56 protein-coding genes, 1 tRNA gene and 1 pseudogene (2 of these 58 only partly in view) are annotated in these 57,671 nt (G+C 39.7%); 45 read left to right on the top strand and 13 right to left on the bottom strand.

Annotated features, from left to right (window positions below):
- The 3 genes from I2F31_RS06165 to I2F31_RS06155 all read right to left on the bottom strand — a co-directional run.
- A protein-coding gene (locus tag I2F31_RS06165; RefSeq protein ID WP_195769416.1) for an LPS-assembly lipoprotein LptE crosses the window boundary here: on the bottom strand, positions 1–251 show its start. Its footprint begins 262 nt before the window's first position; the window shows 251 of its 513 coding nt (coding positions 1–251); the start codon lies at positions 249–251; the stop codon falls past the left edge of the window.
- A gap of 12 nt (positions 252–263) precedes the next feature.
- Positions 264–2,882, bottom strand: a complete 2,619-nt coding sequence (leuS, locus tag I2F31_RS06160; RefSeq protein ID WP_195769415.1) for a leucine--tRNA ligase — start codon at positions 2,880–2,882, stop codon at positions 264–266.
- 112 nt (positions 2,883–2,994) lie between these two features.
- Complete coding sequence (locus tag I2F31_RS06155; RefSeq protein WP_195769414.1) at positions 2,995–3,300, bottom strand: DUF4124 domain-containing protein; 306 nt, start codon at positions 3,298–3,300, stop codon at positions 2,995–2,997.
- A gap of 473 nt (positions 3,301–3,773) precedes the next feature.
- Between I2F31_RS06155 and I2F31_RS06150 the strand changes: the two genes are divergently transcribed.
- The 34 genes and pseudogenes from I2F31_RS06150 (at position 3,774) to I2F31_RS05985 (ending at position 34,513) form a co-directional block, all read left to right on the top strand.
- Complete coding sequence (locus tag I2F31_RS06150) at positions 3,774–5,501, top strand: acetolactate synthase 3 large subunit (RefSeq protein ID WP_195769413.1); 1,728 nt, start codon at positions 3,774–3,776, stop codon at positions 5,499–5,501.
- A gap of 2 nt (positions 5,502–5,503) precedes the next feature.
- Positions 5,504–5,995: an acetolactate synthase small subunit gene (ilvN, locus tag I2F31_RS06145; protein WP_195769476.1), complete on the top strand. Its 492-nt coding sequence runs from the start codon at positions 5,504–5,506 to the stop codon at positions 5,993–5,995.
- A gap of 28 nt (positions 5,996–6,023) precedes the next feature.
- Positions 6,024–7,040, top strand: a complete 1,017-nt coding sequence (gene ilvC / locus I2F31_RS06140; protein WP_195769412.1) for a ketol-acid reductoisomerase — start codon at positions 6,024–6,026, stop codon at positions 7,038–7,040.
- Positions 7,041–7,229: 189 nt separating this feature from the next.
- The gene (locus tag I2F31_RS06135; protein WP_228285134.1) at positions 7,230–7,760 is read left to right on the top strand and encodes a phosphatase PAP2 family protein; all 531 of its coding nucleotides are present in this window, start codon (positions 7,230–7,232) and stop codon (positions 7,758–7,760) included.
- 42 nt (positions 7,761–7,802) lie between these two features.
- Positions 7,803–8,003, top strand: a complete 201-nt coding sequence (iscX, locus tag I2F31_RS06130) for a Fe-S cluster assembly protein IscX (protein WP_195769410.1) — start codon at positions 7,803–7,805, stop codon at positions 8,001–8,003.
- Between the two features lie 109 nt (positions 8,004–8,112).
- The gene (gene ndk / locus I2F31_RS06125; RefSeq protein ID WP_195769409.1) at positions 8,113–8,544 is read left to right on the top strand and encodes a nucleoside-diphosphate kinase; all 432 of its coding nucleotides are present in this window, start codon (positions 8,113–8,115) and stop codon (positions 8,542–8,544) included.
- Between the two features lie 120 nt (positions 8,545–8,664).
- Complete coding sequence (gene rlmN, locus I2F31_RS06120) at positions 8,665–9,900, top strand: 23S rRNA (adenine(2503)-C(2))-methyltransferase RlmN (protein WP_195769408.1); 1,236 nt, start codon at positions 8,665–8,667, stop codon at positions 9,898–9,900.
- Between the two features lie 29 nt (positions 9,901–9,929).
- Positions 9,930–10,730 (top strand): type IV pilus biogenesis/stability protein PilW, encoded by an 801-nt coding sequence (pilW, locus tag I2F31_RS06115; protein WP_195769407.1) that lies wholly within the window; start codon positions 9,930–9,932, stop codon positions 10,728–10,730.
- The gene (locus I2F31_RS06110) at positions 10,721–11,506 is read left to right on the top strand and encodes a helix-turn-helix domain-containing protein (RefSeq protein WP_195769406.1); all 786 of its coding nucleotides are present in this window, start codon (positions 10,721–10,723) and stop codon (positions 11,504–11,506) included. The genes pilW and I2F31_RS06110 overlap by 10 nt, the downstream gene beginning before the upstream one ends.
- Positions 11,507–11,530: 24 nt before the next feature.
- Positions 11,531–12,649 carry a flavodoxin-dependent (E)-4-hydroxy-3-methylbut-2-enyl-diphosphate synthase gene (ispG, locus tag I2F31_RS06105; protein ID WP_195769405.1) on the top strand — a complete coding sequence of 373 codons (1,119 nt, stop codon included), beginning with the start codon at positions 11,531–11,533 and terminating at the stop codon, positions 12,647–12,649.
- Positions 12,646–13,947 (top strand): histidine--tRNA ligase, encoded by a 1,302-nt coding sequence (hisS, locus tag I2F31_RS06100; RefSeq protein ID WP_195769404.1) that lies wholly within the window; start codon positions 12,646–12,648, stop codon positions 13,945–13,947. Before ispG ends, hisS begins: the two co-directional genes overlap by 4 nt.
- Positions 13,948–13,963: 16 nt before the next feature.
- The gene (locus tag I2F31_RS06095) at positions 13,964–14,668 is read left to right on the top strand and encodes a YfgM family protein (protein WP_195769403.1); all 705 of its coding nucleotides are present in this window, start codon (positions 13,964–13,966) and stop codon (positions 14,666–14,668) included.
- Positions 14,669–15,823 carry an outer membrane protein assembly factor BamB gene (gene bamB, locus I2F31_RS06090; RefSeq protein WP_195769402.1) on the top strand — a complete coding sequence of 385 codons (1,155 nt, stop codon included), beginning with the start codon at positions 14,669–14,671 and terminating at the stop codon, positions 15,821–15,823.
- 3 nt (positions 15,824–15,826) lie between these two features.
- Positions 15,827–17,236 carry a ribosome biogenesis GTPase Der gene (der, locus tag I2F31_RS06085; RefSeq protein ID WP_195769401.1) on the top strand — a complete coding sequence of 470 codons (1,410 nt, stop codon included), beginning with the start codon at positions 15,827–15,829 and terminating at the stop codon, positions 17,234–17,236.
- Between the two features lie 126 nt (positions 17,237–17,362).
- Positions 17,363–17,992 (top strand): beta-ketoacyl synthase chain length factor, encoded by a 630-nt coding sequence (locus tag I2F31_RS06080; RefSeq protein ID WP_323127564.1) that lies wholly within the window; start codon positions 17,363–17,365, stop codon positions 17,990–17,992.
- Positions 17,977–18,798, top strand: a pseudogene (locus tag I2F31_RS06075) (lysophospholipid acyltransferase family protein). Before I2F31_RS06080 ends, I2F31_RS06075 begins: the two are co-directional and overlap by 16 nt.
- Positions 18,758–19,018 (top strand): phosphopantetheine-binding protein, encoded by a 261-nt coding sequence (locus tag I2F31_RS06070; RefSeq protein ID WP_195769400.1) that lies wholly within the window; start codon positions 18,758–18,760, stop codon positions 19,016–19,018. The pseudogene I2F31_RS06075 and the gene I2F31_RS06070 overlap by 41 nt, the downstream one beginning before the upstream one ends.
- A 10-nt stretch (positions 19,019–19,028) precedes the next feature.
- Entirely contained in the window at positions 19,029–19,286 is a 258-nt protein-coding gene (locus I2F31_RS06065) for an acyl carrier protein (RefSeq protein WP_195769399.1), read from the top strand.
- Positions 19,274–19,831 carry a COG4648 family protein gene (locus I2F31_RS06060; RefSeq protein WP_195769398.1) on the top strand — a complete coding sequence of 186 codons (558 nt, stop codon included), beginning with the start codon at positions 19,274–19,276 and terminating at the stop codon, positions 19,829–19,831. The genes I2F31_RS06065 and I2F31_RS06060 overlap by 13 nt, the downstream gene beginning before the upstream one ends.
- Positions 19,818–21,425 carry an AMP-binding protein gene (locus I2F31_RS06055; protein WP_195769397.1) on the top strand — a complete coding sequence of 536 codons (1,608 nt, stop codon included), beginning with the start codon at positions 19,818–19,820 and terminating at the stop codon, positions 21,423–21,425. The genes I2F31_RS06060 and I2F31_RS06055 overlap by 14 nt, the downstream gene beginning before the upstream one ends.
- Positions 21,422–22,153 (top strand): glycosyltransferase family 2 protein, encoded by a 732-nt coding sequence (locus I2F31_RS06050; RefSeq protein WP_195769396.1) that lies wholly within the window; start codon positions 21,422–21,424, stop codon positions 22,151–22,153. Before I2F31_RS06055 ends, I2F31_RS06050 begins: the two co-directional genes overlap by 4 nt.
- Positions 22,154–22,159: 6 nt before the next feature.
- Positions 22,160–23,077 (top strand): LpxL/LpxP family acyltransferase, encoded by a 918-nt coding sequence (locus I2F31_RS06045; protein ID WP_195769395.1) that lies wholly within the window; start codon positions 22,160–22,162, stop codon positions 23,075–23,077.
- Positions 23,078–23,079: 2 nt separating this feature from the next.
- Complete coding sequence (locus I2F31_RS06040; protein ID WP_195769394.1) at positions 23,080–24,615, top strand: HAL/PAL/TAL family ammonia-lyase; 1,536 nt, start codon at positions 23,080–23,082, stop codon at positions 24,613–24,615.
- Complete coding sequence (locus tag I2F31_RS06035; protein ID WP_195769393.1) at positions 24,605–25,030, top strand: acyl-CoA thioesterase; 426 nt, start codon at positions 24,605–24,607, stop codon at positions 25,028–25,030. The genes I2F31_RS06040 and I2F31_RS06035 overlap by 11 nt, the downstream gene beginning before the upstream one ends.
- A gap of 29 nt (positions 25,031–25,059) precedes the next feature.
- A complete protein-coding gene (locus tag I2F31_RS06030) occupies positions 25,060–25,638 on the top strand; it encodes an outer membrane lipoprotein carrier protein LolA (protein ID WP_228285132.1) in 579 nt (192 codons plus the stop codon).
- Positions 25,613–27,919 (top strand): MMPL family transporter, encoded by a 2,307-nt coding sequence (locus I2F31_RS06025; protein ID WP_195769391.1) that lies wholly within the window; start codon positions 25,613–25,615, stop codon positions 27,917–27,919. The genes I2F31_RS06030 and I2F31_RS06025 overlap by 26 nt, the downstream gene beginning before the upstream one ends.
- A 4-nt stretch (positions 27,920–27,923) precedes the next feature.
- Positions 27,924–29,207 carry an NAD(P)/FAD-dependent oxidoreductase gene (locus tag I2F31_RS06020; protein WP_195769390.1) on the top strand — a complete coding sequence of 428 codons (1,284 nt, stop codon included), beginning with the start codon at positions 27,924–27,926 and terminating at the stop codon, positions 29,205–29,207.
- Positions 29,194–29,709: a DUF3261 domain-containing protein gene (locus tag I2F31_RS06015; RefSeq protein ID WP_195769389.1), complete on the top strand. Its 516-nt coding sequence runs from the start codon at positions 29,194–29,196 to the stop codon at positions 29,707–29,709. Before I2F31_RS06020 ends, I2F31_RS06015 begins: the two co-directional genes overlap by 14 nt.
- A gap of 1 nt (position 29,710) precedes the next feature.
- On the top strand, positions 29,711–30,877 hold the full coding sequence (locus I2F31_RS06010) for a beta-ketoacyl-ACP synthase (protein ID WP_195769388.1): 1,167 nt from the start codon (positions 29,711–29,713) through the stop codon (positions 30,875–30,877).
- A complete protein-coding gene (locus I2F31_RS06005; RefSeq protein WP_195773633.1) occupies positions 30,874–31,290 on the top strand; it encodes an ApeP family dehydratase in 417 nt (138 codons plus the stop codon). Before I2F31_RS06010 ends, I2F31_RS06005 begins: the two co-directional genes overlap by 4 nt.
- Positions 31,291–32,016 carry a 3-ketoacyl-ACP reductase FabG2 gene (locus I2F31_RS06000; protein ID WP_195769386.1) on the top strand — a complete coding sequence of 242 codons (726 nt, stop codon included), beginning with the start codon at positions 31,291–31,293 and terminating at the stop codon, positions 32,014–32,016.
- Positions 32,016–33,248, top strand: a complete 1,233-nt coding sequence (locus I2F31_RS05995; RefSeq protein ID WP_195769385.1) for a beta-ketoacyl-ACP synthase — start codon at positions 32,016–32,018, stop codon at positions 33,246–33,248. Before I2F31_RS06000 ends, I2F31_RS05995 begins: the two co-directional genes overlap by 1 nt.
- Positions 33,241–33,669, top strand: a complete 429-nt coding sequence (locus I2F31_RS05990; RefSeq protein ID WP_195769384.1) for an excinuclease — start codon at positions 33,241–33,243, stop codon at positions 33,667–33,669. Before I2F31_RS05995 ends, I2F31_RS05990 begins: the two co-directional genes overlap by 8 nt.
- Before the next feature lie 271 nt (positions 33,670–33,940).
- Positions 33,941–34,513, top strand: a complete 573-nt coding sequence (locus I2F31_RS05985; protein ID WP_228285128.1) for a 4'-phosphopantetheinyl transferase family protein — start codon at positions 33,941–33,943, stop codon at positions 34,511–34,513.
- Positions 34,514–34,585: 72 nt separating this feature from the next.
- Here the strand turns inward: I2F31_RS05985 and secF are convergent, their stop codons facing one another.
- The 5 genes from secF to queA form a co-directional block, all read right to left on the bottom strand.
- Complete coding sequence (secF, locus tag I2F31_RS05980) at positions 34,586–35,557, bottom strand: protein translocase subunit SecF (protein WP_195769382.1); 972 nt, start codon at positions 35,555–35,557, stop codon at positions 34,586–34,588.
- A 7-nt stretch (positions 35,558–35,564) separates the two neighbouring features.
- Positions 35,565–37,466: a protein translocase subunit SecD gene (gene secD, locus I2F31_RS05975; RefSeq protein WP_195769381.1), complete on the bottom strand. Its 1,902-nt coding sequence runs from the start codon at positions 37,464–37,466 to the stop codon at positions 35,565–35,567.
- Positions 37,467–37,522: 56 nt separating this feature from the next.
- Positions 37,523–37,852, bottom strand: a complete 330-nt coding sequence (yajC, locus tag I2F31_RS05970) for a preprotein translocase subunit YajC (protein WP_195769380.1) — start codon at positions 37,850–37,852, stop codon at positions 37,523–37,525.
- Positions 37,853–37,944: 92 nt separating this feature from the next.
- Positions 37,945–39,072, bottom strand: a complete 1,128-nt coding sequence (tgt, locus tag I2F31_RS05965; RefSeq protein WP_195769379.1) for a tRNA guanosine(34) transglycosylase Tgt — start codon at positions 39,070–39,072, stop codon at positions 37,945–37,947.
- 148 nt (positions 39,073–39,220) lie between these two features.
- Entirely contained in the window at positions 39,221–40,261 is a 1,041-nt protein-coding gene (gene queA, locus I2F31_RS05960) for a tRNA preQ1(34) S-adenosylmethionine ribosyltransferase-isomerase QueA (protein ID WP_195769378.1), read from the bottom strand.
- A gap of 159 nt (positions 40,262–40,420) precedes the next feature.
- Between queA and I2F31_RS05955 the strand changes: the two genes are divergently transcribed.
- The 9 genes from I2F31_RS05955 (at position 40,421) to I2F31_RS05915 (ending at position 49,490) form a co-directional block, all read left to right on the top strand.
- A tRNA-Leu gene (locus I2F31_RS05955) sits at positions 40,421–40,507 on the top strand.
- A gap of 292 nt (positions 40,508–40,799) precedes the next feature.
- On the top strand, positions 40,800–41,273 hold the full coding sequence (locus tag I2F31_RS05950) for a 2TM domain-containing protein (RefSeq protein WP_195769377.1): 474 nt from the start codon (positions 40,800–40,802) through the stop codon (positions 41,271–41,273).
- Positions 41,274–41,331: 58 nt separating this feature from the next.
- Positions 41,332–41,847, top strand: a complete 516-nt coding sequence (locus I2F31_RS05945) for a GNAT family N-acetyltransferase (protein ID WP_195769376.1) — start codon at positions 41,332–41,334, stop codon at positions 41,845–41,847.
- Positions 41,848–41,967: 120 nt separating this feature from the next.
- Positions 41,968–43,236: a sensor histidine kinase gene (locus I2F31_RS05940; protein WP_195769375.1), complete on the top strand. Its 1,269-nt coding sequence runs from the start codon at positions 41,968–41,970 to the stop codon at positions 43,234–43,236.
- Between the two features lie 63 nt (positions 43,237–43,299).
- Positions 43,300–46,050 carry a bifunctional [glutamate--ammonia ligase]-adenylyl-L-tyrosine phosphorylase/[glutamate--ammonia-ligase] adenylyltransferase gene (gene glnE, locus I2F31_RS05935; RefSeq protein ID WP_195769374.1) on the top strand — a complete coding sequence of 917 codons (2,751 nt, stop codon included), beginning with the start codon at positions 43,300–43,302 and terminating at the stop codon, positions 46,048–46,050.
- 29 nt (positions 46,051–46,079) lie between these two features.
- On the top strand, positions 46,080–47,006 hold the full coding sequence (locus I2F31_RS05930; RefSeq protein ID WP_195769373.1) for a branched-chain amino acid transaminase: 927 nt from the start codon (positions 46,080–46,082) through the stop codon (positions 47,004–47,006).
- A 109-nt stretch (positions 47,007–47,115) separates the two neighbouring features.
- On the top strand, positions 47,116–47,874 hold the full coding sequence (locus I2F31_RS05925) for a glycosyltransferase (RefSeq protein WP_195769372.1): 759 nt from the start codon (positions 47,116–47,118) through the stop codon (positions 47,872–47,874).
- Positions 47,875–47,914: 40 nt separating this feature from the next.
- Positions 47,915–48,670 (top strand): glycosyltransferase family 25 protein, encoded by a 756-nt coding sequence (locus tag I2F31_RS05920; protein ID WP_195769371.1) that lies wholly within the window; start codon positions 47,915–47,917, stop codon positions 48,668–48,670.
- A 13-nt stretch (positions 48,671–48,683) separates the two neighbouring features.
- Positions 48,684–49,490 (top strand): glycosyltransferase family 25 protein, encoded by an 807-nt coding sequence (locus I2F31_RS05915; protein WP_195773631.1) that lies wholly within the window; start codon positions 48,684–48,686, stop codon positions 49,488–49,490.
- Positions 49,491–49,499: 9 nt separating this feature from the next.
- On the opposite strand, the gene I2F31_RS05910 is transcribed toward I2F31_RS05915, so the two are convergent.
- The 5 genes from I2F31_RS05910 to aspS all read right to left on the bottom strand — a co-directional run bounded on the left by I2F31_RS05910 (position 49,500) and on the right by aspS (position 54,373).
- Positions 49,500–50,390: a glycosyltransferase family 2 protein gene (locus I2F31_RS05910; protein ID WP_195773630.1), complete on the bottom strand. Its 891-nt coding sequence runs from the start codon at positions 50,388–50,390 to the stop codon at positions 49,500–49,502.
- Between the two features lie 36 nt (positions 50,391–50,426).
- Entirely contained in the window at positions 50,427–51,119 is a 693-nt protein-coding gene (locus I2F31_RS05905; RefSeq protein ID WP_195773628.1) for a glycosyltransferase, read from the bottom strand.
- Positions 51,120–51,214: 95 nt separating this feature from the next.
- A complete protein-coding gene (locus tag I2F31_RS05900) occupies positions 51,215–52,081 on the bottom strand; it encodes a lysophospholipid acyltransferase family protein (RefSeq protein WP_195769367.1) in 867 nt (288 codons plus the stop codon).
- A 135-nt stretch (positions 52,082–52,216) separates the two neighbouring features.
- Positions 52,217–52,438 carry a hypothetical protein gene (locus I2F31_RS05895; protein ID WP_092746305.1) on the bottom strand — a complete coding sequence of 74 codons (222 nt, stop codon included), beginning with the start codon at positions 52,436–52,438 and terminating at the stop codon, positions 52,217–52,219.
- 153 nt (positions 52,439–52,591) lie between these two features.
- Complete coding sequence (gene aspS, locus I2F31_RS05890) at positions 52,592–54,373, bottom strand: aspartate--tRNA ligase (RefSeq protein WP_195769366.1); 1,782 nt, start codon at positions 54,371–54,373, stop codon at positions 52,592–52,594.
- 238 nt (positions 54,374–54,611) lie between these two features.
- Between aspS and znuD the strand changes: the two genes are divergently transcribed.
- Positions 54,612–56,657 (top strand): zinc piracy TonB-dependent receptor ZnuD, encoded by a 2,046-nt coding sequence (gene znuD, locus I2F31_RS05885; protein WP_195769365.1) that lies wholly within the window; start codon positions 54,612–54,614, stop codon positions 56,655–56,657.
- 78 nt (positions 56,658–56,735) lie between these two features.
- On the top strand, positions 56,736–57,671 hold the 5' portion of the coding sequence (locus tag I2F31_RS05880) for a phospholipase D-like domain-containing protein (RefSeq protein ID WP_195769364.1). It continues 525 nt past the right edge of the window; the window shows 936 of its 1,461 coding nt (coding positions 1–936); its start codon is at positions 56,736–56,738; its stop codon lies off the right edge, out of view.

Genomic DNA, 57,671 nt, shown 5'->3' with positions numbered 1-57,671 from the left:
TAGTTGTAGTCTAAAACGCGTAATGTGTACTGACTGGCGTTTGTAGTGACGTGTATGCCATTGCCCGTAAGATAGACAATGAGTTTTTCTTCAAGGGCATTGGCTTTGGTTGGTAAACTGAGTGCCATGTTGTTGTATGCAACAGGTGCTACATACGGGCCTTTACCTATAAGGTGAAAGCCACAACCGACCAAGCTTGCACTTAAACCTAAAGTTAAAACGACAGCTGCTAAACGATGAGTTAAGTGCATGCTTTTTCCTTTTTATACAACTAAGTTAACCAATTTATTTGGTACAACAATTTCTTTTTTCGTTGGACCTGTTAAGAACTGTTGAACCTCTGGTAGTGCTTTGGCTTGAGCAAGTATATCTTCTTTTGATAAACCAACTGCAACTTCTAGTTTACCACGCAACTTACCATTGACTTGTACCACAATCGTTTGCACGTTACGAGTTAAGGCCTGTTGGTCAACTTCTGGGAATTGATGCTTGGTTAAATCAATGCCAAATTGAGCCAATAGGGTTTGACTCAAATGCGGTGCAAATGGGGCAAGTAGCGTGAGTAAGCTCACGATCGCTTCACGTTCTACTGCAAAATCTTGCGCTGATGTTGCATTGAACTTCGCAATACTGTTTAAGAACTCCATTTGAGCAGCAATTGCGGTGTTAAATGCATGACGGCGTTCAAGGTCATCTGCAACTTTGGCAATGGTCTCATGGGTTTTTCTACGTAAGTCTTGCGCTTCTTTGCTTAAGTTTGCAGTATCAAGTGCAACATGTTCAACATTTTTCTCTAAGAATGTCGTGGTTAAACGCCATACACGTTTTAAGAAACGGTTTGAGCCTTCAACACCTGCATCTGACCATTCAAGTGATTGATCAGGTGGTGCAGCAAACATGGTAAATACGCGGGCTGTATCTGCACCATATTGATTAATAATTGATTGCGGGTCTACGCCGTTATTTTTCGACTTCGACATTTTTTCTTGGCCACCAATCACAACAGGCTGACCATCTTCTTTATAGATCGCAGAAATTGCACGGCCTTTCTCGTCACGTTCTAAAGTGACATCGGCAGGGTTGAACCATGTTTTTTTGCCATCTGCAGCCTCACGGTAGAACGTATCTGCCAATACCATGCCTTGCGTAAGCAAGTTGGTGAACGGTTCATTGCCTTGAACAACACCTTCATCACGCATGAGTTTATGGAAGAAACGTGCATACAATAAATGCAAGATGGCATGTTCAACGCCACCAATATATTGCGTCACAGGCAACCATGTTTGTGCCGCTTCTGGCTTAATCATGCCTTCAGCGAAATCTGGTGATGCATAGCGTGCATAGTACCAAGATGACTCTACAAAAGTGTCTAAGGTATCTGTTTCACGTTTGGCAGCACCGCCACAATTTGGGCATGTTGTTTCATAAAACTCAGGCATTTTGGCCAAAGGATTTCCTGAACCATCTGGAATCACATCTGTTGGTAATACCACAGGCAATTGTTCTTCAGGTACAGGCACTTGACCACATGATTCACAATTGATCATTGGAATTGGGCAACCCCAATAACGTTGACGAGAAACACCCCAGTCACGTAAGCGGAATTGTACTTTCTTATCTGCGAGTGCTTGTGGTTGTAGCTTGGCAATAAATGCATCAAAGGCTTGTTGAAAGTTTAAGCCATCAAATTCACCAGAGTGAATGAGAGTGCCTTCTTTACTACCGTACCATTCTTGCCACTGTGTTGGGTCGTAGCTTTCTTCTGCATGAACAGAAATCACTTGTTTAATATCTAAGCCAAAATTGTTGGCAAATTCAAAATCACGTTCGTCATGTGCAGGTACAGCCATGACCGCCCCAGAACCGTAAGACATGAGTACATAGTTTGCAATCCATACAGGTACTTCTTCACCTGTGAGAGGGTGCTTTACATATAAACCTGTTGCAACGCCTTTTTTCTCAGCTGTTGCCATGTCTGCTTCAGACACAGAGCCATGACGACACTCTTCAATAAAGTCGTTTAATTCAGGGCGAAGTTCAGCCGCTTTTTTCGCCATAGGGTGCTCAGCTGCAATCGCAACATAAGTCACACCCATGAGTGTATCTGGGCGAGTGGTATATACGGTTAAACCATCTTCATAAATACTGCTGTCGGCCGATGGAAAGGTAATATCCATGCCTTCAGAACGACCAATCCAGTTGCGTTGCATGGTAAGCACACGTTGTGGCCAGCCGTCTTGGAGTTGGTCTAAGTCGTCAAGAAGTTCTTGTGCATAGTCTGTAATACGGAAGTAATACATTGGAATATCACGTTTTTCAACCAATGCACCCGAACGCCAACCTCTACCATCAATCACTTGCTCATTGGCTAAAACGGTTTGGTCTATAGGGTCCCAGTTTACAGTCGATAATTTGCGATAAATTAAGCCTTTTTTGTAGAGTTGTACAAAAAGCCATTGTTCCCAGCGGTAGTATTCTGGCGTACATGTCGCAATTTCACGATCCCAATCAATGGCTAAACCTAAGCTCTTTAATTGGTCACGCATGTAGGCAATATTTTCAAATGTCCACTGTGCAGGCGCAACTTTGTGGGCAATGGCTGCATTTTCCGCAGGAAGACCAAATGCATCCCATCCCATAGGTTGTAGTACGGATTCACCTTTGAGTTGATAATAACGACTCATCACATCACCAATGGTGTAGTTGCGTACATGCCCCATGTGTAGTTTGCCACTTGGGTATGGAAACATAGACAGGATGTAGCGACGTTTGCCTTCTACTGTATCTGCAACTTTAAAAGATTTGCGATTTGCCCAGTCTTGTTGTACTTGGGGTTCAATCGCACCGGCTTGATATTCTGAATCAATATGTGATGTAGTCATAAAATTTAATCGACGACAAGGTGAAGTTATAAAATTACCGTACAGCATAGCGTAAAATACGGTAAAAAGTGAATCTTGTTTGTGATTAAAGTCTATCTTTTCATGTCTTTTATCATTGCGGTAGCTTTTCGGAAGAATTCGATCCAGCTATAGCGTTTGGTGTTGTAGCTGAGTTATTCGATATGGTTTCTGCTATAGGTCTAGGTGGATTTTGATCTGGCGGTAATGCTGAAGATGCAGATGAGGTCGTTTGGCCATACGTTTTAAAGATCGTGGTTTTTTTTGCATTTTGTGGTGGTGTTTGGCTGTAATGCGTGGTTCCATTGGCATCAATCCATTTGTAAATGTCTTGTGCATATGCTGTGGTGGTCAACAATAGTGTAAGCAAAGCACTATAAAGTTTTTTGGGGTTTGTCATAAGCCTGACCACGCTGGTATGAAAGGGTAGATAGAATTAAGGCAATCAATGAAATATAGCCTGAGGTAAAAATTACCAAAATTGGCCCTAAAAAACTATAAAAGGCAGGAAAATTTTCTTGTATGTGTTTTTATTGCAGAATAATTACGAAAAAGAGGCTTAAGCCTTGACATTGTATATTGAAACAACAAAAATGTTGCACTATCTTACATGATTTGATCACCCTTCAAAGAAATGTAGTTGCAATAGGCATGCACTCTAGCCGAGCTGTTATGTTTTAAAGTGTGTTTATCCCAGCATATTTTATATAGCCTGATGTGTGATTTCAGCGTAATCTGCTGTTGCGTCATAATTATTCCTGTTGCAAGATAAACCGTTTAGCTGTGCTGACACAAAAAAGCACAGTGGATATTTAGAATTAATCGTATTGTGTGTTGTAATTGCAGTACGGCAAAAAAATAGGGTGAATCACGTTGGAACTTCTTTCTGGTGGTGAAATGCTTGTTCGTGCACTTGCGGACGAGGGAGTTGAGCACGTTTTCGGTTATCCGGGTGGTGCTGTTCTACATATTTATGATGCATTGTATCAACAAGATAAAGTCAACCATTACCTAGTACGCCATGAACAAGCTGCAGGTCATATGGCAGATGCCTACTCACGTGTCACAGGAAAAACAGGTGTTGTGCTTGTGACTTCTGGGCCTGGTGCAACCAATACTGTAACACCAATCGCAACTGCCTACATGGACTCTATTCCAATGGTGGTGTTGTCTGGTCAGGTGGCATCACATCTCATTGGTGAAGACGCATTCCAAGAAACAGACATGATTGGTGTATCTAGACCGATTGTAAAACACAGCTTTCAAGTACGCCATGCCAGTGAAATTCCTGAAATTATAAAAAAAGCGTTTTACATTGCTGCAAGTGGCCGTCCCGGCCCTGTTGTGATTGATATTCCAAAAGATGTCACTAACCCAGTAGATAAGTTCGCATATACTTACCCTGAAAAAGTGAAAATGCGTTCGTATCAACCGCCGTATCGTGGTCACGCAGGTCAAATTCGTAAAGCCGTTGATGAGCTATTGACTGCAAAACGTCCTGTGATTTATACCGGTGGTGGTTTGGTACAAGGCAATGCATCAGATATTTTGACTGAAATTGCACACCTTTTAAATTACCCAGTGACCAGTACACTTATGGGGTTGGGTGGTTTTGCAGGTACAGACCCTCAGTTCTTAGGTATGTTGGGCATGCATGGCTATTATGAAGCCAACATGGCGATGCATAATGCAGATGTGATTTTTGCAGTGGGTGCTCGTTTTGATGACCGTGTGACCAATAACCCAAGCAAATTCTGCCCAAATGCTAAAGTTATTCATATAGATATTGATCCTGCAACTATTTCGAAAACTATTTCAGCACACATTCCAATTGTGGGTGCGGTGCAACCTGTATTGCAAGAAATGCTTGCACAGTTGAAGCAACTAAATGTGTCTAAGCCAAACCCTGAGGCACTGAGTGATTGGTGGGAGCAGATTAATGTATGGCGTGGGCATCATGGTTTACGCTATGAACCTGCTCAAAATGGCAACATGAAGCCACAGCAAGTGGTTGAAGCGTTATATAAAGTGACACATGGCGAAGCCATTATTACTTCTGATGTAGGTCAGCACCAAATGTTTAGTGCGCTATATTATAAATATGACCGACCACGCCAATGGATTAACTCAGGTGGTTTAGGCACAATGGGTGTCGGCTTACCTTATGCGATGGGTGCAAAGTTGGCATTTCCAGAGCAACAAGTGGTCTGTATGACAGGTGATGGCTCAATTCAAATGTGTATCCAAGAGCTTTCAACATGTAAGCAGTACGACATCAATGTCAAAATCTTGTGCTTAAATAATGGCTCACTGGGTATGGTTCGCCAATGGCAAGACATGAACTACGAAGGCAGACACTCGCAGTCTTATGTGAAGTCTTTACCAGACTTTAGTAAGTTAATGGAAGCCTATGGTCATGTTGCGATTAATATCACTCACGCAGATGAGCTAGAAGAAAAGCTACAAGAAGCCATGGCTATTCATGATAAATGTGTTTTCATTAATGTATTGGTTGAAGACGACGAGCATGTTTATCCAATGCAAGTGCCAGCACAGTCTATGAAAGATATGTGGCTAGCCAAAGGGGAACGTACAGCATGAGTATGAGACACATTATTTCGGTACTGATAGAAAATGAATCTGGTGCGTTATCACGTTTAGTTGGTTTATTCAGCCAACGTGGCTATAACATTGAAACATTGAATGTTGCACCAACCGAAGACGAAACATTGTCACGCTTGACCCTGACAACCTATGGTGATGACCACAAAATCGAGCAAATTACTAAACAGCTCAATAAACTGATTGAAGTGGTCAAAGTAATTGCCCTAAGTGATGGCGCACATATTGAACGAGAATTGTTGCTGATCAAAGTGAAAGCATTGGGTACAGCACGTGATGAAATTAAACGTACTGCGGATATTTTCCGTGCCACGATTGTAGATGTAACACCAACCACGTATACCGTACAAATTGTGGGTACAACTGAAAAGTTAGATGGTTTTATGGATGCACTCGCAGAAAATACCATTTTAGAAGTTGTTCGTTCTGGCGTGTCGGGTATCGCACGTGGCGAAAAAGTTTTAAGTATTTAATTAAAAAGATTTTTACTGGAGATAACACATGCAAATTTTCTATGATAAAGACTGTGATCTGTCAATTATCCAAAGCAAAAAAGTAGCGATCATTGGATATGGTTCACAAGGCCATGCACATGCATTGAACTTGAAAGATTCAGGTGTAGATGTCACTGTTGGTCTACGTGCAGGTTCTACCTCATGGAAAAAAGCACAAGATTCAGGTTTGAAAGTCGCTGAAGTTCCTGAAGCGGTAAAAGGTGCAGATCTTGTTATGATCTTAACGCCTGATGAGTTCCAATCACAACTTTACCGTGATGTGATTGAGCCAAACATCAAAGAAGGTGCAACGCTTGCATTTGCACATGGTTTTTCAGTGTTATACAACCAAGTTGTACCACGTAAAGATTTAGACGTGATTATGGTTGCACCAAAAGCACCAGGTCATACTGTTCGTTCAGAATTCCAACGTGGTTCAGGTGTGCCTGACTTAATCGCCATTCATCAAGATGCTTCAGGTAATGCACGTAATGTTGCATTGTCTTACGCGTCTGGTGTCGGCGGTGGTCGTACTGGTATTATCGAAACATCTTTCCGTGAAGAAACTGAAACTGACTTATTTGGTGAGCAAGCAGTTCTTTGTGGTGGTGCGGTTGAGTTGGTAAAAATGGGCTTCGAAACCTTGGTTGAAGCAGGTTATGCACCAGAAATGGCATACTTCGAATGTCTACATGAGCTAAAACTCATTGTTGATCTAATGTTTGAAGGTGGTATTGCAGACATGAACTACTCAGTATCAAACAACGCGGAATACGGTGAATACGTAACAGGTGTTGAAGTGATCAATGAGCAATCTCGTGAAGCAATGCGTAATGCACTTAAACGTATCCAATCTGGTGAATATGCAAAAATGTTCATTCAAGAAGGTGCTTTAAACTACCCATCTATGACTGCTCGTCGTCGTCAAAATGCAGAGCATGGCATTGAAGTGACTGGTAATAAATTGCGTGCAATGATGCCTTGGATCAAAGCAAATAAAATTATTGATAAAGACAAAAACTAATTTTTTGTATAGACATAAAAAAACCTGCAAATATGCAGGTTTTTTTATGTCTATACGTTTTGTCATGCCAGTATCATATGTTTTAGTTTATGATGATGCTATGGGTTTGATGCTGTGTTTTAAAAAGTAAATATGGGTATAAAAATAAACACAATCAACAGAGGTGAATCTGTGTTGAATATATTAAAAATGAAAGTATTGGCATTTGATTTACAATGTTGTATTTATTTAAATCAGTGGTCAAAACACCAGTCGGTTGCATCTTTTTTTAAGCTGATTAGCCGTTTAGGTGATGGTGTATTTTGGTTTGTGATGTTGGTCATGGTGTGGTTGTTAAAAGAACAATATGGCTATAAACAGATTATTTATTTGGCTTGTGCGAGTTTTTGTGCAACAGCACTGTACAAATTACTGAAAACGAAAACTTTACGTCCTAGACCGTACCAAGTACATCAGGTCATTGTGTTGGGTGATCGGCCACTAGATCATTATAGTTTTCCATCTGGGCATACTTTACATGCGGTATTGGCCACCATTGTATTTGGTTACCTTTCTCCAGTGCTTTTATATCTGATGTTGCCATTTATGGTATTGGTGGCGTTATCTAGAGTGATTTTGGGGCTACATTATCCAACGGACGTGTTGGTGGGGGCGTTGCTAGGTGTGGCTTTAGCTGTCATAGCACTGACGGTGGGCTATTATTGTCATATTTTGCTGTAAATCATTTATAATGTTTTTTGTACTAAAGATTGTGAGCAAGACATGGGATTACGTTGGACAGATACACTAGACATTGCCATTGAATTGTCTGAAGCACATGCAGATATCGACCCACAATGGGTACGGTTTACGGACTTACATGCATGGGTCTGTGCTTTACCAGATTTCTCAGATGACCCTACAAAGTCAACCGAAGGTTTGCTTGAAGCGATTCAAATGGCTTGGATTGATGAAGCAGACTAAAAAAACTGTTAAAAAATTGAAATTTTACACGTTGTAAGCTGATTATTTCGACTGACCTCGTTATAATGCGAAAAATTTTTGCTGTTTCTTTTGTTTAAGGAGCCTAATCATGGCAGTTGAACGTACGTTATCTATTGTTAAACCAGATGCTGTTGCTAAAAACCACGTGGGTGATATTTTTGCTCGCTTTGAAAAAGCAGGTCTAAAAATTGTTGCAACTAAAATGAAGCACTTGTCTCAAGCTGAAGCTGAAGGCTTCTATGCAGAGCACAAAGAACGTGGTTTCTTTGCTGACCTCGTTGCATTTATGACTTCTGGTCCAGTTGTTGTATCTGTACTTGAAGGTGAAAATGCAGTTCTTGCTCACCGTGAAATTTTAGGTGCGACAAACCCTAAAGAAGCTGCACCTGGTACAATCCGTGCAGACTTTGCTGTAAGCATCGATGAAAATGCTGCACACGGTTCAGACTCTGTAGCATCTGCTACACGTGAAGTATCTTACTTCTTTGCACAAACTGAAGTGTGCCCACGTACTCGTTAATTTGAGACAACGTGACCAGATAAGTGGTATACTACTTATCTGGTTTTTTGTTTTTCATACATTCACTTTTCGCAACACGCCCATCTCTCTCATCTTCAATATTGTTTAGGTAATATACACATGGCTCATGAAGCAGTTGGTTCATCTTTAGTGGTTGATGAACAAAATAATGCCACATTGCATCAGCCGACCAATGATGCAACGCCAAAAATCAACCTACTCGGCATGTCACGTGCAGAGCTCGAACAATTTTTTGAAAGTATTGGTGAGAAAAAATTTAGAGCAGGGCAGGTCATGAAATGGGTACATCAGTACTTTGTGACCGACTTTGCCGAAATGAGTAATATTTCAGGTAAATTACGAGAAAAATTAGAAAAAGTATGTGAAGTCAAAGCACCAGAAGTGGTTCATCGTAACTACTCGAAAGATGGTACACGTAAGTGGGTTTTTCGTGTGGGTGAGGGTTCTGGGTCTTTGGTTGAAACCGTATTAATTCCCGCAGATGATAAAACAGGTGCACGTAAAACATTATGTGTGTCATCGCAAGTGGGCTGTGCTTTAGATTGTTCATTTTGTTCGACAGGTAAGCAAGGTTTTCAGCGAGATTTAACTTCAGACGAAATTATTGGTCAGTTGTGGGTTGCTAACCAGTCTTATATGGAAGATGTGGCCGTTGCTGATCGTACACGCTCGGTCACCAATGTAGTGATGATGGGTATGGGTGAGCCATTACTCAACTTTAAACCTGTTGTGAAAGCCATGACACTGATGTTAGATGACTTTGCGTATGGTATGTCTAAACGCCGTGTGACGTTGTCGACATCTGGTATTGTACCGATGATTGATAAGCTGGCAGAACAGCTTGATGTGGCTTTGGCAATTTCTCTACATGCACCAAATGATGAGTTACGTAATGAGCTTGTGCCAATTAATAAAAAGTATCCATTGGCTCAACTGATTGCATCTGCACAGCGTTATATTAAAAAAGATGGTAACGAAAGTGCACGTAAACATGTCACGATTGAATATGTTATGCTTGATGGTGTAAATGACCAACTTGAGCATGCACATCAAATGGTCAATTTATTGAAAGAGTTACCAAGTAAAATCAACCTTATTCCTTTTAACCCGTTTCCACATGCGCCGTATGGTCGTTCAAGTCGTAATCGCATTATGGCATTTCAAAAAGTGCTTTCAGATGCAGGATTTGTATGCACCATTCGTCAAACGCGTGGTGATGATATTGATGCTGCCTGTGGCCAGTTGGTTGGGCAAGTGGCAGATCGAACACGCCGTGCTGAACAGTGGAAAAAGAAAGTTGCACAACAAAATGAGATTGTACGGTCTCAAGGTTGAGCAATGATAAAAAGCCATGGTGAAAAAACATGCGTGCAATCAAATCTTTAGTACATGGGTGTGTGGCTGTTAGTGTGTTTTTGCTTACAGCTTGTCAATCAACAGGAGATAAACTTAAAGTAGATCCAAAAAAATCTGCTCAAGTTCGCACGCAAATGGCAGCTGAGTATCTTCGTACAGGTGATATTGATGCGGCTAAGCGTGAGTTAGATGAAGCGCTTAAAAAAGACAGCACTGACTCGACAACTTATATGATGATGGCGGTGTTGTTACAACAAGAGGGTAGCCCTGTAAATGTTGCCAAAGCAGAAGGCTATTTTAAAAAAGCGATTGCTTTAGACCGAGCAGATCCACAAATTAGAAATAACTATGGTTTTTATTTGTATCAAACGGGTCATTTTCAAGATGCAATCAAAGAGTTACAAATTGCAGCCTCTACTTTAGGGTATACTCAGCGTGCTTTAGCTTTTGAGACATTAGGGAAAACCTATCAGAAGCTAGGTGATATTGTTAGTGCTGAGCAAAGTTACCAAAGTGCAGTGAAGGTGAACCCAAACGCAGACTTTGCTTATCAAGCACTTGCAGATATTGCTTATCAGAAAGCACAATACCCTAATGCATTAGCACTTTATCAAAATTATGTGCGTGTTGTTGGCATGAATAACCAAACGAATGTGGCACTTTGGTTAGGAATTCGCATCGCGCACGCAAATGGTGATAACATTACCCAGCAGGTCTTGGCCAATCAACTACGAGCAAAATATCCAGATAGCCAAGAGTATCAAAATTATTTGCAACAACAGTACAATACTGAGGCGGTATGGAAGTAAATCCAAATTCACAGCAATCGGCAGGTACACAATCAACCTCAAACAATTTAGGGAATATTCAACGTCCTGGTGAATATTTGCGCCATGTCCGTCTTCAAAAAAAATATGAGTTGGCTGATATCTCTTTGGCATTAAATATGCCATTGCGTACATTGGAAGCTTTAGAGAAAGATGAATATACTGCGTTACCAGAAGCGACCTTTATTAAAGGATATTATCGTACCTATGCACGGCATTTAAATGTTGATGCATCTATGATTATTCAGCGTTTTGATGAAATTTATCAAAACGATACAGGTTTTCATGCTGAACATGCATTAAATGATTCACCGATTAAAATTATGGGGAAATTGCCTGGATCGAATAGCGGTCGTAACCGTAAATGGCTAAAGCGAATAGTTGTTTTAATCGTGATTGCATTACTCATTTGGGTCGCAATGCTTGCGGTACAAAATTGGTCTAACAAAAAGAAACAAGAGCAAGCAACTGCAAATCCATCAAATGTGCAAGTACTTTCATTAAACCAAGACAGTGATATGTCGGGCGACAAGTTGGAAATTAAAATTTCAGAACCGACTTCGCTCAGTATTATTGACTCTACGGGTAAAGTCCTTGCGAAAGGTCGACAAACACAAGACCTTACGCTCAATGGTCAGACGCCTTTCCAAATTCAGTTGAATGATGCCAAAGCCGTGTCATTAAACTTAAACGGTGAAGCGATTTCATTGTCTCCTTATACCGTAAACGGCAAAGCAGATTTTCGTTTATCTCGTTAAAAGATACAGTCGAGCAACGTAACCATGATAGTAAACCCGATCAAACGCCGACCAACACGTAAAATTCGTGTCGGGTCGGTTTATGTTGGTGGCGATGCCCCGATTAGCGTACAAAGCATGACTAACACAGAAACCTGTGATGTTGATGCCACTGTTGCACAAATTCAGCGTTGTGCTGATGCAGGTGCAGACATCATGCGTGTGTCTGTTCCATCTATGGAAGCAGCCGAAGCGTTTGGTGCCATTAAAAAACGTGTGAATGTGCCATTGGTTGCAGATATTCATTTTGACTATAAAATTGCACTCGCTGTTGCAGATTATGGTGCAGACTGTTTGCGAATTAACCCTGGTAATATTGGTTCGGAACAAAAAATACGTGAAGTAGTTGCAGCTGCTAGGCATCATGGTATTTCAATGCGTATTGGGGTGAATGCAGGATCACTTGAAAAAGACTTACAAAAAAAGTATGGCGAGCCAACAGGTGAGGCCTTGCTTGAGTCAGCACTGCGTCATATCGATATTTTAGATCGTCTAGACTTTCATGAGTTCAAAGTCAGTGTAAAAGCCTCTAATGTATTTTTGACGTTAGATGCTTACCGCTTATTGTCAAAGCAAATTGATAACCCATTACACTTGGGTGTGACAGAAGCAGGTATTTACCGTACAGGTACAGTGAAATCTGCTATTGCACTCGGTGGCTTATTACTCGATGGTATTGGCGATACTATGCGTATTTCTTTGGCGGCACAGCCTGAAGAAGAAATTAAAATTGGTTTTGATATTTTAAAATCATTGAGTTTACGTTCAAACGGCATTAACTTTATTGCATGTCCGAGTTGTTCGCGACAAGAGTTTAATGTCATTCAAGTCATGCAAGCCCTTGAAGAGCGTTTAGAAGATATTCGTACACCAATGGATGTGTCTGTGATTGGCTGTAAGGTCAATGGGCCTGGTGAGGCGAAAGAGGCAGATATTGGTGTGGTTGGAGCGAGCCCGAGATCGCTTGTGTACCGAAATGGTGATAAAAGCCATCTTATAGATACACATCAGTTGGTTGATGAAATTGAGTCAATGGTTCGTCAACGTGTAGAAGAGCTTGAAGAAGCTAAATCCAAAGAAATTATTCGTAGTTCATCATCATGAGTTCAATTGTAGCAATTAAAGGTTTTAACGACATTCTTCCAACACAAACAGTAGCTTGGAGAAAGTTAGAAGTATATTTAGCATCGTTAATGGATGCGTACGGCTATCAGCAAATTCGTCTGCCACTGGTTGAAAATACAGGCTTGTTTAAGCGTGCGATTGGTGATGCAACAGATATTGTTGAAAAAGAAATGTATACCTTTTTTGACAAAGGGAATCCGCCAGAGTCTTTAACTTTAAGACCTGAAGGAACGGCTGGTTGTGTCCGTGCATTGCTTGAGCATAACCTACTGCGTGGTGCAACACCGCGTGTGTGGTATACAGGGCCAATGTTCCGCTATGAAAAACCTCAAAAAGGTCGTTATCGTCAGTTTCACCAGTTTGGTGTGGAAACCTTTGGTGTAGCAACACCAGATATTGAAGCAGAGCTGATTTTACTGACAGCACGTTTGTGGAAACATTTAGGTATTGCAGATAAAGTGCAACTTGAGCTCAATACACTGGGTGAGTCTGATGAGCGTACAGCCTATAAAAATGCGTTGGTTGATTATTTAACGGTACATAAATCTGAGTTAGATGAAGACTCACAACGCCGTTTAACCACCAACCCGTTACGTATTTTAGATTCAAAGGATGAGCAAACACAGCGTATTTTAGCGACAGCACCGCAATTGCATGACTTTATGCAAGAAGAAACTTTGACGCATTTTAATACGCTAAGAGGGTATTTAGACCAAGCGGGTATCGCATATGTTGTCAACCAAAAGCTGGTACGTGGTTTAGATTATTACAATAAAACGGTATTTGAATGGACGACAACCCATTTAGGCTCACAAGCGACAGTGTGTGGTGGTGGCCGTTATGACTCACTCGTAGGGCAGCTTAAAGGTAAAGCGAACCAGTCTGTACCTGCTGCAGGCTTTGGTATGGGCTTGGAACGTTTATTACTGTTATTAGAGCAGTTTGCCACACCTGAGCCTGTACGCGACTGTGAGGTGTTTTTAGTCACAGATCCACAGTGTCAAGCACAAGCATTATTGTTTGCAGAACAACTTCGAGATGAATTAGAGCAAGCCAATGCAAAAATTCGTGTTAAAGTAGGCTCGCAGGGCAGTATGAAAAGCCAAATGAAAAAAGCAGACCAGTCAGGTGCAGTTTATGCCATGATTTTTGGTGAGCGAGAGCAAGTTGCTCAACAAGTTGCGTTTAAGCAATTAGCAACAGCAGAGCAAACAGATGTTAAGCTGGCTGATGTGGTTTCATTTTTGCTTCAGCAATTTCCATCATCTCGCGTTTAGTAGTAAGGATCATGACATGAGCGCACTCACAGAAGAAGAACAGTTAGATAAGTTTAAATCGTTAGGCAAGAAGTATGGTTCTTCTGTCGTTACAGCGATTTTAGTAGCACTGATTGCTTTTTTTGCATGGAATTATTGGCAAAAAAACAACCAAGTTGACTCACAAAATGAAACAGCTCGTGTACAGCAACTCATGGATCAGGCGCAAGTGGCCCCTTTGAGCGATAAAACTGCATTAACGAATTTAATGCGTTTGTCTGATGAAATTGTAAAAAAAGATCCTAACTCTGTTCAAGCGATTCAAGCACAGCTTATTTTGGCAAAAATATTTGCTGACCGTAATGATTATGTTGCCGCTGAAAAAGAGTTACAAAAAGCACAAACTGTAAAGATAAAAGATGAAGGCCTGATGGCTTTGGTCAATTTACATTTGGCTTATGCACAAATCGCCAATAAAAAATACGATGATGCACTAAAAACACTTGATTTAGTGAAGCTTGATTCATTTAAAGGCACTGTAGATGAAGCACGTGGTGACATTTATGTGTATAAAAATGATACACCAAATGCGAAAATTGCGTATGAGAGTGCTTGGAAGGCTGCGGTTGCACGTAAGCAACAACCACAAATTTTACAAATAAAACTCGAAAGTGTTGGTGTTTTAGTAGATGATCCTCATATTGAAACTCCAATTTTGAAAACACAAGTGGACGAATCTTAAATGCATAAAAAATTTAAAATACCGTTTGCGTTAACTATTTTAGCAGTTGCGCTTGTTGGCTGTTCAAGTAATAAACCTAAGGTTGAAAAAATAAAACCAAACCCGTTGCCTAAACTGGTACAAGCAAAAAGCTTACAACAAGTTTTTTCTCATAGTGTTTCTGCGAGCAATAAAAAAGATCCTTTACGCTTACAAATGGCGGTAGATCAGGGTGTTATTTACTTTATTGACCCTAAAAAAGGCACAGTTGATGCATTCCAAGGCAATAAACAGCTTTGGTCGAGTCAAATTTACAAAACTGGTGTGTTGAGTGCTGGGCTTGAAGTTGGGCAAGGTACAGTCATTGCTGGAAACCAAAAAGGCGAGCTGTTTGGTTTAGAGCAAAGCACAGGCAAAATTTTGTGGAAAGCACAATTGTCTGGGCCAATTATTACGCCGTCGCATATACAGCTCGGTCGTGTGATTACAGTAACAAATGATGGCAATGTCTATGCACATGATGTTGCAACAGGTCAGCAGTTATGGACATATAAGCTACCAAATGTAGCACTGAGCTTACGTGGTCAAGCAACCCCTGTTCAACTCGACCCGAATAATGTACTTATTGCGACAGCAAACTCATATGTTTACGGTATAGATGTTGTGAGTGGTGTACCACGATTACAACGCCGAGTATCTGTTGCTGAAGGCCGTACAGATATACAGCGTGTTAACGATATTGATGGCGACCCTGTCATGATGGGTCAGTTCCTTGTGACCACAAGTTACCAAGGACAAGTCACTGTAACAGACTTACAGCAGCAACAAGTGGTTTGGACAGACAATGCAAGTAGCAATAAACGTCCAGAAGTAACGCGTGATGCAATATATATCACTACCACAGATGGTAAAGTCATTGCTTACGGATTGCTTACAGGGCAAAAACTGTGGGAAAATGATCAACTATTACATCGTAATTTAAGTAACCCTGTATTATTGGGTTCAGATCTTGTTGTGGGTGACTTTGATGGTGCACTTAGCCTCATTGACCCAACCACAGGAAAAATCACAGGTCGTTCAACAACCAAGGGTGAAGTGACTTCACTGCGTGTTGTAGACAACCAACTTTATGTTTCAACACAAAAGGGCGCATTAAGCGTTTGGCAGAACCGTTAACTTATGAAACCCGTAATTGCGCTGATTGGGCGTCCTAATGTCGGCAAGTCGACATTATTTAATCAGATTACCAAAAGTCGAGATGCTCTTGTTGCAGACTTTGCTGGTCTTACACGTGACCGTAAATACGGTGATGCAACCTATGATAATAAATCCTTTATTGTTGTAGATACGGGCGGTATAGGTGAAAGTGAGCTAGGTATTGATGCCTATATGGCTGAGCAGTCTAAAACTGCAATTAATGAAGCGGACATCATTGTTTTTGTTGTAGATGCACGTGCAGGACTATTAGCATCTGACGAGCAAATTGCACGTGAGCTGAGAACACTTGGTAAAAAAGTGTACTTGGTTGCCAATAAAGTTGATGGTGTACATGCTGAAGCCGCTGTTGTTGAGTTTTATCAACTCGGCTTTGGTGAGCCGATACATGTTGCTGCAAGTCATGGACGTGGTGTTGCGCAGATGCTCGAGGATATCTTAGAAGATATTCCAGAAGATGAAGACACAGATGTACTTGACCAACAAACTGGTTTACGTCTAGCTGCGATTGGTCGCCCGAATGTGGGTAAATCAACACTGGTTAACCGTTTGTTGGGTGAAGACCGCGTTGTTGTCTTTGATATGCCTGGTACAACACGCGACTCTGTATATATTCCTTATGAGCGAAATGAGCGTAAATATACGTTAATTGATACTGCGGGTGTACGTCGTAAAGGTAAAGTCGATGAAACAATTGAAAAATTTTCGATTGTAAAAACTTTACAAGCCATTAAAGATGCACATGTTGTGGTAATGGTCATTGATGCACGTGAGGGTATTGTTGAACAAGATCTTCACTTGATTGGTTATGCTTTAGAAGCAGGCCGTGCTATGGTGATCGCCATTAATAAATGGGACAATATGTCTGAGTATGACCGTAAGCAGGTTAAACTTGATGTAGAGCGTCGTTTTGGTTTTATTCCTTGGGCACGCGTACATTTGATTTCTGCGCTTCATGGTACTGGTGTAGGTGATTTATATCCATCGATTCATCGTGCGTATGAGTCTGCAAATTTAAAAGTATCTCCTTCTAAACTCACGCAAATTTTAAATGATGCAACAGATCAGCACCAACCACCAATGGTGAATGGTCGTCGTATTAAAATGCGTTACGCTCATATGGGTGGACAGAACCCTCCTACGATTGTTATTCATGGTAATAAAGTTGATAAAACGTCAGCGGACTATCGTCGTTACTTAGAGAATGTATTTCGTAAGGTATATAAGCTCGAAGGTACACCTGTTCGAATTGAGTTTAAGACGTCTGAAAATCCATTTGAAGGTCGTAAATCTCAAATAGATGAGCGTGTTGCTGCGCGTCGTCGTCGTTATGTACAAAACTTTAAAAAGGCTGAAAAGAAATTTAAACGTTAATTTTTTTTGCAGTCTCCAAAAACCAAGCACTATCGCTTGGTTTTTTTTACAAAAAAAATGTTCGTATTGTTTTTGTATCTGTAGTGATTTGGTTATAATTAAGTTTTTATTAAGTATGGATTAAATGTGAACTTAAAGTTGCAAGTTGAGCAACTATTTAGAAGTGTTGCGACATCAAAGTTTGATGCATTAGAAAAAATTCCAGCCATGCAACGCCGTAGACTCTCTCCACTTGCCAAATTGGCATTAAATAGTGCATTCAATGCTTTATCTAATAATAAAGTAGACTATATTGTTTGGGCTTCTCGATTTGGAGATGAGGCCAAAACACTTGCAATTTTACAAGATGTATTACAAGGCGAAACACCGTCACCGACTCAATTTTCAGTATCTGTGCATAATGCAATATCGGGCTTATACTCTATTTTAAGAAATGATCACACAATATCTACCAGTTTAAGTGCAACATGGCCTGAGGCTGTGGTTGAAGCATATGCATTTTTAAAAACCCAACCATGCGCAAGTAAAGCACTGATTGTTTATTATGATGCACCTATTCCAGATGTATATGTAGACTTAGATACTTTTGAATCATTTGCACTTGCAGGTATTGTGAGTTTAGAACAACCAAATATTATTTTAAATGTAGATAAGTTAAGTGTTCTAGACCCTTATAACAATACGGTTGAATTTGACGCTTTTTGGGAAGATAAATCCTTACTACAGTCCAATCAGGGAGTCTGGGAAAGGTGTTAAAGAAAAAATTAAATTATGTTTGGCGTGTTGGCGCAACAGGCTTCAGTTTTGGTGTGGGTGGTGTTGCGATTGGTACTTTGTTAGGGCCAATACTTAAGCTAAAAAAATTAGATAAACAAGAAAGGGTTGCTGTGACCCAAACGGTGATTAAACAAAGCTTTTATCATTTTGTGGAAATGATGGTGAAGCTTGGCATTATGACCTATGACGTTGAGGGAATAGATAAACTCAAAGAGAGTCAACAAGAATTAGTCATTGCAAATCACCCGACATTAATTGATGTAGTTTTAATTATTGGTTTAATGGAGCGGGCAAATTGTGTGGTGAAACAAGCCTTATGGAAAAATATTTTCACAGCAGGCCCTGTGACCAATGCAAACTATATATTGAATCAAGGTTCTGAGCAATTTATGAATGATTGTGTGGCACGGTTACATGAAGACAATGCTGCATCATTGGTCATTTTTCCTGAAGGAACACGAACAATAAAAGAAAAGAAAATCAATGACTTCCAAAGGGGGCGGCAAATATTGCATTGCGTGCAAATGTACCTATTCGCCCTGTCGTGATTACATGTAATCCATCGACACTCAGCAAAAATGAAAAGTGGTATCACATTCCTGATCGGCCTTTTCATATTTCTATTCGTGTATTGGATCCAATTTACGTTCAAGATGTTGTTCCTCAGCTTGAGGTGACACCAAAAAATGTACGTCTTTTAAACCAATATCTTTATCAATTTTTTAATCAAGAGTTATCTAAGTAATGAGTGGTCTTGCAACACAATTAAAGCAAATGATTATTGATGTTTTAGCGCTTGAAGATATAAGCGTAGATGATATTGATAATGCAGCACCCCTTTTTAATGAGGGTTTAGGCTTAGATTCTATAGATGCTTTGGAGTTGGGGCTTGCTCTGAAAAAGCGTTATAACATTCATTTAAATGCAGAATCAGAAGATACTAAAAAATATTTTCAATCTATTAATACATTAGTAGAGCTGGTTGAACAAAAAGGCACATGTTAGAGATATTATTATGTTAACAGAAGAGTATATTTTAAATCAGTTACGTGAGTGGATGGATGAGTTGTTTGAAATTCCACCAAGTAAAGTCAATATGGATTCTAATTTATATACTGACTTAGATGTAGATAGTATTGATGCTGTTGATCTGGTTGTAAAAATCAAGAATTTGACGGGGAAAATGGTTCAGCCCGAAGATTTTAAGAATGTCAGAACCGTACATGATGTTGTGTTGGTCATACAAAAAATGTCTGCTGAATGCGAGGCATAGTTCCTGTCTTAACTGGCATTCTCTTGGCACTTTACCCATTTTTAATGGGTTGGTGTTTGTCGCATGGCTATGTGTGGCAGGTGAGTGTGTTGTTATTGGTTCTAGGTGTACTACGTGTTGTTGTACAAAAAAAGAATAATCTGCTGTGGCCTTTAACATGGCTTGCAGTGATTTGTGGTGGTTTAAGCTTGGTGTTCCAATCGACTTTAGGGCTTAAGTTTTATCCAGTAGTGATGAGCCTTGGTGCACTGTGTGTGTTTTCTTATACGTTATGGAAACCACCATCAATGATAGAGCGTTTTGCTCGTGTTTTTGAGCCAACACTTCCTGTAGAAGGGGTAATATGGACGAGAAAAGTGACAGTTGTATGGTGCATTTTTTTTGCACTCAATGCGGTTTTGGCACTGTGTACAGTCTTTTTTTTCCCTATACAGGTTTGGGTCTTATATAACGGTTTTATTTCTTATTTAATGATGGGGGTGCTGTTGCTTGGTGAATGGATCTTCCGCAAAAGGCAACAGAAAATTCATAATGAATCATATTGATTACGCGAATCACATTTTATGTTGGGATAGTCTTTTAGCCCCCATTACATTTTCTGAATTTTGGCAAGATGTTGAGCAACAAGCAGGTATTTTATCTAAAAACCCATCGGCTGAAATGGCACTGTGGGAAACGGATAGCTATGACTTTTTAGTTTTGTTTTTTGCGGTGCTTACGGCAGGCAAAACTTTGATTTTACCGCCAAATCGTATTGCCACTTTAGAACAACAATTAAAAGATCAAGGCGTATGTTTTGTTGAGCGACAACCTTCTCAGCAGTTTATGTCTATAGATTTTGAATTATTAGAGCAGTCTAAAATTGTTTTCTTTACCTCGGGGTCTACAGGTCAGCCAAAGCAGATTGTGAGAAATTTAAAACAGCTCTTGAATGAAGTTGTATGTTTGGAGCAACATTTTTCTTTACCTAAACAAAGTGTAGCGATTGCAACAGTCAGTCATCAGCATATTTATGGGTTGTTGTTTAAATTATTATGGCCTTTAGTTACGGGTCGAAGTTTTTATCGTGAGCAATTACTTTATCCTGAGTATGTGACTCAGCTACAGCATAAATTAGTTGAAAAAGATCTTGATAACCATCTGGTTTCTAGTCCTGCATTGTTAAAACGTTGGTCAACGGATATTGATTTAATTGCATGTGCATCTATTTTCTCGTCAGGTGGAAAGTTAGACACAGGTATTCGAGCAGGTATTAATGTAGATATTAGTGAAATTTTAGGTAGCTCTGAAACAGGTGGAATTGCTTATAAAAAATGTGATGATGCATTATGGCGTGCTTTTCAAGGTGTAGACATTGGTGTTCTTGAAGATCAACAGCTTCATGTGCGTAGCATGCACGCGATGAGCACCGATTGGGTACTTACTGGTGATCGTGTAGATGTATTTCCAGATCAATGTTTTAAGTTATTAGGTCGTGCAGATCGGATTATTAAACTTGAAGAAAAGCGTTTAAGTTTAGATTCAATAGAACAAGCCATTTTACAACTTGATGAAATTGAGCAATGTCATGTATTGGTGGTCGAACATGAGCAACGGCAAATGTTGGCTTGTGTTGCAGTTTTATCTGAAGCATTTCAGTCAGTGCCGAAAGCAGGCTTGGTAGCTGGTTTGAAAAAAGAGTTGGATGGTTTGCTTGAAAAAATTGCAATCCCTCGCCGTTGGAGGTTTTTATCTAAAATGCCTATAAATAGCCAGTCAAAGTTAAATCGCCAAAACTTAAAAGCACTCTTTGATACAAACTTATATCCAGTGATTTTATCTGAATATACAGAGCAAGATCAGTATTGTTTTGAACTAGAATTTATGGCCGATTTGGTGTGTTTTAAAGGTCATTTCCCAAATTATCCTATTTATCCTGGTGTAGGTCAAATTGCATTTGTTGACTATTTTGCAAAGCGAATTTGGTCAGATTTAAATTGGTGTTGTGGCTATGAGCAACTCAAGTTTCAAGAGGTCATTCAGCCAAATCAGGTGATTGTATTGACGTTATCTAGAAAGGAAGAAAAAGTCAGCTTTAAAATACGTATCAATGATAAAACATTGGCTTCAGGCCGTTTGGTATATGAGTGTCAATCATGAAAATGGTCTTTATTATTCCTGTTTATAATCATCCACATTATTTAAATGAGTTGATTGATCATTTAAAAAGTTTTAATCATGACATTATTGTTGTTAATGATGGCAGTAACCCTGAAACATCACAAATATTACAAAGTATTGCTCAACATCAGTCTGTGATATTAGTTGAACATGCTCAAAATTTGGGTAAAGGGCAGGCGGTTATGAGTGGCTTAAAACAAGCCGCACGCTTGGGCTATAGCCATGCATTACAACTCGATGCGGATGGACAACATTGCTGGCAAGATATTCCTAAATTTTTAGAAGCAGCACAGCAAAACCCTACAGCAATGGTGATTGGACAACCGAAGTTTGATGCTTCTGTACCTAAAAAACGTTTGTATGGACGTTATGCCACGCATATTTGGGTATGGATTAATACGTTGTCTTTAGACATTAAAGACAGTATGTGCGGTTTTAGAGTGTATCCGATTGATGCCAGTTTAAGCATTATGAATAGGTATCGGCTACGCCCACGTATGGGATTTGATAGTGAAATATTGGTGTATTTAAAATGGGACGGAACACCAGTTATTAATATTCCAACAGAGGTCATTTATCCTGAAAATGGCATTTCACATTTTAAAGTGTGGGATGATAATGTTGAGTTAACCAAAATGCACACATCACTTTTTTTTGGCATGCTTGCTCGTTTACCTAAATTATTGCGTCATCACATAAAAGGTTAGACGGAAATGGCAAAACCACGTTGGAATGAAGTGAAAGAAAAAGGTGGTATGTTACCTTTACTGCTTATTTTATGGTTATACCGTTTAGGTGGTCGCTGGCTCATTCAGTGTATTTTATATTTTATTGTGCTGTGGTATTGGTTATTTTCGACAGCATCAAGAAAAGCCTCTCTAGATTATTTACAACGACTACATGTCTTTGCAGGTGAGCATTCGCCATTTTCTCATGCCCCAACCATGAGGCAAACCTATGCTCATCTCATGAGCTTCTCACAGTCTATTTTAGATAAAATCGAAGGCTGGCTAGGAAAGTTTTCTCAGCAAGATTTACAGATTACAGGCCATCAATCTTTGAGTCAGCACTACAAAAAAGGGCTAATTTTAATTGTTTCCCATTTTGGGAATATTGAGCTTTTACGTGCAATCAAAGCCGAGCATGTGCAAAAAATTAATGTGTTGGTTTATCAAAAACATGCCTCTAAATTTAATCAATTTTTACAAAAAATTAGTGACAAAGCCAATATTAACTTAATTTCTGTAGATGAATTGGGGGTTGAAACCGCAATTTTTTTAGAGCAGAAATTAGCACAGGGTGAGTGGGTGCTTATTGCGGCTGATCGCGTACCAATTCATTCTAACCGAGTTCTCAGTATTGATTTTCTAGGTGAAGATGCTTTATGGCCACAAGGGGCTTGGATTTTAGCAAGTTTGTTGAAAGTGCCCGTGGTTGCCGTGTTTTGTTACCGTGTTCAACAAACATTTGAAGTACATATTCATCCAATGTCTGAATGTTTACAGCTACCTCGAAAAACAAGAGAACAGGCATTGAACAACATCGCAACACAGTATGTTCGATTGGTCGAGCAACATTGCCTGCGTGTACCTTATCAGTGGTTTAATTTTTATTATTTTTGGAATAAATAACTATGCACATATTAACCGTGGGTGAAGTGCAACTCACTATTGAAGATATTGTTGCTGTTGCAAAGAATGGCTGTCAGGTTGCTTTACCTAAAAGTGTGGCTTGGAATGAAAAAATTCAGCAAGGTGCAGACTTTTTAGATGAACTTTTAAAAAAAGACGGTGTGATTTACGGTGTGACTACAGGGTATGGTGACTCTTGCTTAGTTGATGTGCCTATACATCAAGTCAATGAATTACCACTACAGCTCTCTCGCTTTCATGGCTGTGGTTTGGGTGAAAACCTTGATGTTGTGACTGGTAGAGCTGTCATCATTACTCGGCTATGCTCACTGGCTCGTGGGTTTTCAGGGGTATCTTTAGCACTACTTCAACGCCTTGTTTGGATGCTTAATGAGAATGTGATTCCCATGATTCCTTCTGAAGGGTCTGTCGGGGCAAGTGGTGATTTAACACCATTGTCTTATATTGCAGGTGCTTTGGCAGGTGAGCGAGATGTCTATGTTGATGGTCAGATTGTGCCCATTGCTCAAGTTTACAAAAGTCATGCACTTGACCCAATTGTGTTAAGACCCAAAGAAGGGCTTGCACTCATGAATGGCACAGCTGTAATGACTGCGATCGCGTGCTTAAATTATAAAAGAGCAGAACAAATCAGTTTGGCAAGTACCTGTATTACTGCATTAAATGTTTTGGCATTAGATGGTAACGCCAGTCATTTCGATGGAGTTCTATTTGCACAAAAGCCTCATGTTGGACAACAACATATTGCTACACAATTAAGGGCGTTTTTGTCATATCAGCCAGACCAAGCGCATCAAAGCTCACGCTTACAAGACCGATATTCGTTACGTTGTGCACCCCATGTGATTGGCGTATTTGAGGACTCTAAAGTCTGGTTGCGTCAATTTATTGAAAATGAATTGAACTCAAGTAACGACAATCCATTAATAGACCCAATAGAACAGCGTGTATTACACGGTGGACATTTCTATGGCGGTCATATTGCACAAGCCATGGACAGTTTGAAGTTAATGATTGCCAACATTGCAGATTTGATGGATCGTCAAATGGCACAGTTGGTCGACCAAAAAATGAATCATGGCTTACCACGCAACTTAACAGGTGCAACAGCAGAGCGACTGCCTTTAAACCATGGTTTTAAAGCAGTACAAATTGCCGTTTCTGCATGGACAGCAGAGGCACTGAAACAAACGTTACCTGCCTCAATCTTCTCAAGATCAACAGAATGTCATAATCAAGATAAAGTCAGTATGGGCACTATCGCTGCTCGTGATGCGACTCGAACAATGGTGTTGACTGAACAAGTGATCGCTGCTTTAAGCTGTGCGGCAACGCAAGCAGTGTATTTAAAAAATGTAGCCGTTTCACCACAATTACAACACTTTATTGATTGGACAAAAGAGACATTTCAATATGTGATTGAGGATCGCCCATTGCAAGATGAATTACAGCAATTGGTTGATCGTTTAGAAAATCTAGAATTGTTAGCACAGTGGGAGAGTGACAATGCATATTGATGTTGAAATGGAAATCCCTTTTCATGATGTAGATACCATGAATATTGTTTGGCATGGGCACTACATTAAATATTTTGAAATTGCACGTTGTAAACTCCTCGATTTATTTGGCTACAATTATAATGATATGCTCGAGTCTGGTTATGCTTGGCCTGTGATTGATAGTCATGTGAGGTATATTCATGGTATTGAATTTCAACAAAAAATTAGAGTGCGAGCCATACTAAAAGAATGGGAAAATCGTTTAAAAATAGACTATCTTATATTTGATGCTAAAACAGGTAAGCGTATGACCAAAGGTTATACCACACAGGTCGCAGTTAATATGCAGACCCGTGAACTGTGTTTGCAGTCACCGAAAATACTGTTTGATCGTTTAAATGCGTGGGATCTTTTTGTGGATACTGAAGCATGAAACAGATATTTATTCTTTTTTTCAGTTTAATGCCTGCATGGGTTATGGCTGATATAGGGCAAGCGCGAAGTGTTTTTCAACAGTTAGCACAGATGCCTGCAGTACGTGCACATTTTGAACAGCAAAAGAGCATGGCGAGTTTAAATCGAACATTTAGCTCACAAGGTGAGGTTTTATTTAGTCAACAGTACGGTGTGTTATGGCAAATCAAACAACCAGTACAGGCTGACTTGATTGTAACTGAGAAAAAGCTGATACAAAAAACCCAACGCACCATGAGTGAAATGAATATTCAGCAATCTGAATATGGCTCAATGGCCACGCTATTTTTACAGCTGATGGCAGGCGATGAAGCAACTTTGGTCAAAAACTTTAATCTAAATTCGATAGAAAAAAATAACGACCAATGGAAAATGCAATTAACACCGAAAAATGCTTTGTTTAAAAAATTGTTTGATCGAGTTGACATGCAAGGTACGAAATATCTTGATCAAATTGTTTTGCATGAAAAAGAGGGTAATTCGACCACAATTCGTTTTAGACAACAGTCAGCACAACCACAACAGTTAAATGTACAAGAATATGCACTTTTCCAATTGGCAAAATAAACTTACTTATCTTTGGGTATTGTTTTTACTCATTGTTGGCATTCTAACCGCTGTATTGTGGATGAATCAGCGGATTCATATTCAAGCCAATATTTTTGCTTTGCTTCCAGATGCCGAACAAAATGTGAGTTTGCAAAATACACAGCGCTATATGGGCGATCAGCTGAATCAAAAAGTGTTTGTTGTACTTGATGCAAAAGATGCACAGTCACTCGATCAAGCGACACAGTTGATCACGCAGGCGGTAAAACACACAGATGTATTAAAGCCGATACAACATCAGTTTGATGCAGATCAGTTTGGTCAGACATTGTTTAAACACCGTGTCGGGTTGTTAAGTCAGGCAGATATTGATCTTTTAAAAGATAAAGATTATGCATCTTTGACTGAACACAGTGTATTGCAGTTTTCTAGCCCCGGCATCCCCATAACAGCAACACTTTTAAAGCAAGATCCATTGTTATTGTTTCCTCGTTATTTAATGGGGTTAAGCGAATTACAAACACAAAATAATATACGCTTAGAACAAGGTTTTGCGACAATACATGATGATAAAGGCTTTTCTAGATTAATTGTTTTGGAGCTAAAAAATAGCCCTTACAATATTGATGATCAAGAAAAAACCATGCAGTGGATTGCTACACAAAAACAGGCACTCTCTGATCTTTCTGTTCAAAGCCATTGGACAGGAACGCTAATTTTTGCAAGCTTTGGCACACAGTCTGCACAAAATGAAATTTCTACCATTGGCTTGGGTTCAAGTCTTGGTTTGATCTTTTTGGTCTGGTTTGGTTTTCGTTCCTTACGCCCAATGCTCACAGAATTTATTGCCGTGAGTAGTGGCTCATTGGTGGCTTTTTTCATTACACATTTAATTTTTAATGAAATTCACCTGATGACATTAGTCTTTGGGGCAAGTTTAATTGGTGTGTGTGTCGATTTTTCTTTTTACTTTATGGCATTGCAGTCACAGCATCGTCAGCATGATGGCTTTAGCATTTTAAAACCGTTGCTCCCAAGTTTATTCATGGGGCTTATGACCACAATCGTGGCATATTTGGCATTGAGTTTTTCTCCATTTCCGGGTTTTAGGCAAATTGCTGTCTTTTCCATGGTGGGATTAGGCGCTGCATGGGTCACCAGTATTTTACTTTTACCAAGATTACCTGCATTAAATGCAGAACCTGCTTTGAAACGTTTGGCTTGGATTGGTGCTGTGAGAACCAAGTTCCAACAAAAGAAGACTGTGCGTTATGGCGCAATTCTTTTTATTGTCATGACTGGTTTTTGGGGTGTTATTCATTTAAGTGTAAATGATGATGTGCGTAATCTGCAAAGTATGAATGATCAACTCAAGCAAGAGGATCGTTATGTTCGTGAGCGTTTTGTACAGCCTCAAACAACAGATTATTTTATTATTGAAGGGAAAAATACAGACCAGCTTGAGCAAAATTTAATAACAACACTAAAGACATTAAAGACCAAAGGTGATGTTGAAAATTTTCAAGCTTTGGGGCAGTGGTTGCCAACAGCTCAGCAGCAAGAAGACAATAAAAAACAATTAATGAATTTGTCACCTACTGTACTTGAAGGATATGCACGTGCAACGAATATTCCTATTAATGATCTTTTAGCATGGCAAAAACAGCTATACAATCAGCCAATACTGAACGTTGCAGATATGCAAACGCATCCTTTATTTTTTTTACAGCAAAATAAAAATGTACGCCTTGTTTTAGTCCAAGGAAAACCTAGTGTTCTTAAGGCTTTACAGACATCACAAGTTCATTATCAACAGCCGATACAAACGTTATCAGATATGTTTAAAGACCATAGACAACAGGCAACCAAACTTTTGATTTATGCACTGCTTGGGCTTGCGATAGGGCTTGGTGTTATTTATGGTCTAAGTGCGATTGTTCCGCTCATGTTGCCTGTCAGTATGGCACTGCTCACGACTTTTGCAGTTCAATCGTTTTTAGGTGTAGAGATTAATTTATTTAGCCTCATGGGCACATTTCTTATTTTGGGTATTGGAGTCGATTACGCTATTTTTTATCGACATGGGCATGACCATAGCAAAGTTGTGGGAATGGCATTGTTTTTATGCATGTTGTCGACACTATTGGGCTTTGGTTTATTGTCTTTTAGCAATACATACGCCATTCATTGCTTCGGTTTAACGGTGTTATTGGGGGTTATTTTTTCATTTGTTTACGCAACGTTGTTTACGGTTTCTGATCATCACCATCAAATTCTAAAATCTTTAAAAAAAGGATAAATACATGATTGAACAAACAGACATTATTATTATTGGGGCGGGGCCTTCTGGAAGTTCTGCAGCGGCTTTATTACGTAAAAAAGGCTATGCTGTAACAATTTTAGAGCGTCAACATTTTCCACGCTTTAGTATTGGTGAATCATTATTACCACAGTCTATGGTATTTTTGGAAGAAGCGGGCTTGCTCGATATTGTACGTGAAAATGTTGATAAATTTGCTTTCCAATATAAAAATGGAGCGAGTTTTCTGAGAGGGAAACAAACCAGTTTTTATGATTTTAGAGAAAAGTTTACCGCAGGGCCGGGTACAACATGGCAAGTCAGAAGAGCGAATTTTGATCACCTTTTAGCCCAAGGTGCACAAGCCTTAGGTGCAGACATTCGCTTTGGTCATGAAGTGTTAAATGTAGATGTAGAATCTACACACCCTATATTAACGATTCAGACTGAACAACAAGAAACGTATCAAATACAGGCTAAATTTTTATTGGATGCCAGTGGTTTTGGGCGTGTTTTACCAAAACTTTTAGATTTAGAAAGCCCTTCTAATTTTCCTGTACGCCGTGCGCTGTTTACACATGTTGAAGATGGCATTGTAGATCAGGCTTTTGATCGAGAGAAAATCTTAATTACTGTACATGAAAAAGACCATAGAGCATGGTATTGGACCATTCCATTTGCTGATGGCCGTTCATCATTTGGTGTGGTTGCAGAGCAAGATTTTTTTGATAAGTATGGTTTTGAAGACAGTACCCCTGAAGCGTTATTGAAACGTATTTTAGCAGACGACCCTGCATTGTCTGGGGTATTAAAGCATGCAAAATTTGATATACCTGTACGTACGTTGGTTGGCTATGCGGCAGATGTGAAGCACCTTGCACAGCATAACTATGCACTGTTAGGCAATGCAGGTGAGTTTTTAGACCCAGTATTTTCATCAGGCGTGACGATTGCCTTAAAGTCTGCAAGTTTAGCTGTGCCATTGGTCGAAAGAGTGTTACAGGGCGAGACCGTAGACTGGTTTGAGGAATATGAAAAACCTTTGCGTCAAGGCATTGATGTCTTTCGTGCATATGTAGAAGCATGGTATACGGGGGAATTTCAAGATGTTGTTTTTTCTACATATCAGAAAAAGAATATTCAAATCCAGAACATGATTTCGTCTTTGTTGGCAGGCTATGCATGGGATACCAAAAACCCAATCCATAGCAATGCAAAACGCCGTTTAAGTGCGATTGCTGAATATTGTCGAGAAGGTGAAAGTGAAGAAGAGCATGCATTGTCTTAAAGTATTGTTGATTGTTGGGTTGGCTATACTCTGTATGGCTTGCCAAGCACCGAAAGTACAAGGTCTTAAGTCAATCGCTTGGCAGATTGAGCCACATTATCAGCGTCAAGACATGTTGGAAATGCAATGGAAAAAGACCACGTTTAGCCTATTGCTGTATCAAGAACAAAAGGCAGGTGTACTGTCAATGTTGGGTTTAAGCTTAACAGGGCAACCACTTTTTCAGCTCACGTTCGATGGTAAACAGGTTTATGTTCAACAACGTATAGATGCTATGCGTTTACTACCATTTGATTTTTTAGTGAGAGATATTTTGTTCGCCACTTATTCTAATTTTCAATCACAAAATAGTAATGTTACCTTTGAACAATCTAAAAAGTATATTGATATTAACAACGTACGTGTTTTAAATATTGATATCCAACCACAGCAAGTGGTACTTCACAATGTACAAGTACCTTATAGCATTGTATTTAGTCAAATACCTGAAGGATTAAAATAAAATGGTCGCAGTGGGTATAGCGTGTGGTATAGGCTTATCAAGTTTGGGTGATGATGTAAAAGCGGCATTAACTTCATCTGAAAATACACTGACTTTAAGGTCTGATCTGCTTGCAGATCAGACGGTGCAGGTGGGTGCATATCAGGGTGATTTGTATAGTGCTGAATTACCAACAGCCATGAAGGCGATTGATTCACGAAATTTTCGTTTAGCATTGACTGCGCTTGAAAAAATCAAAGATCGTGTAGATGCTCATATTAAAAATATAGATCAAAACCGTCTTGCGGTCATTGTTGGTACATCAACATCAGGTATTGCTGACAATGAACCTGTTCTTAAACAATATTTTGAGCAGAAAAATGTTGCTGTGTCATATAAGAAACAAGAGATGGGTTGCTTAGCGAGAGGGCTACAAGCACACTTGGGCTGGACAGGGATTGCGTATACCATTTCTACAGCATGTTCATCGAGTGGAAAAGCATTTGCCGCAGGACAGCGTTTAATTGAAGCTGGGCTTGCTGATGCGGTGTTGGTTGGTGGAGTAGATACACTATGCCAGTTAACACTCAATGGTTTTAATAGCTTAGAAAGTCTGTCTAGTCAACAGTGTCAGCCCTGTGGTCAACGCCGTGATGGAATTAATATTGGTGAAGCAGCCAGTTTATTTCTACTCACGAAAGACGTTGCTCCAGTTATGCTCATGGGGCATGGGGAGTCTATGGATGCATGGCATATTTCAGCACCACACCCTGAAGGCATAGGTGCACAATCAGCTATGTGTAGAGCTTTAGATGCTGCTGCAATTTCACCATCTTGTATTGATTATCTTAACCTACACGGTACTGCTACACCACAAAATGATGCCATGGAGATTCACGCTGTTCGCCAAGTGTTTGGAGAAAACAATGTGGCTCTAAGTAGTACTAAGCATAAAACAGGGCATTGCTTAGGTGCGGCGAGTGCACTCGAAGCATATATTTGTTATCGCATTTTATTAGATCAATCGTGGCTTCCTTTACATCAGTCAGGTGAAATAGACATGCAATTAAAAGATCAGAATTATGTGCGAGATTATAAGATGAATAAACCGATATGTTATGTGATGAGTAATTCATTTGCATTTGGTGGTAGCAATGTGAGTCTTGTTTTTGGGATATCTAAATCATGAATGCAATAGATTATATTCCACACCAAAAACCAATGGTCTTTATAGATACCGTGACTACAGTCACTGAGAACAGTATAGAAGCATCATTAGAGATTACCTCTGAGCTGATGTTTGTTCAAGAAGAAGGTTTACCTACATGGGTTAGCATAGAAATTATGGCACAAACCATTAGTGCGTATGCTGGTTTTCAGGGGAGTAAGTCTGAGCGTGCGCCAAGAATTGGGTATTTGTTAGGTACTCGGAGAATGGTCTTGCCGATGGCTTATTTTACTTTAGGAAAAACATTAAAGATTCATGCTCAGCGTGAATACTCACATGAGGGTTTGGGGCAATTTTTGTGTGAAATAGAGTATGAAGACCATAAGATTTCCGCACTGCTGAGTGTGTACGAACCCGAAGAAGGAATGAGTTAAATGAAAAAACGTATTTTAGTGACAGGTTCAAGCCGAGGCATAGGACGAGCTATTGCTTTACAACTTGCCAGCGCAGGTTTTGATGTGACGGTGCATGCTCGTTCAAGCCAAGCAGATGCAGATCAGGTTACACAGCATATTCAGCAGTTGGGCCAAGAAAGTCATGTACTGATGTTTGATGTGAATGATCGGGTGCTATGTAAGCAGGTGTTGGAGCAAGATGTAGAAAAGTATGGGGCATTTTACGGCATTGTGCTGAATGCTGGTTTGGCAAGAGATGCTGCTTTTCCAATGTTAGAAGATAACGATTGGGATGAAGTGGTTTCTACATCACTCAATGGATTTTATAACATTATTAAACCATTGATTATGCCTATGATTCACCTTAGAAAAGGTGGCCGTATTGTGACATTGTCATCTGTTTCTGGAATTGCTGGTAATCGAGGCCAAGTCAACTATAGTGCAGCCAAAGCAGGTTTAATTGGTGCAACCAAAGCCCTTTCATTGGAACTGGCCAAACGTAAAATTACCGTGAACTGTGTCGCACCAGGCCTCATAGAAACAGATATGATTACAGAGGAAGTCAAAGAACACGCTATGAAAATGATCCCAATGCAACGCATGGGGCAAGTTGATGAAGTGGCAAGTTTAGTTAAATTCCTTTGTTCAGATGAAGCCTCTTATATTACTCGGCAAGTGATCTCTGTAAATGGAGGTATGGTCTAGTGAAGCGAGTTGTTGTTACTGGCATGTCGGGTATTACTTCTTTGGGCGAAAATGCAGATGATATCTTTAAACAGATGGAAGCTTGCAAAAATGGCATTCGCTACATGAACGAGTGGGAGATCTATCCCGATTTACGTACACGTTTAGCAGGACCTGTCGATCATTTTACAGTGCCAAAGCATTTTACCCGTAAAGTGATGCGAGGCATGGGACGAGTTGCCTTAATGTCGGTGATTAGTGCTGAAAAAGCATTGGCAGATGCACAGTTACTAGACCATCCAATTCTTCAAAGTGGTGAAACAGGTATCGCTTTTGGCTCATCTGCAGGCAGTGTAGATGCTGTGTGTGAAATGGGAAGCATGATCCTTGATCAGACCATGGACAAGATGAATGCCACAACGTACATTCGTATGATGGCACATACTAGCTTAGTCAATATGAGCGTTTATTTTGGGATTAAAGGCTTATCTTTACCGACATCAAGTGCATGTACATCGGGCTCGATGTCGATCGGCCAAGCCTTTGAAGCCATTAGGTATGGTAAGCAAACAGTCATGCTTGCTGGTGGTGCAGAGGAGCTAAGTGCACCAAGTGCAGGCGTATTTGATGTGTTACTGGCAACCAGTATGATGAACGATACACCGTCATTGTCACCAAGCCCTTTTGATGCAGATCGTGACGGTCTTGTTGTTGGTGAAGGTGCAGGCTGTTTAATCTTGGAAGAGCGAGAGCATGCTATTGCACGTGGTGCACATATTTACGCAGAAGTTATGGGTTACGGTAGTAATAGCGATGGAACACATGTGACACGCCCAGATCAAGACAGTATGGCGAGATGCATGCAGTTGGCGTTAAAGTCAGCTGATCTGAGTGCAGAAGATATAGATTATGTTAATGCACATGGTACAGCAACAGATCATGGTGATATTGCAGAAACGCAAGCTACGCAATCAGTATTGGGTTATAAACCGATTAGCTCATTAAAAAGTTATTTTGGCCATACACTTGGTGCATGTGGTGCGATAGAAGCATGGCTGAGTATTGAAATGTTACAGCGTCAACAGTTTATGCCAACGCTGAATCTAAAAACAGTTGATACCAACTGTGGTAAACTTGACTATATCGTGGATCAACCACGTGATATTAAAGCAAAAACTGTAATCACGAATAATTTTGCATTTGGCGGAATTAATACGTCTATTATTTTTACAACAGGGGATCATCATGATTAAAAAAGTATTATTGAGCATATGTATGCTTGCTGGTGTGACAACGGTTCAAGCTGCAGATAAAATACATCAGTTAAATTTTAATGATGCAGTACAAAAAGCTGTTTCTGATGGTACGTTGGACGGTACAGTCAAGTTTTATTTGGCAGATACAAAGTCAGGTGGAAAAGTTCTTCAAAAAGACATCATCACCAATAAAAAAACCAATGGTTTTGCGAAGTCTGCTGAAGAGTCATGTGATTGGGTGTTACGTTCAGCACTGATTCAATTACAAGATGTGGCTAAACAACGTGGTGGTAATGCTGTGACAAACATTGTGAGCTATTATAAATCTCATGAAGTGAAAAGTACAACGACTTATGATTGCCATAAAGGCATGGCCGTTGCTGGTGTTGCTTTGAAAGGTGATATTGTAAAATATTAATTTCTTTCTAGATGAATTGAGATATTAATTTTAACGCTATAACGTGTAGGTGAAGTGAGTGTTATTCATCAAAGGGAGCTACTTAATTTCACTGAAGCGTGTTACATAAAAATAGTATCTGTACTTGTTGCAATATCATTATGCTCATAACAATGTATTTGTTATGAGCATACGTTTTTTTAAGTCGCTATTTTTCAAGATAGGTGAGGCATTCTCAAATGAATGATCGGTATGAGCTAAATGGGTTTATATATAAACAATGATTTATTTAATGTATAAGAAAATTACCGATATTCTTTGTATAGAGGATACAGGAAACCTTCGCCTAAATACTCAGCAACGTATGCAGTTACAAGACTATCGCAATAAGCAATTACAACAACAACTCACACAGCCATTAAAAATAGAAATCAATACGTTTGGTAAGCCTATCAGTTCACAAATGAGTTTTAACCATTCACATAGTCAGAGATACTATGCTTTGGCATATAGTCAAAGTGTATTGAATGTAGGTGTCGATATTGAAGATTTTTCTAGAAATGTGCGCATGAAGGCGTTGGCCGAACACTGTTTTCATGAAGAAGAACTTTTAATGTGGAAAAAACTTGGTGAAGATCGCACCTTTTGGTTTCAAGTATGGACAATTAAAGAGGCTGTACTTAAAGCCCATAGTTTAGGTATTCGGTTAAATTTAAAAACTTTAAATACTCAAGCACACCCTGAAAATTTAGAAGGGATTGTTGATCATGAAAAAATAGGTCGCTTTTATTATCAAAGTTTAAAGTTAGAAGAGTCTATGCTTACAGTTGCAAGTGATAAAAAGTTTGAGATTCAGTGGATATAAAGTATTGAAGTAACTAGTATAAAAAATGCGCCCTATGTATAGAGCGCATCTGCTTGATTCAAAGTAGTAAGCTTAAGGAATATTATGGTGCTCTTCTTCAAACTCTGGTTTAACTTGCACAAGGAAATCTTGACGGTTAATACCACGCCATAGTGCAAATGCTGTTCCAATATAAATTGAAGAATAAGTACCTACAAAAATACCCACAAACATGGCTACAGAGAACCAATGCAGGCCATCACCACCCAAGATCATCATAGCCACAACCACAAGAGTTAGTGTCATAGAGGTATGGAATGTACGTCTGAGGGTTTCTGTTAACGCACTATTAATCACTTCTGTTGGTGTTGCTCCACGAATTTTTCGGAAGTTTTCACGAATACGGTCAGAAACGACAATATTATCGTTTAAAGAAAAACCAATCACAGCCAGTACTGCAGCCAAAACGGTTAAGTCAAATGGCCACTGCATCAGCGCAAATATGCCTAAAATTGCAATGATGTCATGGAATAATGACAAAATCGCACCCATTGCAATTTTAAACTCAAATCGAATGGTGACATAAATCAGCATTAATAGGAGGGCAAGTGCGACAGCACCTGCTGAGCGAAGGTATAGCTCATTTCCTACCTGACCACCAACCGAGTCTACTTTGTGTAAAGTCCCCGTATTGTTTGGTAGCTGCACTGCTTTAGACAATGTGTTGTTTAAGTCTTCAACTTTAATCTCTTGTACAGGCATACGCACCAGCAGGTCTGTATTACTCCCTAAGGTTTGTACAACGGTATGTTTAAAACCAGCACTTTCCAATGTTTGTATCAGTTGCTCAGGCTCTACCGCTTTTTGATAGGTCACTTCTGCAGCAATACCACCAGTAAAGTCTAGACCAAGGTTAAGCCCTTTATAACCAATGAAAAATAAGCTGGCAAGCGTGATTAATATTGAAATAATCGCAGCAGGTTTCGCAATTTTCATAAACGGAATAATGCGTTCACTTTCTGACGTACTGTACTGTTTTTCAGGTTGAGTCGCTTTGGTCATCATAATCTCCTTAGATACTCAACTTTTGTAAGTTACGGCGCTTACCGTAAATCAGTTGTACGATGGCACGAGTCACAGTAATTGCAGTGAACATTGAGCAAATAATACCAATCATGAGTGTAACCGCAAAGCCTTTGATTGGACCTGTACCAATGGCAAATAGAATAAATGCCACAATGAACGTCGTAAGGTTCGAGTCGAAAATAGTATTATAGGCACGGTCATAACCTGCAACAATCGCTTGTTTAGGCGATGAACCCCATTGCATTTCTTCTCGTATACGTTCACAAATCAGTACGTTTGCATCGACAGCCATACCAATGGTAATGACAATACCTGCAATACCCGGTAGGGTTAATGATGCACCTAACCATGACATGACGGTTAAAATCATTGCAAGGTTAAATACCAATGCAAAGTTGGCAATTAAACCAAAGACACGGAAGAATACCACCATCCAAATGGCGACTAAAATAAAGCCCACTTGAGTAGATAAAATACCTTTATCAATATTTTCTTGGCCTAAGCTTGGGCCAACAACACGCTCTTCTACAAAGTACATTGGTGCAGCAAGTGCCCCAGAACGTAACATAAGTGCAAGTTCAGCAGCATCTTGTGGTGAGCTTAGACCAGTAATTCTAAACTGTGAACCTAGCGTTTGCTGAATTGTTGCCGCATTAATCACCACTGATTCTGTATACGGGGTGCGAACTTCTGTTTGAGCACCTGTTGTAGGGTCTGTCACATAGCTAATTTTTTGTTTATTTTCAATAAACAATACAGCCATACGTTTACCAACAGCACTACGAGTAGCATCAGACATCAGTTTACCACCCGCACTATCTAGTGTGATGTTCACTTCTGCACCGCCAGAATCTTGACTTAAGCCAGACGAAGCATTTTGTACACGTTCACCTGTTAAGATACGGTTACGTTGTAGTAAAAGTTGACGACCGCTATCTAAAGATTGATAAGCAAAAACTTCTGTGCCTGCTGGGAGTGGCTGATCATTATATTTGCCTGTGTATGGGCTAATAAATTGATCATTTTGGTTAGCAACAAGTCGAAACTCTAAGTTTGCAGTACGACCTAATACACGTTTTGCTTCTGCAGTATCTTGTACACCCGGAAGTTCAACTACAATACGGTTGCTCCCTTCAGTTTGTACAACTGCCTCAGCCACACCTAACTCATTAATACGGTTACGTAGAGTCGTGAGGTTTTGGTTGACTGCATAAGACTGAATTTCTTGTTTACGTGCATCGGTGTAGGTTAAACGAAGTGTCGGGCCTGTATCTGTTGCAAGTGCTTGCTGTGTGTATTCATTGCCATTGCGTCGTAAGAAGCCCATAGCATTGTCACGGTCAGCATTGTCTGCAAAAGCAATCGTAATGGCGTTATTATTGAGTGTTAAGCTATTAAACTTAATATTATTATCACGGAATTGACGGCGGATATCTGTTGTTGAGGTATCCATACGTTGTGCAATGGCTTTATCCATATCCACTTCAAGTAAGAAGTGTACACCACCACGTAAATCTAGGCCGAGTTTCATTGGTTTTGCACCAATTTTTTGTAGCCATGTTGGAGTGGTTGGTGCAAGGTTCAATGCCACAACGTAGTTATCGCCTAAACCACGGCGTAAAGCATCTTGTGCTTGTAATTGCACGCTCGTGTTATTGACACGAAGTAAAGCAGCATTATTGGTAAAGCTGTTGTCGTGACTTTGAATGTTTTGGCTTTTGAGAATTTGCTCTGCTTTTTGTAAAACAGATTGGTCGATGCTCGTGCCAGCCTTAGCTCCCGAGATCTGCACGGCAGGTTCATCTGGGTACAAACTTGGCAGTGCATACAATGTACTAATCACTAAAACAACAATGATGAGTAAATATTTCCATGCTGGGTAACGCATTTCTTATCTTCTTAATATGAGAAAGTCGTGCAATTGCACGACTTAGATAGAAACAATTAAAGGCTCTCTAAAGTACCTTCAGGTAATACAGAAACAACGCTTGAACGTTGAATTTTTACTTCTACACCACGGCTCATTTCAACAACAGCGTAGTCGCCTTCAATTTTTTTAATACGACCCATTAGGCCACCTGCAAATACCACTTCACTGTCTACACCTAGGCTTTCAATGAGGGTACGGTGTTCTTTAGCACGTTTAGATTGAGGACGCCAAATCAGGAAGTAGAAAATAGCAACAAAAACAACAATCATACCAACATTTGCAATCATGCTTGGTTGTTGGGCAGCACCTTCAGCAGCATAAGCTGTAGAAATAAACAGACTCATTTGAGTTTCCTAAATAATCGAACTAAAAACAAAATACCTTTTCAATATGCAATGTACCTTGTCTTGCCTCTAAGCGCAAATGCACAGGCATATTACTCAGCAGGGCAAGGAGGGACTTCTAATCCACGACGAGTGTAGAAATCTGTCACAAACGCATCAAAAGTACCTTCATCAAGTGCATTGCGTATTGCTTCAGTTAGGCGTAAGTAATAACGTAAATTATGAATTGTACCTAACATTGAACCGAGCATTTCACCACATTTTTCCAAATGATATAAATATGCACGGGTAAAGTTCTTACAAGTATAACAGTCACAGTGTGGATCTAAAGGGCTTTGATCATGACGATACTTACTGTTACGAATTCGGACTAAGCCATCTGTGACAAAGTAGTGGCCGTTGCGGGCATTACGGGTTGGCATCACGCAGTCAAACATGTCTACACCACGGCGTACAGCTTCCACAATATCTTCAGGTTTACCCACGCCCATTAAGTAACGTGGTTTATCTTCAGGCATTTTTGCAGGTAAATAATCCAGTACTTTGATCATTTCCTCTTTAGGTTCACCAACCGAAAGGCCACCAATGGCATAACCATCAAAGTCGATATCTAACAAGCCTTTGAGTGATTCATCACGTAGGTCTTCGTACATACCGCCTTGAATAATACCGAATAATGCATTTGGGTTTTTGTTTTCGGTATGTGCTGTTTTACAACGTTTTGCCCAACGTAAGCTGAGTTGTAAAGACTGCTGTGCTTGCTCATGTGTGGCAGGGTATGGTGTACACTCATCAAAGATCATCACAATATCTGAGTTCAGTGTTTGCTGAATTTCCATAGAAATTTCAGGTGACAAAAACACTTTTGAGCCGTCAATGGGTGAGCGGAAGGTTACACCTTCTTCTTTAATTTTACGCATTGCCCCTAAGCTGAACACTTGGAAGCCACCTGAATCGGTTAAAATAGGTTTGTTCCATTTCATGAACTCATGCAAGCCACCATGTTCTTTAATCACTTCTAGGCCTGGGCGTAAGTATAAATGAAAGGTATTGCCTAAAATAATTTGGGCTTCAATCTCTTCGATGTCACGTGGCAACATGCCTTTGACTGTACCGTAAGTACCAACAGGCATAAAAATGGGCGTTTCAACTACACCGTGTTCTAAGGTTAAACGACCACGGCGGGCACGGCCGGATTGACCTAGTTTTTCAAATTTCATATTTCATCCGAATCAAGGCGAAAAAACAGTTCGCTGATATTGGGCATTTGCCATTTTGGGTAAGGTGGCTATTTTCCTAGATTCTCTACAACGATGCTACCTTTTATTAAAGGTTTTTGTATGAAGCTAGGGTTTTAATAGATACATTTTATGGTGCTTGGTATTGATCAATCAGCATGGCATCACCGTAGCTAAAGAAACGGTATTTTTCTGCAACCGCATGTTGATAGGCATTTAAAATATTGTCTCTGTTTGAGAGCGCTGAAACGAGCATCAGTAATGTTGACTCAGGGAGGTGAAAGTTTGTGATGAGACGGTCAACCACACAAAACTGATAACCTGGATAAATAAAAATTTGTGTGTCGCCAGTCCATGCGGCCAATTGACCTTGATGAGCTTGGGCTGCACTTTCAATGGCACGTGTGGCTGTTGTACCGACTGAAATGACTTTATTACCTCGGGCTTTGACGGCCTGAATCTGCGCGACGGTGCTTTGAGGTACGTCACACCATTCGCTATGCATGATATGGTTTTCAATATTGTCTGTACGTACAGGTAAAAATGTCCCTGCACCCACGTGTAGGGTGACGAAAGCCGTTGTAATGCCTTTTTGTTTGAGCTTTTCTAGCAGTTGCTCATCAAAGTGTAGGCTGGCAGTCGGTGCAGCCACGCTAGCAAGTTTAGTTGGGTCATTAAATACTGTTTGATAACGCTCGGTGTCTATATCTTCTGCTTCACGGTTAAAGTAAGGCGGAATAGGTAGTTTGCCGTAACGATCTAGCACATCTAAAATAGGTTGAGAGAACTCGACGATATATAAATTTTCATGCCGACCTTGAACGGTGACCTCTACAAGATCATCTCCAATAAATAGGCTTGCACCTGCTTTAGGTGAGTTGCTTGACTTAATATGGCAGTGTGCAATGTAGCGGTCTTGCATACGCTCTACTAAGATTTCAATTGACCCACCTGTGGCACGTTTGCCTTTTAAGCGTGCTTTCATGACTTTGGTGTCATTAAGCACTAAAAGATCGCCTTCGTTTAGCAGGTCTATGATGTCTGTAAACTGATGGTCATGGTATTGACCTGTTTTATCAATATGTAGAAGACGTGAGGCACTGCGTTCAGGAAGAGGATAACGTGCAATCAGTTCATCGGGCAGGTCAAAGTTAAAGTCAGACAGTTGCATAGAAATAACGTAAAGAGAATTTGGGGCATTATAAACGTTTTTTTTATGCGATGCGAAATGTGCTACTGATGCTGAGTGTATTAAAAGTAAGCAAAAGAAACGGCTATCAATTGACATGAGAAAAAAAACGAGTAGTATACATCGAACAAACCATACTGCCCCGAGGTGGTGAAATTGGTAGACGCGGTGGACTCAAAATCCACTGTCAGAGATGACGTGTCGGTTCGAGTCCGACCCTCGGGACCATAAGCTGGTTAACAAATTTTACGGAAAACCCCGAAGCCTCATAATGCTTCGGGGTTTTTTATTGTTTGGATATTAACTTAAGCAAGGAAATGCAAATTATTCAGGCATCAATCATCTAAGTGTTCAAAAGATTTAAGATATCACCCTTTAAAACAAAAAAGTCTAAAACTTAAACAAAGGTGTGTTGTTATTTAGATGTCAGGTCTTTGACATGTTACTGTCAGCTTACTGTCGTGTTGTATTGCTATGTATAAAGCTACTGTGGTTTAAACAGTCCAATCAAGGGTTTATCATGAATACAGTAAATAAAATTAAGTACTACCGTTTAAAGCATGCATGGTCACAAGAGCAATTGGCAGAAATGACAGCCTTAAGTGTCCGTACTATTCAACGTGTAGAAAATGGAGAAAAACCCAGCTTGGAAACGTTAAGTGCCTTAGCTGCAGTATTTCAAGTCAGTGTATATGATTTATCTATTGCATCGGTTGATGACAATGTAGATGAGACAGTGACCCATAAAGTACGTGAAGCTGAGCAACGAGTTGAGCAAGAGAGTCGTTTTTATACATCACTGATCAGTTATGTTGTGGTGTGTAGTCTTTTGGCACTCATTAATTATATCTTTACTCCTAAAGTGGTTTGGGCCATATTTCCAATTATTTCTTGGGGTGCTGTCATATTATTTGCTTGGTTACGTATTTTTATTTTAAAAGATGCAGTTGCACGTTGGAAGCAAAAACGTATTCAGCAAATGCTACGAAAATAAGCTGTAAAATTATTTAAAACCTATATTATGCAAACGAGTTTTTAATCAGTGATCGCAGATGAATACAGTAAACGTGGTTGAGTGTCATTTTGAGCAACATGCTTCACAGATATTAACGATATTTAATGATGCTATTTTGCACTCAACTGCACTTTATGAGTACGAAGAGCGTAGCTTACAAGATTTGGAGCGTTGGTTTAAAAGCAAAACGATGCATCAATTTCCTGTGATTGGCGTAGAAGATGAACAGGGTGTGCTGATGGGGTTTGCAAGTTATGGTTCATTTCGTCAATTTCCAGCCAATTTGTATACAGTTGAGCACTCAGTCTATGTTCATCAAGCATATAGAGGGAAAGGTTTGGCCAAAGAGCTGATTAAAGCACTGACTCAAAAAGCCAAACAGCAAGGTATGCACACCATGATTGGTGCTATAGATGCCAGTAATGTGGCGAGTATTGCTTTACACAACAAACTTGGCTTTACCCATGCAGGTACATTGTCTGAAGTTGGTTTTAAGTTTGGGCGTTGGTTGGACCTTGCGTTTTATCAGATCATTTTAAATGAACAACATTAAAAGACCTCTGCCTATAAAGTGTAAAAAAGTGATTCATTGTTTGATTTTTTTGTAAAAAATGTTAACACTATGCATACATGTTCTCTCATTCCAATAAGAACTTTTTAAGAGAAATAAATTATGGCACTACAGTCGCTTTGCGTGGAAAATACTGACGATATTTCGGTAGGTACACCTGTGGTGCCAACACATTGCTCTACATCAGATGATCATATAACAAAGCTTTTGCTGAAAATAAAAAAAATACTGCGAGCACATCATGTGATTGCAATTTTGCCAAATCAATTAGATGCGAAAGTGTTAACCGCAGATCAGACATTCCTACAGCATGTGCCTTGTAGTACAGCGTTATTTCAGCATTTAAATCAGTTACATCCGCAACAAATACTTGATGAAAAACACCCACAATATTTACAGTATCGTGTATATATTGAACAATACTTTGGGGCGGTGAATCGCTTAGTTTCTTTTGCAGTGCATGATGCAGATTCAAATGGTGTGGCACATATTTGTGTCTTTGATCAAAACCATCAAACGTTTGACACAGACTTTACTGCATTAGCATTTGAATTATGTGAAGACTACGTAAAACAAGTGGGCCTTGAACAACAGCATAAAGAACTTTTGCAGACACATGAGCAAATCGTTGCGCTTAACTTTAGCCAAACCAAATTTTTACAAATTATTGCCCATGACTTAAGAGCCCCTTTTCATGGCATTTTAGGTTTTTCAGAAGTGTTGGCGGATGAGCTTGAAAGTTTAGATGCATCAAGTGTGAAAAATATTGCCAGTTATTTAAATGATACGGCGAAAGCGACCTATCATTTGCTTGAAAACTTACTAAACTGGGCCATGGCAGAGGGTGGGCGTTTTGTCTATCACCCTGTACGTTTTGATTTAAAAGAAGCCAGCCAAACTGTCAGCAATGTGTTGAGCAGTTTGGCCTATAGTAAACATATCGAACTGATTGATGCCATACCTGAAAAAACATATGTTTATGCAGACCTAAATATGGTCACTTCTATTTTACAAAACCTTGTCTCGAATGCTTTGAAATTTACACAGCAAGATGGATCAGGCAAAGTCCGTATTTCGGTTAAGAAAATAGAGCAATGTATAGAATTGTCTATTTCTGACACAGGGCTAGGCATGAATGAAATACAAAAAAATACTATTTTTGAGCCAAAGATAAAAACCACTTTGAAAGGTACCAATGGGGAAAAAGGCACAGGTTTGGGGCTTGTATTGTGTAAGCGTTTTGTGGATTTAAACCAAGGTCAGATTACTGTGCAGTCTGAAGAGGGTTGTGGCACAACATTTATAGTACAGTTGCCTACACAGCAGACCTCTACATTTGAAGCACAAAGCAATACGCTTACTGAAGTATAAAACAAAGACAGTGCTGAAAAGTCAGGTTATGCTAGGGGCATAATCAAAATCGGCTATTAAACAATGAACATAGCACAGTTAGAAAAAACACAGCATGCCAGTCGTTATGCTAAGCACGTTTGGCAAGTGTATGCAGATGAAATACAACAAGATCAACAGCAATACCCATTTCAGCAGGTTTTAACTCGGCAAGATATACAACATTTAGTCACCCAAGCCGTCAGCCATCTTTCAAATGAACATGAGTTTATGAAAGCGTTACGTGTATTACGCGCACGCCTCATGTTTCGTTGGATTTATCAAGATGTGAATCAACTGACCAATGTTATTGCACTCACTCAAGAATTGTCTGATTTTGCTGATGCTTCAATGATTGTGGCTAAGCAATTTGCACGTATTGCTTTGGTGGAAAAGTATGGCGAACCGATTGGATACGATGGGGCAGTACAAGACTTAATTGTGATTGCAATGGGTAAGCTTGGTGCACAAGAGTTGAATTTGTCGAGTGATATTGACCTTATTTTTGCATTTGATGAGCAAGGTGAAACCAACGGCAAAAAGTGTATAGATGTACAACAGTTTTGTGTGTTGTGGGGGCAAAAACTCATTTATTTACTAGACCATGTGAGTGCTGATGGTTTTGTATTTCGGGTAGATATGCGATTACGCCCTTGGGGGGATGGCTCTGCATTGGCTGTCAGTCACGCCGCTTTAGAAAAATACCTACTACAACATGGCCGTGAGTGGGAACGTTATGCGTGGATTAAAGCCAGAGTTGTCAGTGGTGGTTCAGCAGGGCAAGCACTACTACAGATGACACGCCCTTTTGTTTTTCGCCGTTATGTTGACTATTCAGCTTTTGAAGCCATGCGAGAAATGAAAACGCTGATTGAGCGTGAAGTGGAACGTCGTCAGTCGAAAGATGATATTAAATTGGGTGCAGGAGGAATTCGTGAAATTGAGTTTATTGTGCAAGTGTTTCAGCTGATTTATGGTGGCTCAAAACTTGAGTTACAAGACCGTTCTTGTCTGACCAATTTAAGCCATTTGGCAACCGCAGAATTACTCTCACAAACAGAAGTAGATACGCTCACAGATGCTTATCTATTTTTACGCCGTGTAGAACATGCCATTCAAGCGATTGATGACCAACAAACCCAAATTTTACCGACCACACCCGAGTTGCAACAGTGTTTACTGATGACGCTTGCTTTTTCATCGTGGGATCGCTTTTTACACGTATTAGACCAAAAACGTCAGGTGGTAAGTGAGCAGTTTAAAAAGCTGATACAGCATCATGTTCCCAAAGAAAATACGACATCAATTCAACACTTAGATGAGCAACTCAAAACAGCTTTAGATGATGCAAGTTATGCTTTGGTCACGCAATTTTGGGCGAGTCATAGCTTGCAAAAAATGCCTGCCAAAGCATTAGAGCGTTTAAAAACCTTTTGGCCTTTATGTATCACACAAGTACTGCAACTCTCTGAACCACAACTTGCTATACAGCACTTAATCCCTTTGATTGAGTCGATTATGCGTCGTAGTGTGTATTTTGTCATGTTGATTGAAAGCAAAGGTGCATTGCAACGGCTGGTGAAAATGGCAGAAGTGAGTCCATGGATTTGTGCTGAGTTGACGCAATATCCAGTGTTGTTAGATGATTTTCTGACCATGGACTTTGAGTTGCCGAAAAAACATGACTTGGTCGATGCACTGCGTCATCAGTTGTTGCGTGTAGAAATAGATCAAGTTGAAGACCAAATGCGGGTATTACGCTTATTTAAAAAAAGCTATGTACTGGGTGTGGCGGCAAGTGATGTATTGGCAGAAAGTCCACTCATGAAAGTGTCTGATGCCCTCACAGATATTGCAGAAACCTGTGTTCAAGCCACATTACATTTGGCCTATCAAGCGGTGGCACAACGTTTTGGTTTTCCATTAGATATGCAAGGGCAACGCTGTCATTTGGCACAGCATCGTTTTGCCGTGATTGGTTATGGCAAACTTGGAGGGATTGAGCTGGGTTACGGCTCAGATTTAGATTTAGTATTTATTCATGATTTAGACGAACAAGCAGATACTGATGGCCGTAAAGCCATTACAGGGTTTGAGTTTGCATTTAAAGTGGCACAAAAATTTATGTCACTCATGATCACACAAACTCTAGATGGTCGAGCCTATGAAATAGATACCCGTTTACGTCCATCGGGTGAAGCAGGGGTGTTGGTGACCAGTATACATGCCTATGCGCGTTATCAACGGCAAAGTGCTTGGCTATGGGAGCATCAGGCTTTGGTTCGTGCCAGATCTATTGCAGGTGATGCACAATTATGTGAACAGTTTGAACGAATTCGAGCCGAAATTTTAACTCAAGTGCGAGAGCCAAAATCACTGGCACAAGAGGTTAAAAACATGCGTCAGAAAATGAAAGATCATCTAGGTTCGAGTAAGATTGCACAAAAAGAAGGAATTTTTCACTTAAAACAGGACTCAGGTGGTATCGTTGACATCGAATTTATGGCACAGTATATCGTGTTGTTAGGAAGCCACGCGAACCCAGATCTCGCCCGCTATCCTGACAATGTTCGAATCTTAGAAGATGCTGCCAGATTTGGTTATTTATCCGCAACCGAATCACAGAATTTGATTCACGCTTATCTCAGCGAACGAGCGACAAGCCACCGAAGAGCCCTTGCAAACCATAATATGCAAGTTTGTGCTGCGGATTGGCAAACTACCCGTGACATCGTTTGCAAGCTATGGCATAAATTGATTGACTCAGTGGCACAAAGCGATGCGACCGAGCAGTAATAATAATGTAAAAATTTGGAGTGTGTGCCATGAACTTGGCTGATCGTGATGGTTTTATTTGGCAAGATGGAAAATTAATAGATTGGCGTGATGCAAAAGTACACGTCCTTACACATACATTACACTATAGTATGGGTGTGTTTGAAGGTGTTCGTGCCTATGAAACCCCAAAAGGCCCTGCAATTTTTCGTTTAAAAGAACACACTAAGCGTTTGTTAAATTCTGCAAAAATTTATCAAATGAAAGTCCCGTTTGATCAAGCAACACTTGAACAAGCACAAATTGATGTTGTTCGTGAAAATAAACTGAACTCATGTTACTTACGTCCATTTATTTGGATTGGTTCAGAAAAATTAGGAATCTCTTCAACAAGTAACTCAATTCATGCTGCAGTTGCTGCATGGGGTTGGGGTGCTTACTTGGGTGAAGAAGCAATGGCGAAAGGCATTCGTGTAAAAACGTCATCGTTCACGCATCATCATCCAAATGTAACCATGTGCAAAGCAAAAGCATGTGGTAACTATACTGTGTCTATTTTGGCACACCAAGAAGTTGCACAAGCAGGTTATGACGAAGCCATGATGATGGACCCACAAGGGTTTGTATGTCAGGGTGCAGGTGAAAACGTATTCTTAATTCAAGATGGTGTGTTACATACGCCTGACTTGGCTGGTGGTGCGCTTGATGGTATTACTCGTCAAACAGTGATTACCATTGCAAAAGACTTGGGTTATGAAGTGGTTGAACGCCGTATCACGCGTGATGAATTCTACATTGCAGATGAAGCATTTTTCACAGGTACTGCAGCTGAAGTGACGCCAATTCGTGAATATGATGACCGTCAAATTGGTGAAGGTGTACGTGGTCCAATTACCACGGAAATCCAAAAAACGTTTTTTGATGCCATACAAGGTAGAAATCCGAAGTATGAGCACTGGTTGACGTATATCAACTAAGCAAAAAGGCGAAACTTCGGTTTCGCTTTTTTTATGTCTGTCAGATAGGCTTTATGCTAAACTATTTTAGACCATACAGTGTAAGCCAAATGTGGCGGGTGAAAGTAGCATGACAGATTCGCAACCAATCAATGTACCAGATGCACAAGACAACATTATTTTGTGTATGAAATGGGGCACAAAGTATGGTGCAGAATATGTAAACCGCTTATATAGCATGGTGAGCCGACACTTAACTTTACCGTTTAAAATGGTGTGTTTAACAGATATCAGCGAAGGAATTGTACCCGAAGTCGAGTGCTATCCAATACCACCGCTTGATTTACCAAAAGGTAGCCCTGAACGTGGCTGGAATAAATTGTCGACTTTTGAACCTGATTTGTATGGTTTACAAGGCAATGCCTTATTTTTAGACCTAGATGTGGTGATTGTAGATAATATAGACTGTTTTTTTCAGCAAAAAGGCGACTTTTTAATTATTCACGACTGGAAGCGTCCATGGCGTATTACGGGAAATAGCTCGGTATATCGTTTTAAAATCGGTGCTTTCCCAGATGTATTGCCATACTTTAGAGAAAACTTTAACGAGATTCGTAAAAACTTTCGTCACGAACAATCATATTTATCATGGTTTATAGATAAACACAGTACGCTTACTTACTGGCCTGAAGAGTGGTGTAAAAGTTATAAATACCATTGTCTGCAAAAAATACCATTGGCTTACTTTAAGCCACCTGTAAAACCAAAAGATGTCAAAATTATTGTTTTCCATGGTGAGATTAATCCACCAGAAGCTATTAATGGTGGTGGTGGTAAATGGTATCGCTACGTATTGCCATCGGACTGGATTAAACAGGCGTGGCAGTAAGTTGGTGGTGGTGACATTGGTTAATAGATTGAGTTAGAGCATGAACGTTTCTTTTTATTTGATTAATTTAGACTCTAGCGTAGAGCGTTTGAGTAAAGCAGATGCGGAACTGTCTGCACAAGACATCCACTATACAAAAATATCAGCGGTAGATGGACGTCAGATGGACCTTTCATCTTACTCAAATTATGATGATAAAAAAGCACATGCTTTTACAGGTAGAGCATTGCTTGGTGCTGAAATTGGTTGCTACTTAAGCCATCAAAAGGCAGTAGAAGCTTTTTTGGCTTCTGGAGCAAATTATGGTGTGGTACTTGAAGATGATTTAAAGTTAAGCTGTGATTTGGGTGCAAATGTATTTGAATTGCTTAAGTGGCTCGAGGAAAACCAGCATTCAGATTGGCATTTGATTCATTTGGCTGCACAGAAGAAAAAGTTGTCTGCAAAAATAACTCAGTTAGGGCAACATGAACTATTGCATGCCTATTACTTCCCAACGTTGACTACAGGCTTGCTTTGGTCAAAAAAGGGTGCAGAAGCATTTTTAACACGTGTAACAAGCCAGCCGATTTATGCGCCCATAGATGTCGAGCTACAGGCATGGTTAAGTAAAACAGGTCAAGGGTTGTCTGTGTATCCAGCATTGGTTGGCTCTACAGGTCTAGATAGTGAAATTGATGCAAGTGCGGCAACAAACCATCAAAAACGTTTACGTAAAGATCGGTTTTTACCACGTCAAAAAAGAATGTGGTTAAACAAATGTTATGCCTTGAAGCATCTTTTAGTGAATAAGTAGAGATATCGAAACAATGCACATTCTTCTTATTAATTTAGAGCCATGTACTGAGCGTTTAGAGCAACAACAACAACAGTTTCAAAACATAGGATTAACATTTAGTCGATTGCCTGCGGTATCTGTAAATGATTTTTCTATAGACAGCTATGAGCAGTTGGCGTTTCAAGGGCAACGCCCGATGAAGCAGTCTGAATTGGCATGTTTTTTAAGTCATAAAAAAGCATGGCAACACGTTGTAGATTTAAACGAGCCATGTTTAATTTTAGAAGATGATGTTGTTTTGGTGTCTGAGCTTAAGCAGATTCTACAAGATGTTGAAGGATTAACAGCGGTTGATGTACTGAGTTTAGAAGTACATGGCCGTAAAAAAATTATTGCAAAAGAAAAGAGTTTTACTGTAGCTCAAGACTATGCATTGTTTAGAATGTACCAAGACCGTAGTGGTGCAGCGGCATATGTACTCTTCCCATCGGGTGCAAAAAAACTATTGACATGTTTGGAAAATAGTCACCCACGTTTAGCCGATGAGTTTATTTCTAGTTGTTATGCGTTGAATTCATACCAGATTGAACCTGCTGCGGCAATACAAAGTGATAAAGCAGCTATGTATGATGTAGGTGTGAGCATTACGCATGAGTCAGTGATTGCCATGATTAAAAATCATCATGTTAATCCAAATAGCCAACGTTGGACTGCAAAAGTGAAGCATAAAAAAAATCGTATAGTACAACAGGCCTTACTGGGTGTAAGGCATGTGTCTGTGTTACTAAAGTCAGTACGCCGTGATATTAAAGTTGAGCCTAGTAAATTTCAGAAATAAACTAAGCCATTATTTAGGTGAGTATTTAAGCCAAGCTGTAGACTCTTGCTGTGTTCTTTTTATGACTTCAGCCATGGCTTTCCATTGCGTTAGCTTAAATGTGTAACGAGCAATACCAAGTGGCTTGAGTATTTGGTAAATCATACATTTAGAGCGAGATTTACGTTGTAGCTTTGTGATTAACTGGTTAAATGCATCTACTGACATATGTTTATAGGCAAATAAAATTTGTGAACGATACCAGCGACAAAAATAGTTATGGCATAAGTTAGGTTCACTTGCACCACCAATATGTAAAATCTGCAAATGATTTAACTTAATTAATGGTAGCCCGAGCTGTTTAATACGTAAGCAAATGTCTTCATCTTCACAGTACATAAAAAAGTCGGGGTCGAAACCACCAATGTGTTGGTAGATTTCAGAACGAATTAAAAGTAATGCACCACTAAACCAACAGATTTGATTTTCAAAACCGAAAGTTTCATGAAACTCATAGTTATAAAACTCAGATAAATCTTGTTGTTTTTCATCGAGTAATTGTGTTGTGATTACCCCATATTCTGGGTGAGCATTGGCTTGTATAAGTAGTTCTTGTAAATAGTCAGGATCTGCTAAAACCAAGTCGGGATTGGCAATCAGTAGGTGAGGTTGCTTGGCCACACTTGCTGCGAGATTCATGGCGCGACCAAAGCCAATATTTTCTGACAACATCACTTGAATGTTTAAATTTAAGTTAAGGTTGTTTTGTTCAATCAGTGATTGCATGGTGTTGTTATTACTGTTATTTACAATAATCACTTCTAGGCATGATGCATCAATGGTTTGTTTGGTGAGATCATGTAGGAAGTTAACAATAAATTGCTCTGTATTGTAATTCACAATAAGAATAGATAAACCCATGTAAAAACCTCTAATTTAAAAAATATATTGTGCCATTTACGCAGAGAACCAATCTTTAAATCGGGTTAAAAGGCTTTTTTTAGGGGGGTTAGCTACGCTGTCATGTTCGCCAATATGATGGCAAGCCCCATGTTTTAAGTAGGCCGTATATTTACCTTGGCCACGTAACACACGTGAGATATGTCGCTCTTTTTTAAACTGAGCAAAGTGACAGTCAAAATTTTGCCAAATTTGTTTTTTAGCAATATGTGGGTTAAATGTGTAGCCATGCCACTGTGCATGTAATGGATCTAAACGTACAATATCTATACCAAGTACGTTGGAGAATTGGATTTTTTCTTTTTCTTCTGGGCTGAGTGGAAAATCTGTATATTGTCTTAAACAAATATTGCTTATATCTGAGCTATTTGAGAGTAGCTGATACATCTGTTGAAAGTCAGGTAAATCATCAAAATACCAATCATCTTCACAGTGAAAAATATAGTCTGTGTTGACTTGTTTATACATATGATCAACCGCAGGGTGATGCCCTAACTGTTGCCCCAAGCAAATGAGCTTTCCATGTGGGCATAACTCTTTAAATACTACATTGGTTTCTTCATCACCAAAGTCATTAATGGCAATAATATGTTCAAATTGAGCATGTTTAAACAGGCTTTCTAAGGTTTGGCGTAAGAGTTGTGGACGTCGCCCAATGGTTAGGCATAAAGTGATATTTGAAGTGTCCAAAATTGAAAGCCCTATAGTTAATCTAAAGTAGATGAGAATGTTTCTTAAACATTATTGTGTAAAGTGATGACAGAATCAAGAATACAGTTGATGTATCATTGATAAATATTTGGCCGATTGGGTACATGGCGAAAACGTTTATAGCCCCACATGTAATCACTTAGTGAGCGATTGATAAGCTTTTCAATTTCAGTATTTAATCGAGCGGTGGCAATCTCTATATTGGGGTTATAGAGGTCTGCATGGTCAAGTAAATCGCAATAGATGTCAAAACCTTTGCCATCATCACGGCGAAAACAACTTAAACCGACCAACTGACATTTAGTTTTTTGTGCCATTTTACTAGCAAGTGTACTGGTGAGTGTTTCTATGCCAAAAAAAGGCACAATCACACCACCAGAAGGGTGTGGCACATGGTCAGGTAAAATGACGCTTGAGCCACCTGATTTTAAATTCTTAAATAGTAATTTCACACCACTCATATCTGTAGGTACAAGTTTTGACTTTAAAGCTTCGCGAGATTGTAAAACAAATTGATTGATGGCTTTTTCTTTAATGGGTTTATACATAATGGTCAGGTCTGTATGTTGACAAAGCCAAGCATTCATTACCTCCCAAGTCCCTAGATGTGGAACAATGAGCAGTGTACCTCGAGTATCAGAAAAAGCATTTTTTAACAGATCACAGTGATGTACCGTATGAATCTGTTCAATGCTCCATTGAGGGGGCATTGCCCAGCATTTCATAAATTCGCTGTAAGATAAACATTGCTTCACGACGCTACTTTTTGCCAAGACTAGACGTTCAGCATCATCAAGTTGAGGGTAGGCTAATTTTAGATTGATCAGTACTTTTCGGAGCATTCCTTTGTTCGGTTGACGGTTTATAAACCATGCATAAGCTCTAGCCACAGACCGTATGGCAGACAGTGGAATATAACGAAAAGTATGAAGTAATTGCATAGGTTTTAATAGCAAAGTCAGTGGTTTTGATCAAAAGTCATTATAAATCAAAAATGTGTTTGTGGTGTGTACTTGCTGTGACATAAAAATAGCTCATATAATATGAGCTATTTAGCAATAAATGACCATACATATTTAGCGGTGTATGTCTGAATTACCTTTAAGTACCATATAAATTAAAGATAAAAAAATCAGTAACGCAGCCGATAAACTGCTTACACAAAAATATAATATACGTTGGTAGGTCGTGATATTGAATAGCCCATTATGCAAGATATAGTTCATGATAAACCATTGCACAAGAGAGAACACAATAATGACCAATGCACGACGGCGTACTTCAGGACGCATAGCCATAATGTAACCCCTATTGGAAATTTGCAAAATATTATGCCACTACATTGAGTGAATCACAAACATTGAATGATTGATCTAAATAAGCGATCAATTGGTGTAAAAAAGCCCTTAAATGAGTTAGTCATTTAAGGGCTTGGGTTTAGCTATTCAGCCTTAACCTTCTTGTTTTTTCTGCTCACGTAAGCGAATGCCTAAATCTCTAAGCTGTGTTGCTTCAACAGGAGCAGGTGCTTCTGTGAGTGGACATTCAGCTGTTTTGGTTTTAGGGAATGCAATGACATCACGAATAGATTGTGCACCTGTCATCAGCATGACAAGGCGGTCTAAACCAAATGCAAGACCACCATGTGGCGGTGCACCATATTTCAATGCATCAAGTAAGAAGCTAAATTTATCTTCAGCTTCTTCATCAGAAATACCTAATGCTTCAAAAATTGCTTTTTGCATTTCAAGTGTGTGAATACGTAAAGAACCGCCACCAATCTCGGTGCCGTTTAACACCATGTCATAAGCGACAGAGAGTGCTTCACCAGGGTTGTTTTTCACGTCTTCTACGCTACTTTTTGGTAGTGTGAATGGGTGATGTACAGAGGTCCACTTACCATCATCTGTTTCTTCAAACATTGGGAAGTCAACCACCCAAAGAGGGGCCCACTCACACGTTGCAAGGTTGAGGTCATGCCCGATTTTTACACGCAATGCACCGAGTGCATCGTTTACAATTTTGGCTTTATCAGCACCAAAGAATACGATGTCACCATTTTGTGCACCAACACGTTCAAGCAATTGCAATACAATTGGTTCAATAAATTTAACAATTGGTGATTGTAAACCTTCAATGCCTTTTTCAAGTTCATTGACTTTAATGTACGCCAAGCCTTTTGCACCGTAAATACCAACGAACTTGGTGTATTCATCGATTTGGCTACGAGAAAGGGTGCTTGCATTTGGCACACGAAGTGCTGCAACACGGCCTTTAGGGTCTTTTGCAGGGCCTGCAAAGACTTTAAATTCTACCGATTGCATGAGGTCTGCAACATCAACCAATTTTAATGGAATACGTAAGTCAGGTTTGTCTGATGCATAGTCACGCATTGCTTCGCTGTATGGCATTCTTTGGAATTTGCCACCAAACTCAATGTTTAATAAGTCTTTAAACATTTTCGTGGTCATGCCTTCCATTAAATCCATAATTTCATCATCATTTAGGAATGATGTTTCAACATCGATTTGGGTGAATTCAGGCTGACGGTCTGCACGTAAGTCTTCATCACGGAAACATTTTGCAATTTGGTAGTAGCGATCAATACCACCAACCATCAGTAATTGTTTAAATAACTGTGGTGATTGTGGTAGAGCATAGAAACTGCCATTAGAAACACGACTTGGTACGAGGTAGTCACGTGCACCTTCAGGTGTTGCACGTGTCAAAATAGGTGTTTCTACATCTAAGAAGCCATGGTCGTCTAAGTAGTTTCGAATCAAGTTGGTTACTTTTGAGCGGAAACGTAAACGGTCTAGCATTTCAGGACGACGAATATCTAAGAAACGATATTTTAAACGAATGTCTTCTGAAACAGTTGTGTTTTCGTCGTTCAGTGGGAACGGTGGTGTTTCAGAGCTTGCAAGGACTTCAATTTCTTTGCCTAAAACTTCAATTTGTCCACTCACCATGTTGGCATTTTCTGTGCCTTCATAGCGTTTACGCACACGTCCTGTAATTTTTAATACAAATTCTGAGCGTACTTTGTCTGCAGTTGCGAAAGCTTCAGGAGTATCTGGGTCAATAACCACTTGTACGAGGCCATCACGGTCACGCATATCAAGAAAAATGACACCGCCATGATCACGGCGACGGTGTACCCAACCGCAAAGTGTAACTGTTTGATCAATTTGGGCTTCTGTTAGTAAGCCACAGTAATGTGTTCGCATCATGGCGTGTTATGTCCAACGTCTATTATTTAAAAAATCGTTTAAAAGTACGCTAGGCTATACTTTTTTTAAGACATTCAATTATGCATGTTTCATGGTACTGCCTCAAGGATTTGTTCAAAAAACATGATAAAGAACGATTAAATGACAATAAGGTGAAACTTTCATCTAGATTGTGGATAGAGCTTGTAAAAAATAATAAATGTTATAACATAACTAAAAATAAAATGAGATCATCATAATGCAGTTTCAAAAAAAGTGGTTTGCTTTATCTTTATTGGCTTGTGCGGTGCAAAGTGTATTGGCACAAACGCCAGCAGTTGATAATTTACCTGCAATTGAGCTCAAGGGACAAAAAGATCTAGCCGTACAGCCAGATCATGTCGCAGGCGATTTTACGGTAAAACAAAAAGATTTAATTGAGGGTGCAACAACCATTGGTAATGCTTTAGAGGGTAAGGCTGGTATTTATGCCGCCCAATATACGGGTGGGGTGAGTCGTCCTGTGATTCGTGGGTTAGATGGAGCACGGGTTAAAATTACGCAAAATGGTGGCGATGCTTTAGATGTATCATCGGTATCCCCAGACCATGCTGTGACAGTTGACCCTAATTCAGCAGAAGAAATTCAAGTGTTAAAAGGCCCTGAAAGTCTGTTGTATGGTGCAGGTTCTGTGGGTGGTTTGGTTAATGTGGTAGATAATAAAGTACCAACGCATATGCCAGACAATGGTTATAGTGGCCGTGTGGGTGCACGTTATAATACAGGTAGTGACGACATGCTGTATTCAGGCCAAACCGTGATTGGCTTGGGTGATCATGTTGCATTAAGTGCAGGTGGTTTACACCGTGATGCCAATAATTATATTTTACCTAAAGATTTACAAACAAATGGGCGCAGACAGCCAGAAACCTTTGCACGTTCACAAGATGCAAATGTAGGCTTATCTTGGATTGGCGACAAAGGGTTTGTAGGTGTTGCATATAGCGAACGCCATGACCGTTATGGTATTCCAGGTGACAATGCCGCTTATGGTTCTTGTATCTTAAATAATACTGCAACAGGATTTGATAAGGGCTCTGCTAGTTGTGGTAGTGATACATCTGATGACGATGCAATTTCATGGATTAATCTAAAACAAAAACGCTATGACTTAAAGTCAGAGCTGAATGATCCATTTGCAGGCTTTTCTAAATTGGCGTTGCAAGCCAATTACACTAAGTATCAGCACCAAGAGATGGACGGGGATGAACCAGATACGACCTTTAATAGCCACGGTACAGATACACGTTTGGTGTTAACCAATACGCCGTGGGCAGGTTGGACAGGTCAGTTCGGTTTGCAATACACACAGCAAAAACTCAGTATTGGTGGCGATGAGTCACTAATGGATCCGACCAACACCCAACGTTATAGTGTATTTGGTTTGCAAGAAAAGCAAATGGGTCAGGTGCATGTGCAAGTGTCTTCACGTGTAGATCATCAAAAAATTGATATTCAACAAGGTGAAACCAACCCCGATGCGAAGAATTTCTCAGGTACAGCGTACTCGGTTGCAGGTTCAGCAGATTGGGAGTTTGTACCAAATTATAAGCTATCTTTAACGGCATCGCACCAAGAGCGTCTACCGATGGCACAAGAGCTTTACTCAAATGGTAAGCACATGGCGACCAACACCTATGAGTTGGGTAGCGATGATTTAGGGACTGAAAAATCAAATAACGTAGAGCTTGGTTTTCATTTTGATAATGACCGTTTGAAGTATAATGTGAGTGCATTCCATAATTGGTTTAATAACTTTATTTATGCAGATACGCTAGATCAATTCCAAGACTTTCGTTTAATTCAGTATCGCCAATCAAAAGCCCGTTTTTATGGGGTAGATGGTGATATTAGTTATCAAGTGTCACCTGTATATACTGTGGGTCTGTTTGGTGACTATGTACGTGGTAAGTTGGTCGATGCAGGCAATGTACCACGTGTACCAGGTGGCCGAATAGGTGCAAAAATATCGGCAAACTTCGATGATAATTACACGGCAAATGCAGAGTATTACCATGTATTTACTCAAGATGATATTGCCAGTTATGAAACCAATGGTCAGAGCTACAATATGCTAAATCTTGGTTTTGCATATAATAATCGTTTCACGAATAAGTTAGACTACCGTGTCTATACTAAAGTGAATAATGTTTTAGATAGCAAAATTTATCAGCATGAGTCATTTTTATCTCAAGTACCACAAGTGGGACGTAACTTTACTGTGGGCGTAGATTTTAAATTTTAGTGCTAAAAAGCCGTAAAATGTACTTGAAAGTTTGAGTAATTAAACTTAGCCTGACCATAATTGGTCAGGCTTTTTTGTATGCGTATTTTTCAAAAGTTTCAAAATGAACTTAAGTGGTCAAAACGACGTTATTTCATGGTTGTAGTGCTGATTTTATTTATCGTATATTTGGCATCTGCAATTTATCATACCGTGAAGCCTTTGCCTGAAGGGTTGGACTATACAGGGCCAATGCGTGCCACCCAAGCGCAAATGATAGTTGATCAAACCTTTGTAGACACTCAGGGTAAGCTTTATACCGACCAAAAGATTTTTGCATCTATTTTAGAGATGATACAACGTGCAAAAACGACCATTGTCTTTGATATGTTTTTGCTGAATGATCAATTTGGGCAATCGGATAGCCACAAACAGCGACTTTTTTCTCAAGAAACAGTACAAGCACTCATAGAGAAAAAACGTTTAAACCCGCAAATTAATATTAGTGTTATCACAGATCCAATTAATTCACTCTATGGTGCAATTGAGCCTGAGGAATATGTGCAATTACGCCGTGTGGGTATAAATGTTGTTGAAACAAATTTAACACCTCTGCGTTCTTCTAATCCAGCTTGGTCGGGTCTTTGGTATTTATGTTGTCAGGGCATGGGGAATCAAGTGGGTGGCGGATGGCTACCTAACCCATTGTCTTCAGACAAACTGACGTTAAGAAGCTATTTAAACTTCTTTAACTTTAAAACTAATCATAGAAAAGTAGTTGTTGTTGATACCGATACAGGATGGCAAGCTTTAGTTGGCTCTAAAAATATGAATGCAGGTGGGGCTTTACAAAGTAATGTTGCCGTGATGGTACATGGTGCAGTCGCTGTTGATTTGTTGAATAGCGAGCAACCTGTGGCAAAAATGTCAGGTATAGATTTGCCTTATGTTTTGATTAAAGCAGAGCCAATCACAGACAATACTTTACAAGCACAAGTGCTGACAGAAAAGGCCATTCAACGTGCAGTGGTCAAC

The organism is Acinetobacter rathckeae (assembly GCF_015627125.1).
Classification (GTDB): Bacteria; Pseudomonadota; Gammaproteobacteria; order Pseudomonadales; family Moraxellaceae; genus Acinetobacter; species Acinetobacter rathckeae.
Note: the sequence above shows the minus strand (reverse complement) of the source record. Positions and strands in the feature narration are given on the sequence as shown.

Bases quoted from the DNA above. Each gene is read 5' to 3' on its own strand.
- I2F31_RS06030 (WP_228285132.1), top strand. From the start codon at position 25,060: ATGCCTGCATGGGTTATGGCTGATATAGGGCAAGCGCGAAGTGTTTTT.
- I2F31_RS06005 (WP_195773633.1), top strand. From the start codon at position 30,874: ATGAATGCAATAGATTATATTCCACACCAAAAACCAATGGTCTTTATA.
- I2F31_RS06045 (WP_195769395.1), top strand. From the start codon at position 22,160: ATGGCAAAACCACGTTGGAATGAAGTGAAAGAAAAAGGTGGTATGTTA.
- I2F31_RS06025 (WP_195769391.1), top strand. From the start codon at position 25,613: ATGCACTTTTCCAATTGGCAAAATAAACTTACTTATCTTTGGGTATTG.
- I2F31_RS06050 (WP_195769396.1), top strand. From the start codon at position 21,422: ATGAAAATGGTCTTTATTATTCCTGTTTATAATCATCCACATTATTTA.
- I2F31_RS06155 (WP_195769414.1), bottom strand. From the start codon at position 3,300: ATGACAAACCCCAAAAAACTTTATAGTGCTTTGCTTACACTATTGTTG.
- I2F31_RS06135 (WP_228285134.1), top strand. From the start codon at position 7,230: ATGAAAGTATTGGCATTTGATTTACAATGTTGTATTTATTTAAATCAG.
- I2F31_RS05950 (WP_195769377.1), top strand. From the start codon at position 40,800: ATGAATACAGTAAATAAAATTAAGTACTACCGTTTAAAGCATGCATGG.
- I2F31_RS06095 (WP_195769403.1), top strand. From the start codon at position 13,964: ATGAGCGCACTCACAGAAGAAGAACAGTTAGATAAGTTTAAATCGTTA.
- I2F31_RS06055 (WP_195769397.1), top strand. From the start codon at position 19,818: ATGAATCATATTGATTACGCGAATCACATTTTATGTTGGGATAGTCTT.
- I2F31_RS05930 (WP_195769373.1), top strand. From the start codon at position 46,080: ATGAACTTGGCTGATCGTGATGGTTTTATTTGGCAAGATGGAAAATTA.
- leuS (WP_195769415.1), bottom strand. From the start codon at position 2,882: ATGACTACATCACATATTGATTCAGAATATCAAGCCGGTGCGATTGAA.
- I2F31_RS05990 (WP_195769384.1), top strand. From the start codon at position 33,241: ATGATTAAAAAAGTATTATTGAGCATATGTATGCTTGCTGGTGTGACA.
- I2F31_RS06040 (WP_195769394.1), top strand. From the start codon at position 23,080: ATGCACATATTAACCGTGGGTGAAGTGCAACTCACTATTGAAGATATT.
- queA (WP_195769378.1), bottom strand. From the start codon at position 40,261: ATGCAACTGTCTGACTTTAACTTTGACCTGCCCGATGAACTGATTGCA.
- I2F31_RS06070 (WP_195769400.1), top strand. From the start codon at position 18,758: ATGAGTGGTCTTGCAACACAATTAAAGCAAATGATTATTGATGTTTTA.
- I2F31_RS05895 (WP_092746305.1), bottom strand. From the start codon at position 52,438: ATGGCTATGCGTCCTGAAGTACGCCGTCGTGCATTGGTCATTATTGTG.
- ispG (WP_195769405.1), top strand. From the start codon at position 11,531: ATGATAGTAAACCCGATCAAACGCCGACCAACACGTAAAATTCGTGTC.
- I2F31_RS06015 (WP_195769389.1), top strand. From the start codon at position 29,194: ATGCATTGTCTTAAAGTATTGTTGATTGTTGGGTTGGCTATACTCTGT.
- ndk (WP_195769409.1), top strand. From the start codon at position 8,113: ATGGCAGTTGAACGTACGTTATCTATTGTTAAACCAGATGCTGTTGCT.
- I2F31_RS06035 (WP_195769393.1), top strand. From the start codon at position 24,605: ATGCATATTGATGTTGAAATGGAAATCCCTTTTCATGATGTAGATACC.
- I2F31_RS05915 (WP_195773631.1), top strand. From the start codon at position 48,684: ATGCACATTCTTCTTATTAATTTAGAGCCATGTACTGAGCGTTTAGAG.
- bamB (WP_195769402.1), top strand. From the start codon at position 14,669: ATGCATAAAAAATTTAAAATACCGTTTGCGTTAACTATTTTAGCAGTT.
- I2F31_RS06010 (WP_195769388.1), top strand. From the start codon at position 29,711: ATGGTCGCAGTGGGTATAGCGTGTGGTATAGGCTTATCAAGTTTGGGT.
- I2F31_RS06110 (WP_195769406.1), top strand. From the start codon at position 10,721: ATGGAAGTAAATCCAAATTCACAGCAATCGGCAGGTACACAATCAACC.
- znuD (WP_195769365.1), top strand. From the start codon at position 54,612: ATGCAGTTTCAAAAAAAGTGGTTTGCTTTATCTTTATTGGCTTGTGCG.
- ilvN (WP_195769476.1), top strand. From the start codon at position 5,504: ATGAGACACATTATTTCGGTACTGATAGAAAATGAATCTGGTGCGTTA.
- I2F31_RS06060 (WP_195769398.1), top strand. From the start codon at position 19,274: ATGCGAGGCATAGTTCCTGTCTTAACTGGCATTCTCTTGGCACTTTAC.
- I2F31_RS05945 (WP_195769376.1), top strand. From the start codon at position 41,332: ATGAATACAGTAAACGTGGTTGAGTGTCATTTTGAGCAACATGCTTCA.
- I2F31_RS05940 (WP_195769375.1), top strand. From the start codon at position 41,968: ATGGCACTACAGTCGCTTTGCGTGGAAAATACTGACGATATTTCGGTA.
- yajC (WP_195769380.1), bottom strand. From the start codon at position 37,852: ATGAGTCTGTTTATTTCTACAGCTTATGCTGCTGAAGGTGCTGCCCAA.
- I2F31_RS06000 (WP_195769386.1), top strand. From the start codon at position 31,291: ATGAAAAAACGTATTTTAGTGACAGGTTCAAGCCGAGGCATAGGACGA.
- I2F31_RS05910 (WP_195773630.1), bottom strand. From the start codon at position 50,390: ATGGGTTTATCTATTCTTATTGTGAATTACAATACAGAGCAATTTATT.
- secD (WP_195769381.1), bottom strand. From the start codon at position 37,466: ATGCGTTACCCAGCATGGAAATATTTACTCATCATTGTTGTTTTAGTG.
- hisS (WP_195769404.1), top strand. From the start codon at position 12,646: ATGAGTTCAATTGTAGCAATTAAAGGTTTTAACGACATTCTTCCAACA.
- pilW (WP_195769407.1), top strand. From the start codon at position 9,930: ATGCGTGCAATCAAATCTTTAGTACATGGGTGTGTGGCTGTTAGTGTG.
- glnE (WP_195769374.1), top strand. From the start codon at position 43,300: ATGAACATAGCACAGTTAGAAAAAACACAGCATGCCAGTCGTTATGCT.
- ilvC (WP_195769412.1), top strand. From the start codon at position 6,024: ATGCAAATTTTCTATGATAAAGACTGTGATCTGTCAATTATCCAAAGC.
- I2F31_RS05900 (WP_195769367.1), bottom strand. From the start codon at position 52,081: ATGCAATTACTTCATACTTTTCGTTATATTCCACTGTCTGCCATACGG.
- secF (WP_195769382.1), bottom strand. From the start codon at position 35,557: ATGATGACCAAAGCGACTCAACCTGAAAAACAGTACAGTACGTCAGAA.
- aspS (WP_195769366.1), bottom strand. From the start codon at position 54,373: ATGATGCGAACACATTACTGTGGCTTACTAACAGAAGCCCAAATTGAT.
- rlmN (WP_195769408.1), top strand. From the start codon at position 8,665: ATGGCTCATGAAGCAGTTGGTTCATCTTTAGTGGTTGATGAACAAAAT.
- iscX (WP_195769410.1), top strand. From the start codon at position 7,803: ATGGGATTACGTTGGACAGATACACTAGACATTGCCATTGAATTGTCT.
- tgt (WP_195769379.1), bottom strand. From the start codon at position 39,072: ATGAAATTTGAAAAACTAGGTCAATCCGGCCGTGCCCGCCGTGGTCGT.
- I2F31_RS05985 (WP_228285128.1), top strand. From the start codon at position 33,941: ATGTATAAGAAAATTACCGATATTCTTTGTATAGAGGATACAGGAAAC.
- I2F31_RS05920 (WP_195769371.1), top strand. From the start codon at position 47,915: ATGAACGTTTCTTTTTATTTGATTAATTTAGACTCTAGCGTAGAGCGT.
- I2F31_RS06065 (WP_195769399.1), top strand. From the start codon at position 19,029: ATGTTAACAGAAGAGTATATTTTAAATCAGTTACGTGAGTGGATGGAT.
- I2F31_RS06020 (WP_195769390.1), top strand. From the start codon at position 27,924: ATGATTGAACAAACAGACATTATTATTATTGGGGCGGGGCCTTCTGGA.
- I2F31_RS05925 (WP_195769372.1), top strand. From the start codon at position 47,116: ATGACAGATTCGCAACCAATCAATGTACCAGATGCACAAGACAACATT.
- der (WP_195769401.1), top strand. From the start codon at position 15,827: ATGAAACCCGTAATTGCGCTGATTGGGCGTCCTAATGTCGGCAAGTCG.